This is a genomic window from Variovorax sp. Varisp53, from assembly GCF_059491555.1.
This window is the reverse complement of sequence record NZ_CP168512.1, coordinates 3,825,406-3,883,076: the sequence shown is the minus strand read 5'-3', so window position 1 is coordinate 3,883,076 and position 57,671 is coordinate 3,825,406. Positions and strand designations below refer to the sequence as shown.

52 protein-coding genes (2 of these 52 only partly in view) are annotated in these 57,671 nt (G+C 65.2%); 40 read left to right on the top strand and 12 right to left on the bottom strand.

Going from position 1 to position 57,671, the window contains the following annotated elements; genetic code table 11:
- Positions 1-73, bottom strand: partial view of an AAA family ATPase gene (locus tag ACEOAB_RS18145; RefSeq protein WP_007831639.1) — the 5' portion only. The gene continues 848 nt to the left of window position 1, outside the view; only the first 73 of its 921 coding nucleotides appear in the window; its start codon is at positions 71-73; its stop codon lies beyond the left edge, outside the window.
- Positions 74-153: 80 nt separating this feature from the next.
- Between ACEOAB_RS18145 and ACEOAB_RS18140 the strand changes: the two genes are divergently transcribed.
- The 12 genes from ACEOAB_RS18140 to cydX all read left to right on the top strand — a co-directional run bounded on the left by ACEOAB_RS18140 (position 154) and on the right by cydX (position 14,860).
- Complete coding sequence (locus ACEOAB_RS18140; protein ID WP_056590953.1) at positions 154-1,107, top strand: histone deacetylase family protein; 954 nt, start codon at positions 154-156, stop codon at positions 1,105-1,107.
- A gap of 39 nt (positions 1,108-1,146) precedes the next feature.
- Complete coding sequence (locus ACEOAB_RS18135; protein WP_056590951.1) at positions 1,147-2,427, top strand: mechanosensitive ion channel family protein; 1,281 nt, start codon at positions 1,147-1,149, stop codon at positions 2,425-2,427.
- A 135-nt stretch (positions 2,428-2,562) separates the two neighbouring features.
- On the top strand, positions 2,563-3,312 hold the full coding sequence (locus ACEOAB_RS18130) for an electron transfer flavoprotein subunit beta/FixA family protein (protein ID WP_093237141.1): 750 nt from the start codon (positions 2,563-2,565) through the stop codon (positions 3,310-3,312).
- A gap of 13 nt (positions 3,313-3,325) precedes the next feature.
- Complete coding sequence (locus ACEOAB_RS18125) at positions 3,326-4,258, top strand: electron transfer flavoprotein subunit alpha/FixB family protein (protein WP_413750219.1); 933 nt, start codon at positions 3,326-3,328, stop codon at positions 4,256-4,258.
- Positions 4,259-4,332: 74 nt separating this feature from the next.
- The gene (locus ACEOAB_RS18120; protein WP_413750220.1) at positions 4,333-6,123 is read left to right on the top strand and encodes an acyl-CoA dehydrogenase; all 1,791 of its coding nucleotides are present in this window, start codon (positions 4,333-4,335) and stop codon (positions 6,121-6,123) included.
- An 80-nt stretch (positions 6,124-6,203) separates the two neighbouring features.
- A complete protein-coding gene (locus tag ACEOAB_RS18115; RefSeq protein ID WP_413750221.1) occupies positions 6,204-7,166 on the top strand; it encodes an NAD(P)H-dependent flavin oxidoreductase in 963 nt (320 codons plus the stop codon).
- A gap of 59 nt (positions 7,167-7,225) precedes the next feature.
- The gene (locus ACEOAB_RS18110; protein ID WP_056590935.1) at positions 7,226-8,338 is read left to right on the top strand and encodes an acyltransferase family protein; all 1,113 of its coding nucleotides are present in this window, start codon (positions 7,226-7,228) and stop codon (positions 8,336-8,338) included.
- A 156-nt stretch (positions 8,339-8,494) separates the two neighbouring features.
- Entirely contained in the window at positions 8,495-10,183 is a 1,689-nt protein-coding gene (gene cydD, locus ACEOAB_RS18105) for a thiol reductant ABC exporter subunit CydD (protein ID WP_495653022.1), read from the top strand.
- Positions 10,180-11,892: an amino acid ABC transporter ATP-binding/permease protein gene (locus ACEOAB_RS18100; RefSeq protein ID WP_495653021.1), complete on the top strand. Its 1,713-nt coding sequence runs from the start codon at positions 10,180-10,182 to the stop codon at positions 11,890-11,892. Before cydD ends, ACEOAB_RS18100 begins: the two co-directional genes overlap by 4 nt.
- Positions 11,893-11,930: 38 nt before the next feature.
- Positions 11,931-13,544, top strand: a complete 1,614-nt coding sequence (locus tag ACEOAB_RS18095) for a cytochrome ubiquinol oxidase subunit I (protein ID WP_413750460.1) — start codon at positions 11,931-11,933, stop codon at positions 13,542-13,544.
- Positions 13,541-14,695 (top strand): cytochrome d ubiquinol oxidase subunit II, encoded by a 1,155-nt coding sequence (gene cydB / locus ACEOAB_RS18090; RefSeq protein WP_413750459.1) that lies wholly within the window; start codon positions 13,541-13,543, stop codon positions 14,693-14,695. Before ACEOAB_RS18095 ends, cydB begins: the two co-directional genes overlap by 4 nt.
- A gap of 15 nt (positions 14,696-14,710) precedes the next feature.
- The gene (gene cydX, locus ACEOAB_RS18085; RefSeq protein ID WP_007828837.1) at positions 14,711-14,860 is read left to right on the top strand and encodes a cytochrome bd-I oxidase subunit CydX; all 150 of its coding nucleotides are present in this window, start codon (positions 14,711-14,713) and stop codon (positions 14,858-14,860) included.
- Between the two features lie 276 nt (positions 14,861-15,136).
- Here the strand turns inward: cydX and ACEOAB_RS18080 are convergent, their stop codons facing one another.
- From ACEOAB_RS18080 to pip, 6 genes are all read right to left on the bottom strand, one after another.
- Positions 15,137-15,718: a GbsR/MarR family transcriptional regulator gene (locus ACEOAB_RS18080; RefSeq protein ID WP_413750458.1), complete on the bottom strand. Its 582-nt coding sequence runs from the start codon at positions 15,716-15,718 to the stop codon at positions 15,137-15,139.
- Positions 15,719-15,812: 94 nt separating this feature from the next.
- Complete coding sequence (locus ACEOAB_RS18075) at positions 15,813-16,739, bottom strand: DUF2167 domain-containing protein (protein WP_413750457.1); 927 nt, start codon at positions 16,737-16,739, stop codon at positions 15,813-15,815.
- Between the two features lie 52 nt (positions 16,740-16,791).
- Positions 16,792-17,478 carry a Fe2+-dependent dioxygenase gene (locus ACEOAB_RS18070; protein WP_056520419.1) on the bottom strand — a complete coding sequence of 229 codons (687 nt, stop codon included), beginning with the start codon at positions 17,476-17,478 and terminating at the stop codon, positions 16,792-16,794.
- A gap of 26 nt (positions 17,479-17,504) precedes the next feature.
- On the bottom strand, positions 17,505-19,805 hold the full coding sequence (locus ACEOAB_RS18065) for a TonB-dependent receptor (protein ID WP_495653020.1): 2,301 nt from the start codon (positions 19,803-19,805) through the stop codon (positions 17,505-17,507).
- 183 nt (positions 19,806-19,988) lie between these two features.
- On the bottom strand, positions 19,989-20,411 hold the full coding sequence (locus ACEOAB_RS18060; protein ID WP_007828846.1) for a cupin domain-containing protein: 423 nt from the start codon (positions 20,409-20,411) through the stop codon (positions 19,989-19,991).
- Between the two features lie 79 nt (positions 20,412-20,490).
- The gene (gene pip / locus ACEOAB_RS18055; RefSeq protein ID WP_413748695.1) at positions 20,491-21,444 is read right to left on the bottom strand and encodes a prolyl aminopeptidase; all 954 of its coding nucleotides are present in this window, start codon (positions 21,442-21,444) and stop codon (positions 20,491-20,493) included.
- A gap of 148 nt (positions 21,445-21,592) precedes the next feature.
- Between pip and ACEOAB_RS18050 the strand changes: the two genes are divergently transcribed.
- From ACEOAB_RS18050 to ACEOAB_RS17920, 27 genes are all read left to right on the top strand, one after another.
- Positions 21,593-22,054 carry an ArsR/SmtB family transcription factor gene (locus tag ACEOAB_RS18050; protein WP_157610058.1) on the top strand — a complete coding sequence of 154 codons (462 nt, stop codon included), beginning with the start codon at positions 21,593-21,595 and terminating at the stop codon, positions 22,052-22,054.
- Complete coding sequence (locus tag ACEOAB_RS18045) at positions 21,940-22,404, top strand: SRPBCC family protein (RefSeq protein ID WP_056590905.1); 465 nt, start codon at positions 21,940-21,942, stop codon at positions 22,402-22,404. The genes ACEOAB_RS18050 and ACEOAB_RS18045 overlap by 115 nt, the downstream gene beginning before the upstream one ends.
- 100 nt (positions 22,405-22,504) lie before the next feature.
- A complete protein-coding gene (locus tag ACEOAB_RS18040; RefSeq protein ID WP_056590903.1) occupies positions 22,505-22,690 on the top strand; it encodes a hypothetical protein in 186 nt (61 codons plus the stop codon).
- Positions 22,691-22,722: 32 nt separating this feature from the next.
- A complete protein-coding gene (aroC, locus tag ACEOAB_RS18035) occupies positions 22,723-23,826 on the top strand; it encodes a chorismate synthase (protein WP_056590900.1) in 1,104 nt (367 codons plus the stop codon).
- Positions 23,826-25,019: an MFS transporter gene (locus ACEOAB_RS18030; protein ID WP_056590898.1), complete on the top strand. Its 1,194-nt coding sequence runs from the start codon at positions 23,826-23,828 to the stop codon at positions 25,017-25,019. Before aroC ends, ACEOAB_RS18030 begins: the two co-directional genes overlap by 1 nt.
- Before the next feature lie 94 nt (positions 25,020-25,113).
- Entirely contained in the window at positions 25,114-27,318 is a 2,205-nt protein-coding gene (locus ACEOAB_RS18025) for a LamG-like jellyroll fold domain-containing protein (protein WP_413748696.1), read from the top strand.
- Between the two features lie 306 nt (positions 27,319-27,624).
- Positions 27,625-30,621 carry a type VI secretion system Vgr family protein gene (locus ACEOAB_RS18020; protein WP_495653019.1) on the top strand — a complete coding sequence of 999 codons (2,997 nt, stop codon included), beginning with the start codon at positions 27,625-27,627 and terminating at the stop codon, positions 30,619-30,621.
- Between the two features lie 67 nt (positions 30,622-30,688).
- On the top strand, positions 30,689-35,473 hold the full coding sequence (locus tag ACEOAB_RS18015) for an RHS repeat-associated core domain-containing protein (protein ID WP_413748698.1): 4,785 nt from the start codon (positions 30,689-30,691) through the stop codon (positions 35,471-35,473).
- Positions 35,470-35,889: a VOC family protein gene (locus ACEOAB_RS18010; protein ID WP_157610072.1), complete on the top strand. Its 420-nt coding sequence runs from the start codon at positions 35,470-35,472 to the stop codon at positions 35,887-35,889. Before ACEOAB_RS18015 ends, ACEOAB_RS18010 begins: the two co-directional genes overlap by 4 nt.
- Before the next feature lie 41 nt (positions 35,890-35,930).
- A complete protein-coding gene (locus tag ACEOAB_RS18005) occupies positions 35,931-36,263 on the top strand; it encodes a hypothetical protein (RefSeq protein ID WP_056591552.1) in 333 nt (110 codons plus the stop codon).
- Between the two features lie 45 nt (positions 36,264-36,308).
- Positions 36,309-36,563, top strand: a complete 255-nt coding sequence (locus tag ACEOAB_RS18000) for a hypothetical protein (protein WP_056591554.1) — start codon at positions 36,309-36,311, stop codon at positions 36,561-36,563.
- 26 nt (positions 36,564-36,589) lie between these two features.
- Complete coding sequence (locus ACEOAB_RS17995) at positions 36,590-37,084, top strand: pentapeptide repeat-containing protein (protein WP_413748699.1); 495 nt, start codon at positions 36,590-36,592, stop codon at positions 37,082-37,084.
- Positions 37,085-37,097: 13 nt separating this feature from the next.
- Positions 37,098-41,789, top strand: a complete 4,692-nt coding sequence (locus tag ACEOAB_RS17990; protein ID WP_495653018.1) for an RHS repeat-associated core domain-containing protein — start codon at positions 37,098-37,100, stop codon at positions 41,787-41,789.
- A complete protein-coding gene (locus ACEOAB_RS17985; RefSeq protein WP_413751403.1) occupies positions 41,786-42,271 on the top strand; it encodes a hypothetical protein in 486 nt (161 codons plus the stop codon). The genes ACEOAB_RS17990 and ACEOAB_RS17985 overlap by 4 nt, the downstream gene beginning before the upstream one ends.
- A gap of 54 nt (positions 42,272-42,325) precedes the next feature.
- Positions 42,326-43,468, top strand: coding sequence for an RHS repeat-associated core domain-containing protein (locus tag ACEOAB_RS17980; RefSeq protein WP_495653017.1), 1,143 nt, complete (start codon positions 42,326-42,328; stop codon positions 43,466-43,468).
- A 3-nt stretch (positions 43,469-43,471) separates the two neighbouring features.
- Positions 43,472-43,870 (top strand): hypothetical protein, encoded by a 399-nt coding sequence (locus ACEOAB_RS17975; RefSeq protein ID WP_413748701.1) that lies wholly within the window; start codon positions 43,472-43,474, stop codon positions 43,868-43,870.
- Between the two features lie 210 nt (positions 43,871-44,080).
- Complete coding sequence (locus ACEOAB_RS17970) at positions 44,081-44,470, top strand: hypothetical protein (protein WP_413748702.1); 390 nt, start codon at positions 44,081-44,083, stop codon at positions 44,468-44,470.
- A gap of 41 nt (positions 44,471-44,511) precedes the next feature.
- Complete coding sequence (locus ACEOAB_RS17965; protein ID WP_413748703.1) at positions 44,512-44,910, top strand: hypothetical protein; 399 nt, start codon at positions 44,512-44,514, stop codon at positions 44,908-44,910.
- A gap of 172 nt (positions 44,911-45,082) precedes the next feature.
- Positions 45,083-45,379: an RHS repeat domain-containing protein gene (locus ACEOAB_RS17960; RefSeq protein ID WP_413748704.1), complete on the top strand. Its 297-nt coding sequence runs from the start codon at positions 45,083-45,085 to the stop codon at positions 45,377-45,379.
- Positions 45,380-45,659: 280 nt separating this feature from the next.
- A complete protein-coding gene (locus ACEOAB_RS17955) occupies positions 45,660-46,265 on the top strand; it encodes a hypothetical protein (protein ID WP_413748705.1) in 606 nt (201 codons plus the stop codon).
- 105 nt (positions 46,266-46,370) lie between these two features.
- On the top strand, positions 46,371-46,661 hold the full coding sequence (locus ACEOAB_RS17950; protein ID WP_413748706.1) for a hypothetical protein: 291 nt from the start codon (positions 46,371-46,373) through the stop codon (positions 46,659-46,661).
- 111 nt (positions 46,662-46,772) lie between these two features.
- Complete coding sequence (locus ACEOAB_RS17945; protein ID WP_413748707.1) at positions 46,773-47,084, top strand: hypothetical protein; 312 nt, start codon at positions 46,773-46,775, stop codon at positions 47,082-47,084.
- A gap of 4 nt (positions 47,085-47,088) precedes the next feature.
- Positions 47,089-47,448 (top strand): DUF7710 domain-containing protein, encoded by a 360-nt coding sequence (locus tag ACEOAB_RS17940; RefSeq protein WP_413748708.1) that lies wholly within the window; start codon positions 47,089-47,091, stop codon positions 47,446-47,448.
- 176 nt (positions 47,449-47,624) lie between these two features.
- Positions 47,625-48,635, top strand: a complete 1,011-nt coding sequence (locus ACEOAB_RS17935) for a sugar ABC transporter substrate-binding protein (RefSeq protein ID WP_413748709.1) — start codon at positions 47,625-47,627, stop codon at positions 48,633-48,635.
- Positions 48,636-48,657: 22 nt separating this feature from the next.
- On the top strand, positions 48,658-49,617 hold the full coding sequence (locus tag ACEOAB_RS17930) for an ABC transporter permease (RefSeq protein ID WP_056591575.1): 960 nt from the start codon (positions 48,658-48,660) through the stop codon (positions 49,615-49,617).
- On the top strand, positions 49,617-50,414 hold the full coding sequence (locus ACEOAB_RS17925) for an ATP-binding cassette domain-containing protein (RefSeq protein ID WP_007828054.1): 798 nt from the start codon (positions 49,617-49,619) through the stop codon (positions 50,412-50,414). The genes ACEOAB_RS17930 and ACEOAB_RS17925 overlap by 1 nt, the downstream gene beginning before the upstream one ends.
- Positions 50,407-51,630, top strand: coding sequence for an ROK family transcriptional regulator (locus ACEOAB_RS17920; RefSeq protein ID WP_056591578.1), 1,224 nt, complete (start codon positions 50,407-50,409; stop codon positions 51,628-51,630). Before ACEOAB_RS17925 ends, ACEOAB_RS17920 begins: the two co-directional genes overlap by 8 nt.
- 16 nt (positions 51,631-51,646) lie before the next feature.
- Here ACEOAB_RS17920 and ACEOAB_RS17915 read toward each other — a convergent pair whose 3' ends face one another.
- The 5 genes from ACEOAB_RS17915 to ACEOAB_RS17895 all read right to left on the bottom strand — a co-directional run bounded on the left by ACEOAB_RS17915 (position 51,647) and on the right by ACEOAB_RS17895 (position 56,668).
- Positions 51,647-52,654: a Bug family tripartite tricarboxylate transporter substrate binding protein gene (locus ACEOAB_RS17915; protein ID WP_157610111.1), complete on the bottom strand. Its 1,008-nt coding sequence runs from the start codon at positions 52,652-52,654 to the stop codon at positions 51,647-51,649.
- 19 nt (positions 52,655-52,673) lie between these two features.
- On the bottom strand, positions 52,674-54,101 hold the full coding sequence (locus ACEOAB_RS17910; protein ID WP_495653016.1) for a sensor histidine kinase: 1,428 nt from the start codon (positions 54,099-54,101) through the stop codon (positions 52,674-52,676).
- Positions 54,102-54,767, bottom strand: a complete 666-nt coding sequence (locus ACEOAB_RS17905) for a response regulator (RefSeq protein ID WP_495653015.1) — start codon at positions 54,765-54,767, stop codon at positions 54,102-54,104.
- A 25-nt stretch (positions 54,768-54,792) separates the two neighbouring features.
- Complete coding sequence (locus ACEOAB_RS17900; RefSeq protein ID WP_056591586.1) at positions 54,793-55,803, bottom strand: Bug family tripartite tricarboxylate transporter substrate binding protein; 1,011 nt, start codon at positions 55,801-55,803, stop codon at positions 54,793-54,795.
- 70 nt (positions 55,804-55,873) lie between these two features.
- The gene (locus tag ACEOAB_RS17895; RefSeq protein ID WP_007828060.1) at positions 55,874-56,668 is read right to left on the bottom strand and encodes an IclR family transcriptional regulator domain-containing protein; all 795 of its coding nucleotides are present in this window, start codon (positions 56,666-56,668) and stop codon (positions 55,874-55,876) included.
- 199 nt (positions 56,669-56,867) lie between these two features.
- Here ACEOAB_RS17895 and ACEOAB_RS17890 point away from each other — a divergent pair, with 199 nt between their 5' ends.
- Positions 56,868-57,671 carry the 5' portion of a shikimate dehydrogenase family protein gene (locus tag ACEOAB_RS17890; RefSeq protein ID WP_056594230.1) on the top strand. Its footprint extends 120 nt past the window's final position, so the window shows 804 of its 924 coding nt (coding positions 1-804); the start codon lies at positions 56,868-56,870; the stop codon falls past the right edge of the window.

Genomic DNA, 57,671 nt, shown 5'->3' with positions numbered 1-57,671 from the left:
CCTGGGCCTCTTTGCCCACGATCACCGTGTTAAGCTGACTCAGCAAAGTGGCTAGCTTCGCAGCAACGTCCATATTTGTATCCATATGCAAACGATACCGTAAGACCCGCCGGCCCCATGCCGAATGAGGTCTAGGCGTGGCGATAGAGACACATGGGCAAGACAGGCTACTTCACACACCGCGACTTCTGGAAGCACGACATGGGCGAGGGGCACCCCGAGTGCCCGGGTCGGCTGGATGCCATCGAAGACCGCCTGCTGCTCACCGGCGTGGGCGATGCGCTGGAGCACTGCGAGGTGCCGCTGGCCACCCTGGAACAGATCACCCGGGCGCACAGCACGGCGCACGTCGAGTACCTCGAGGCGCTGAACCAGCGCCTGGTGGCCGACGAACCCGCCGGCGGCCCCGACCATGCGCAGGTCGACCCCGACACGGTGCTCAACCGCTTCACCCTGCTGGCCGCGCGCCGCGCCGCCGGCGCCGCGATCGCCGCGACCGACGCGGTGATTGCCGGCAACCTGGAAAACGCCTTCTGCTCGGTGCGCCCGCCCGGCCACCATGCCTGCCGGGAGCAGGCGATGGGCTTCTGCTTCTTCAACAACGTCGCCATTGCGGCGCGCCACGCCATCGAGGTGCACGGCATCGAGCGCGTGGCCATCGTCGATTTCGACGTGCACCACGGCAACGGCACCGAGAACATCCTCTCGAACGATCCGCGCGTGCTGATGGTCGGGTTCTTCCAGCATCCGTTCTACCCGTACAGCGGCACCGAGCATCCGGCGCCGAACATGCTGAACCTGCCGATTCCGGCCTACACAAGGGGCATGGACGTGCGGGAGATGATCGAAGCGGCCTGGATGCCGCGGCTGGAGGAGTTCAAGCCGCAGATGGTCTTCATCAGCGCCGGCTTCGACGCCCATCGCGAAGACGACCTGGGCCAGCTGGGCCTCAACGAAAACGACTTCGCCTGGATCACGGGCCGCATACACGATGTTGCGAGGCGCCATGCGAAGGGCCGTATCGTCTCGATGCTCGAAGGCGGCTACAACCTCGATGCGCTCGCGCGCAGCGTGGAAGCCCACATCCGCGTTCTCGCGGACCTCTAACGCAGCCGGCGCGGAAGGCGCTCCGCTACCTTTCAGTAGATGAATTTCAACGATTTCACTCAACGTCTGAGCCAGGTCGATGCGCGCGGCCTCGGCATCGAGCTTGTCGCGCTGGTGGTCTGCGTGGCGCTGGCCTGGGCCGTTTGCAAGTGGTTCGGCCGCGACCAGCCCAAGGATTCGATCTGGTTCGGCGAGAGCACCTTCGACGGGCTGCTGTTCCCGCTGCTGGCTCTGGTGTTCACCGATCTCGCCCGGCGCGTGGTGCTCGATTTCCAGACCGTGCTGGTGCTGCGCATCGCGGTGCCGGTGTTCCTGTCGCTGGTGGTGATCAGGCTGTTCGCGCGGGTGCTGCGGGCGGTGTTTCCCGCGTCCAACCTCGTGCGGCTGATCGAGCGCACGATCTCCTGGCTGGCGTGGATTGCGGCGGTGCTCTGGATCGTCGGGCTGCTGCCGCCGGTGCTGGCCGAGCTCGACGACATCACGCTGGCCTTCGGCAAGACGCGCGTGAGCCTGCAGACCATCTTCCAGGGCGTGCTGTCGGCGGGGCTGGTGCTGGTGGTCGCGCTGTGGATCGCGAGCACCATCGAGAAGCGCATCCTGCGCGAGGCCGTGACCGACCTGTCGATGCGCAAGGTGGCGTCGAATGCGGTGCGTGCCTTCCTGCTGCTGATCGGCCTGCTGTTCGCGCTGTCGGCGGTGGGGGTGGACCTGACGGCGCTGTCGGTGCTCGGCGGCGCGCTCGGCGTGGGCCTGGGTTTCGGCCTGCAGAAGCTGGCGGCCAACTACGTGAGCGGGTTCGTGATCCTGCTCGAACGCTCGATCCGCATCGGCGACAACGTGAAGGTCGACACCTTCGAGGGCCGCATCACCGACATCAAGACGCGCTACACCCTGATCCGCGCGGGCAACGGGCGCGAGGCCATCGTGCCGAACGAATCGCTGATCACCAGCCGGGTCGAAAACCTGTCGCTGGCCGACCGCAAGTTCAACATCACGACCACCATCGTGGTCGGCTACGAGAGCGACGTGGCGCAGGTGCAGTCCATCTTGTGCAATGCGGCCAAGGCCCAGCCGCGCGTGATGTCCGACCCGGAGCCGGTGGCTTTCCTCATGAACTTCGCGCCCGACGGCCTGGAGTTCACGCTGAACTTCTGGGTCGCCGACCCCGACAAGGGCAAGGACAACCTGCGCTCGGCCATCAACATCGCAATCCTCGACGGGCTGCGCGGCGCGGGCATTGACATTCCCTATCCGCAGCGCGTGCTGCGTGTGGAGTCTTTACCGCCGGGAGTCGTCCAGGCGCCCGACGCTGTTTTATAATCACGGAAAAGCACGATCGTTCTTTTTTCTTGGTCTCCGTGCCGACGAGAAGAATGGAGAGGCGACAAAGGTCGCGTCCTAGAATGACCAGTTGCCCTCGAAGCCCCCTTTTTGCAATCCAATGGAGTCAAGTCAATGAAGGTTCTCGTACCTGTCAAACGGGTCGTCGATTACAACGTCAAGGTGCGCGTGAAGAGCGACGGCACCGGGGTGGACATTGCCAACGTCAAGATGAGCATGAACCCCTTCGACGAGATCGCGGTGGAAGAAGCCGTGCGCCTGAAGGAAAAGGGCGTGGTCACCGAAGTCATCGCCGTCTCCTGCGGTGACGCCAAGTGCCAGGAAACCCTGCGCACCGCCATGGCCATCGGCGCCGACCGCGGCATCCTGGTGGAAACCACCGAAGAACTGCAGCCGCTGGCCGTCGCCAAGCTGCTCAAGGCCCTGGTCGACAAGGAACAGCCCCAGCTGATCATCCTGGGCAAGCAGGCCATCGACGACGACGCCAACCAGACCGGCCAGATGCTGGCTGCGCTGGCCGACCTGCCCCAGGCCACCTTCGCCTCCAAGGTCGAAGTCGCCGGCGACAAGGCCACCGTCACGCGCGAAGTCGACGGCGGCCTGGAAACGGTCTCCCTCACGCTGCCCGCGGTCATCACCACCGACCTGCGCCTGAACGAGCCGCGCTACGTGACGCTGCCCAACATCATGAAGGCCAAGAAGAAGCAGCTCGACACCTTCAAGCCCGAGGACCTGGGTGTGGACGTCAAGCCCCGCCTGAAGACCCTCAAGGTCAGCGAGCCGCCCAAGCGCGGCGCCGGCATCAAGGTGCCCGATGTCGCCACCCTGGTGGACAAGCTGAAGAACGAAGCCAAAGTGATCTGAGGAAGAGAACGACATGACCGCACTTGTTATTGCCGAACACGACCACGCGACCGTCAAGCCCGCGACCCTGAACACCGTGACCGCGGCGCTGGCCTGCGGCGGCGACGTCCATGTGCTCGTGGCCGGTGCCAACGCCGCCGAAGCCGGCAAGGCCGCCGCGCAGATCGCGGGCGTGGCCAAGGTCATCGTGGCCGACAGCCCCAGCCTGGCCGAGAACCTGGCCGAGAACGTCGCCGCCCAGGTGCTGGCGATTGCATCCAGCTACAGCCACATCCTGTTCCCCTCGACCGCCAACGGCAAGAACGTGGCGCCTCGCGTGGCCGCCAAGCTCGACGTGGCGCAGATCAGCGACATCACCAAGGTCGACAGCCCCGACACCTTCGAGCGTCCGATCTACGCGGGCAATGCCATCGCCACCGTGCAGAGCGCAGACCCGATCAAGGTCATCACCGTTCGCACGACCGGCTTCGACGCCGCAGCGGCGACCGGTGGCAGCGCAGCGGTCGAAACGGCCGAAGGCGTGGCCGACAGCGGCAAGAGCAGCTTCGTGGGCCGGGAAGTCACGAAGAGCGAACGCCCCGAGCTGACGGCCGCCAAGATCATCGTCTCGGGTGGCCGGGCGCTGGGCAGCGCGGAGAAGTTCACCGAGGTGATGGCGCCTCTCGCCGACAAGCTCAATGCGGGCCTGGGCGCCAGCCGCGCAGCGGTCGATGCGGGCTACGCCCCGAACGACTGGCAGGTGGGCCAGACGGGCAAGATCGTCGCGCCGCAGCTGTACATCGCAGCCGGCATCTCGGGTGCGATCCAGCATCTGGCCGGCATGAAGGACTCCAAGGTGATCGTGGCGATCAACAAGGACGAAGAAGCGCCGATCTTCTCGGTGGCCGACTACGGGCTCGTGGCCGACCTGTTCACGGCTGTGCCGGAACTGGTGAAGGCGCTCTGACCGCACCGGCGCAATGAGCCAGAGGGCATCGTTCGCGATGCCCTTTTCGTATCCGCTGTATCTGGAGACAAGACATGAGCTACACCGCCCCCCTCAAGGACATGCTGTTCGACATCGAACACCTGGCCAACATCGGCGAGATCGCCAAGCTGCCGGGCTTCGAAGACGCCGGCCTCGAAACCGCGCAGGCCGTGCTCGAGGAATGCGCGCGCTTCAACCAGGATGTGGTTGCGCCGCTGAACGTGGCGGGCGACCGCAATCCCTCGTCGTTCAAGGACGGCGAGGTCACGACCACGCCGGGCTTCAAGGAGGCCTTCGCGCAGTACGTGTCGGGCGGTTGGCAGGGCCTGCAGCATCCGGCGGACTTCGGTGGCCAGGGCCTGCCCAAGACCATCGGCGCGGCTTGCGGCGAGATGCTCAACTCGGCCAACATGAGCTTCGCGCTGTGCCCGCTGCTGAGCGACGGCGCCATCGAGGCGCTGCTCACGGCCGGCTCCGACGAACTGAAGGCGGTGTACCTCGAGAAGCTCGTGAGCGGCCAGTGGACCGGCACGATGAACCTTACCGAGCCGCAGGCCGGCAGCGACCTCGCCATGGTGCGCAGCCGCGCCGAGCCGCAACCCGACGGCACCTACAAGGTGTTCGGCACCAAGATCTTCATCACCTACGGTGAGCACGACATGGCCGAGAACATCGTGCACCTCGTGCTGGCGCGCGTCAGCGGCGCGCCCGAGGGCGTGAAGGGCATCAGCCTGTTCGTCGTGCCCAAGTTCCTCGTGAACAAGGACGGCTCGCTCGGTGAGCGCAACGACGTGCACTGCGTGAGCATCGAGCACAAGATGGGCATCAAGGCCTCGCCCACCGCCGTGCTCCAGTACGGCGACCACGGCGGTGCCGTCGGCTACCTCGTGGGCCAGGAGAACCGCGGCCTCGAGTACATGTTCATCATGATGAACTCGGCCCGCTACGCCGTGGGCATGCAGGGCATCGCGATTGCCGAGCGCGCCTACCAGCACGCCGTGGCCTACGCCAAGGACCGCGTGCAGAGCCGCCCGGTCGACGGCTCCATCAACGCCAGTGCGCCGATCATTCACCACCCGGATGTGAAGCGCATGCTGATGACGATGCGCGCCTACACCGAAGGCTGCCGCGCGATGGCCTCGGTGGCCGCCGCTGCCTACGATGCCGCGCACCACCATCCCGATGCCGATGCGCGCAAGCAGAACCAGGCCTTCTACGAATTCATGGTGCCGCTCGTGAAGGGTTACAGCACCGAGATGAGCCTCGAAGTGGCATCGCTGGGCGTGCAGGTGCATGGCGGCATGGGCTTCATCGAGGAGACGGGCGCGGCGCAGTACTACCGCGACGCGAAGATCCTCACGATCTACGAAGGCACCACCGCGATCCAGGCCAACGACCTCGTGGGCCGCAAGACGGCGCGCGACGGCGGCCAGACCGCGAAGGCGATTGCCGCGCAGATCGAGAAGACCGAAGCCGAACTCGCCAAGAGCGACAGCCCCGCCGCAGCGGCAGTGCTCAAGCGCCTGAAGGCCGCGCGACTGGCGTTCATCGACGTGGTCGACTTCGTCGCGGGCCAGACCAAGGCTTCGCCCAACGCTGTATTCGCGGGCAGCGTGCCCTACCTGATGCTCGCTGGCAACGTGGTGGCCGGCTGGCAGCTTGCGCGCTCGCTGATCATTGCGCAGGACCTTGCCTCGCGCAGCTTCGATACCGACTTCATGCTGGCGAAGATCGCCACCGCGCGCTTCTATGCCGAGCACATCCTCAACAAGGTGCCGGGCATGCGCGACAGCATCGTGGACGGCGCCGAGAGCGTCACGGCGCTCGCGCTCGACGCTTTTTGAGCCCCGCCCCGTGTCGCCCAGCTGACGGGCGACAGGGGCTCCTCTCTCTTATAAAACCGACATCCATTTCCGGAGACAACATGTCCAAGCTACCCCCCGTCCTCGCGAACCTGCCGCTGCCGATCATCGGCTCGCCGCTGTTCATCATCAGCAACCCCAAGCTCGTGATTGCGCAATGCAAGGCCGGCGTGGTCGGCTCGATGCCCGCGCTCAACGCGCGTCCCGCGGCGCAGCTGGAAGACTGGCTCGCGGAGATCACCGAGGAGCTCGCGGCCTACAACAAGGCCAATCCGGACAAGCCCGCCGCGCCGTTCGCCATCAACCAGATCGTGCACAAGAGCAATGACCGCCTCGAGCACGACATGGAAATGGTCGTGAAGTACAAGGTGCCGATCGTCATCACCTCGCTGGGCGCACGCACCGACGTGAACGACGCGGTGCACAGCTACGGCGGCGTGACGCTGCACGACATCATCAACAACAAGTTCGCGCAGAAGGCGATCGAAAAGGGCGCCGACGGCATCATCGCCGTGGCGGCGGGTGCCGGCGGCCACGCGGGCGTGAAGAGCCCGTTCGCGCTGGTGCAGGAAATCCGCCAGTGGTTCGACGGCCCGATCGCGCTGTCGGGCTCCATCGCCAACGGCGGTGCGGTGCTCGCCGCGCAGGCCATGGGCGCCGACTTCGCCTACATCGGCACCGCCTTCATCGCGACCGAGGAAGCGCGTGCCAGCGAAGACTACAAGCAGGCCATCGTCGACGGCACCTCGGACGACATCGTCTATTCGAGTCTCTTCACCGGCGTGCACGGCAACTACCTCGCGCCCAGCATCGTCAAGGCCGGCATGGACCCGGCCAACCTGCCCGAGGGCGACGTGAAGACCATGAACTTCGGCGGCGGCGATGGCAGCAAGGCCAAGGCCTGGAAGGACATCTGGGGCTCGGGCCAGGGCATCGGCGCCGTGACCGAAGTGGCGAGCGCCGCGGCCTTCATCGAGAAGCTCAAGCGCGAATACCAGGAAGCAAGGCAACGGCTCGCGCTTTGACTTCCGCCGCGAACGGCGCGGCGCCTGCTGCCGGCGCGCCGTCGTCATCCGTGGGGCGCATGCCGCTGCTCGATGCGGCAAAGGGCATCGCCTGTGCGGTGATCGTTGGACACCATCTTTCGCGCTACGGCCCGATGCCGGCCGGCGCGTATGCGCTCGCGCCCGATTTCTTCGCCTGGCTGGCCGACGAGGGTCGGCTGGCGGTGCAGGTGTTCCTCGTGATCGCCGGCTTCCTGGCGGCCGCCAGCCTTGCGCCGGACGGCCTGCTGCGCGTGGAGCGGCCGGTGACGCGCATCCTGCAGCGCTATGGGCGGCTGGTCATGCCATACCTTGCTGCGCTCACGGTCTGCGTGCTGGTCGCGGCGGTGGTGCGGCCATGGCTCGACGAGGAGGTGGTGCCTGCGGCGCCGACCTTCGGGCAGTTGGTCGCGCATGGATTGCTGCTGCAGGACCTGCTGGGCTTCGAGTCGCTGTCGACGGGTGTCTGGTACGTCGCCATCGACTTCCAGCTGTTCGCGCTGGCGTTGCTGCTGGTGGGCTTGCCCTCGATGCTGCAGCGCTCTAGCGGCTTGCCGCCGCCGGGCGCGCAGGTGCGCTGGATGCCCGTGGCGCTGGTGATTGGCCTGGCCGTGGCTTCGCTCGTGCTCTTCAACCGCAATGCGGGGCTGGACGACACCGCCTTCTATTTCTTCGGAACCTACGGCCTTGGCATGCTGGTGTTCTGGATCGGCCGCGCCACGCGCGCCAGCACCTGGCAGAGCGCCGTCGCGCTGATGGCGCTGATGGGAGCGGGCGCGCTCGCCCTCGACTGGCGCAGCCGCATCGCGACCGCGCTGGTCACGGCGCTGCTGCTGGCCGTCGCGCAGCGCCGGAACTGGCTGTCGCCGCCCCATTGGCCTGCCGTGGCCATGCCGTTGCTGCGGCTGGGGCGCATGTCTTACTCGCTGTTCCTGATCCACTTCCCGGTGCTGCTCGCCATGAATGCGGCGGTCGCGAATTCCGGGCCGCACGGCGCGTGGTTCGATGCGGCCGGCCTCGTGGCGACCTTCGGCCTGTCGGTGGCCGCGGCGGCGCTGCTGTATCGCTGGGTGGAAGCGCGCCCGGCCTCGTGGCGCGCGGTCTTCGCGCTGTTTGCCGCACTGCTGGTCAGCGGAATAGTCGTTTCTCATTAAAGGTCAGGCGCGCCAGCGCAGGCGCACTGGCCGAATCTTCCTGAATCGGTTGCGCTCGGGCGCGGGAGCGTGCAGTCTGCGGGCTCGTCAGTCGCTCCCGTCTCCGGTATGATTGTGGAAATTTCAGTAAATACTGAAAATACACGAAAACAAGGAATGACCAAGCACTCGCCACCCCGATCGCCGCTGCGGGCTTTCGCGTCGCCCGACGTCGGCGGGATGGTGCAGGGCGCCGCGGCGCTGTTCTGGCTGCCGCAGGCGGCGCTGCTGGCGATGGCGGTGCAGGGGCTGGCGTCGGGTCGCGGCTTGGCGGCCGTGGCCTGGCCCGCCGGTGCGATCCTGTTGCTCGGGCTGCTGCGTGCAGGCTGCGAGGCCTGGGGCGCGCGCCGGACCTTCGCCCGGGCGCGCGCGCAGCTCACGGCGCTGCGTGCGCAAACGGCAGCGGCGCTGGCCGGCGGCTCGCCGCTGGATCGCGGCCGCGCGCCTTCCGGGCTGGCCGCCAGCGTGCTCGCCGAGCAGGCCGAGGCGCTGGTGCCGTACCTCGTGCGCTACCAGCCCGCGCGCTGGCGCGCGACGGTGGTGCCGATCTTCATCCTGTGCGCGGTGGCCGCCTTTTCGTGGGTGGCCGCGCTGGTGCTGCTGGTCGCTGCGCCGCTCATTCCGGTCTTCATGGCTATCGTCGGCTGGCGCGCCAAGGCGGCGAGCGAGGCGCAGATGGTGGAGATGGGCGGCATGAATGCGTTCCTGCTCGACCGGCTTCGCGGGCTGGCGACGCTGCGTGCGCTCGATGCGGTGGAGGCCACGGCGCAGCGGCTGGACGACGCCGCGCAATCCCTGCGCCGGCGGACGATGGCGGTGCTGCGCATTGCGTTTCTCTCGTCGGCCGTGCTGGAGCTTTTCTCGGCGCTGGGTGTGGCGATGGTGGCCGCGTACGTCGGTTTTCACTTGTTGGGCACGCTCGGCTTCGGCACCTGGGGCCGGCAGCTGAGCCTGGGCGAGGGGCTGTTCGTGCTGCTGCTGGCGCCGGCATTCTTCGAGCCATTGCGCGAGTTGTCGGCGGTCTGGCATGACCGGGCTGCAGGCGAAGCGGCGCTGGAGGCGCTCGACCGGTTGCAGCGCAACGAACTGCCGCTGCCCGGTGCGAACGCTTCGCTGACGCGCGCAGCGATGTCTCCGACCGGCGGGGCACCGGCTGTCGCCGTCCGCAACCTGCATTTCTCCTGGCCCGGTGAGCCGCAAGAAGTCTTCGAAGGCTTCGAGCTTCGCATCGCGGCCGGCGAACACGTCGCGTTGATGGGGCCCAGCGGCTCGGGCAAGACCGCCTTGCTGTCCTTGCTCGCAGGCCTCGTGCCCGCGGCGCGTGGCGAGATCTCGGTCGGCGGCGTGGTGCTCACGGATCGCACGGTGGCGGCGCTGCGCCAGCGCATGGCATGGATGGGCCAGGCGCCGCACGTCTTCGCCGGCTCGGTCAGGACCAATGTGGCATTGGGGCGCGCGGAGGCGGGCACCTCGGAGGTCGTCGAGGCGATGCGCTTCGCATCGCTCGACGCTGTGGCGCAGGCGCATCCCGGCGTGACGCTCGGAGAGGGCGGCCATGGCCTGTCCGGCGGAGAAGCCGTGCGGCTCGCGCTCGCACGCATCGCGGTGCATCCGCATGCCGACCTGCTTCTGGTGGACGAACCGACGGCCCACCTCGACACCGAAACGGCCGAGCGCGTGGCCGATGCGCTGGTGGCGCTGGCGCACGGCAAGACCCTCGTCGTCGCCACGCACGACCCGGTGCTGGCTGCGCGCATGGACCGTGCGGTGAACCTTGGCACCGAAACGATGGAGAAGGCCGCATGAAGGCGTCGCCTCTCTTTGCTTCGAACTGGAGCGATCTGCGCCTGGTGCTGCGCCCATTCTTTGCCGCGCAGCCGCGTCCCCTGCTGCTGGGCTGCCTGCTCGCGGCAGTCACCGTGCTTGCAGGCATGGCACTGCTGGGGCTTTCGGGCTGGTTCATCACCGCGACCGCATTGGCCGGCCTTCATGCAGCCACCGCCTTCACCTTCGACGTGTTCATGCCGTCGGCCGGCATCCGCTTGCTGGCGCTCGGCCGCACGGCATCGCGCTACGGCGAGCGGCTGGTGACACACGACGCGACCTTCGCCGTGCTCGCCGCGCTGCGCGTTCGCCTGTTCCGCGGCTGGGCCAAGGCCGAGGCGGCGCGCGAACTGCTGATGCGCCCGGCCCGCCTGCTGTTTCGCCTGACGGCCGACATCGATGCGCTGGAGTCGCTCTACCTTCGCCTGTTCGTGCCGGCCGCCGCCGCATTGGGCGCCGCATCGCTGGCCGGCCTCGTGCTCGGCTTCATGCACGCCGGCATGGGCATCGCGCTGATGCTCTGGCTCGTGGTCGTCGGCTGGGGCATCGCGTTCCTCGTCGCAAGGCGCGCGCGCCGGCCGGCCGTGCGACGGGCGCATGCCATGGAAGCGCTGCGCGCACGCGCGGTCGACCTCGTGGCGGGGCAGGCCGACCTGGTGATGGCAGGCCGCGTCGGCGCACAGCGCGAGGCATTGATGAATGCCGACATGCATCTCGCCAAGGCCGACCTCGCGCTGAACAAGCTCGAAGCGGCTGCTGGTTTGGCCTATGGCAGCGCAAGCACCCTGACCCTCGTCGGCGTGCTGCTGGCTGTCGGCGTGCTGGCAGGCGAGGGCGTCATCGGCGCGCCCGCCGCGGCGCTGGCGTTGCTGGTGGCGCTCACTGCGGCCGAACCTTTCGCGGCCTTGCGCCGTGGTGCGCTCGATGCGGGCCGCACGTGGCTGGCGGTGCGGCGCCTTGCGCCGCGCATGACTGCTGAAGGTAATGAGGTTGCCGCGACGTACGAGCGCGACGCGGCCTTCGCAGTGCAGCTGAAGGGCGTCACGGTGGTTCACCCCGGCAGCCGCACGCAAGTGTTGCGCGACGTGTCGCTGACCCTGAACGCGGGCGAGCGCGTCGCACTGATCGGCGCAAGCGGCGCCGGAAAGTCCACGCTGCTCGCAGCGATCGCCAACGAGATCACGCCGCAGTCCGGCAGCACGAGCGCGCAGCCCGCATGCCTGCTCACGCAGCGCACCGAACTGTTCCAGGACAGCCTGCGCGACAACCTCCGCCTTGCAGCCCCCGACGCCACCGACGACCAGTTGCACGCCGCCCTGCGCGCCGCAGGTCTCGAGAGCGACGTGCGCGCGATGGCCGCGGGCCTCGGCACCCGCCTCGGCGAAGGTGGCCTCGGCCTCTCGGGCGGGCAGTCGCGCCGGCTCGCACTGGCCCGCCTGCTGCTGCGCCCCGTGCCGCTCTGGCTGCTCGACGAACCGACCGAAGCGCTCGATGCCGCGACCGCGCACGACGTTCTGCATCGCCTTGCGCAACACGCCGGCCGGAGCACCTTGCTGATCGCCACGCACCTGCGCCGCGAAGCCGCGCTGGCCGACCGCATCGTGTGCATGAACCAGGGCTGCATCACCGCCGACCTGCGGCGCGGCAGCGGTGCCTTCGACGCTGCGCTGCGCAGCCTGCGGCCGGATTGATTTCAGAACGGGAAAACAGGGAACACAAAGGAAGACTCATGGACCTCGACATCGTCGCGCTATCGCGCCTGCAGTTCGCCGTCACGGCGCTGTATCACTTCCTGTTCGTGCCGCTGACGCTCGGGCTTTCGATCATCCTTGCCATCATGGAGACGGTCTACGTGATGACCGGCCGCACGATCTGGCGCGACATGACGAAGTTCTGGGGCGTGCTGTTCGGCATCAACTTCGCAATGGGCGTGGCCACCGGCATCGTGATGGAGTTCCAGTTCGGCATGAACTGGAGCTACTACAGCCACTACGTCGGCGACATCTTCGGCGCGCCGCTGGCCATCGAGGGGCTCATGGCCTTCTTCATGGAGGCCACCTTCGTCGGGCTGTTCTTCTTCGGCTGGGACAAGCTCTCGAAGGTGGGCCACCTCATTGCGACCTGGGCCGTGGCCATCGGCTCGAACTTCTCGGCGCTGTGGATCCTGATCGCCAACGGCTGGATGCAGAACCCCGTGGGCGCGGCCTTCAACCCGCAGACCATGCGCATGGAAGTGACCGACTTCGCCGCGGTGCTGACCAACCCGGTGGCGCAGGCCAAGTTCGTGCACACCGTGTCGGCGGGGTACGTGTGCGCGGCCGTGTTCGTGCTCGGCGTGTCGGCCTGGTATGTGCTCAAGGGCCGTCATCTCGAACTCGCGAAGCGCTCGATGACCGTCGCGGCCTCCTTCGGCCTGGCCGCGGCGCTGTCGGTGGCGGTGCTCGGCGACGAGAGCGGCTACCTCTCGGGCGAACACCAGAAGATGAAGCTGGCCGCCATCGAGGCCATGTGGGAAACGCAGCCCGCGCCCGCCGCCTTCACAGTCATCGGGTTTCCCGACCAGGAGGCGCGCGAGACGCACTACGCCATCCACGTCCCGGCGGTGATGGGCCTGATCGGCACGCGCTCGCTCGACACCGTGATGCCCGGCATCGACGAATTGGTGAAGCGCGCCGAAGCCCGCATCCGCGAAGGCCTCAAGGCCTACGACGCGCTGCAGAAGATCCGCGAAGCCGGCGGCACAGGCAAGGTGACGCAGGGCGTGCGCGGCGACTTCGAGGACAACGGCATCAACATGGGCTACGCGCTGCTGCTCAAGCGCTACGTGGACGACCCGCGCACCGCCACCGACGAGCAGATCGCCAAGGCCGCGTGGGACACCGTGCCGCAGGTGGCGCCGCTGTTCTGGCTGTTCCGCGTGATGGTGGGCATCGGCGTGCTGCTGATCGTGCTGACCGCCACCTTCTTCGTTCTGTCGGCACGCCGCAGGCTCGACCGCTACCGCTGGCTGCTGAAGCTCGCCGTGTTCGCGATTCCGCTGCCGTGGATCGCCATCGAATCGGGCTGGCTGGTGGCGGAGTTCGGCCGCCAGCCGTGGGTGATCGAGGGCGTGCTGCCGACCGCGGTGGCCGTGTCGAACCTCGGGGTGAAGACGCTGCTGCTCACGCTCGCGGGCTTCATCGCGATCTACAGCACGCTGCTCGTCATCGAGATGAAGCTGATGCTCAAGGCCATCCGCAAGGGGCCCGAAGCCGAGCACGCGCCCGACGAGGGCGACACCCGCTCGCATGTTCCGCCGGCGCACGCGAGCGCCGCTGTTGCCACCACCAGGAGCGCCGCATGATCCTCCACACACTCCTCGACTACGACACCCTTCGCATCATCTGGTGGCTGCTGATCGGCGTGCTGCTGGTGGGCTTTGCAGTGACCGACGGTTTCGACCTGGGCAGCGGCATGCTGCTGCCTTTCGCGGCGCGCAACGACATCGAGCGCCGCGTCGTCATCAATAGCGTGGGACCGGTGTGGGAGGGCAACCAGGTGTGGCTGATCCTCGGCGGCGGCGCGATCTTCGCGGCGTGGCCGCAGCTGTACGCCGTGTCGTTCTCGGGCTTCTACCTGGCGATGTTCGTGATTCTCACGGCGCTGATCCTGCGGCCCGTGGCCTTCAAGTTCCGCAGCAAGCGCGAGTCGCCGCAATGGCGCGCGCGCTGGGACGGCGTGCTGTTCTTCAGCGGCTTCGTGCCCGCATTGATCTGCGGCGTGGCCGTGGGCAACGTGCTGCAGGGCGTGCCGTTCCGCTTCGGGAGCGATATGCACATCTTCTACGACGGCGGCTTCTTCGGCCTGCTGAATCCGTTCGCCGTCCTGTGCGGCCTGGTGTCGGTGGCGATGCTCGTGATGCACGGCGCTTCGTGGCTGCTGCTGAAGACGGCGGGTCCGGTGGCCGAGCGTGCGCGCAGCTACGGCATGGTCGCCGCGGTGCTCACCATCGCACTGTATGCGCTGGCCGGCGTGCTGCTGGCGACGAACATCGGCGGCTACCGTATCAGCAGCGTGGTCGATGCGGTAGGACCGTCGAACCCGATGTTGAAGACTGTCGAGCTGCATGCCGGTGCATGGACCGCCAACTATGCGGCGCATCCGTGGACATGGGCCGCCCCGGTTGCGGGCTTCGTCGGCGCGCTGGGTGCACTGCTCGGCCTCGCGCTGCGCCGCCCGGTGCTCGCGCTGCTGGCTGCGGCGCTCGGCATCGCCGGCATCATCCTCAGCGTGGGGGCGTCGATGTTCCCGTTCATCCTGCCGTCGTCGATCGATCCGCGCGCGAGCCTCACGGTGTGGGACTCGTCGTCGAGCCACCTCACGCTGTTCATCATGCTGGTGGTCACGGCCTTCTTCATTCCCCTGATCGTGGCCTACACCAGCTGGGTCTACCACGTGCTGTGGGGCAAGGTAGACGAACAGGCGATCCGCGACGAGAGCGGTCACGCCTACTGAACGGAGGAAAAAAAGATGTGGTACTTCGCCTGGATCCTCGGCCTGCCGCTGGCAGCCGCTTTCGCCGTACTCAATGCGATGTGGTACGAACTCATGGACGACGACGCCATCCGCAGGGAGAAGCTCGAGATGCCTGAAGCGCCGCAGGGGCAGGAGCGGCTTTGAGCTTTGAGAGTCCGGGGTACGTGCACAGGCCACCGGGTACTCCCCTCCGCGAATGTCCCCCGGCCTTCGGCCTCCTCCTTTATTTCGCTGCGGGGAGCACCCGGTGCCCTGTGCACGATGGGCGCGGCGGTTGTGCAGGCCGATCAACCGATGCTCTGAACGATCACGCCGATGGGGTGCCTTGCGCAGCGAAATAAAGGAGGAGGCCGCAGGCCGGGGGACATTCGCGGAGCAAGGTACCCCGTCGGCGTGAGCGCGCCCCGAACAGAGCTCCCTTCAACCCGCCGGCTTTTTATTCTTCGCCGAGCTCCCCGTGATGCGGTCCTTGAGCGTCAGCACCTTCGTCACCGTCGCCCCCATGCCCATGAGCTTCATGGCGGTCTCGGGCGCGAGCCGCTGCACGTCGTCGAACCATTTCATCAGCCGGTCGATCAGGTCGTGCATCTCGCGCATGCGCTCCTGCGCGTGGCGTTCGGCGTCGCTGGTGGGTGATTCGAGCAGCGCGTTGCGCAGCATCGAGAGCGTGGGTTCGATCTCGCGGCGGCGGCGCTCCTCGGCCAGCACGCGAAAGATTTCCCACACGTCCGAAGGCGCTTCGAAGTATTCGCGCCGGTCACCCGCGTGATGCCGCAGGTGCACCAGCCGCCAGGCCTGCAATTCCTTCAGGCCCATGCTGACGTTCGAGCGTGAGAACTCGAGCAGCTCGGCGATCTCGTCTGCGTTGAGCGCGCGCTCCGACAGGAAGATCAGCGCATAGATCTGCCCGACGGTGCGGTTGATGCCCCATTTGCTGCCCATTTCGCCGAAGTGCGCGACGAACTGGCGGTTGAGGGGAGGGAGGTCGGAGGAGGTGGCCATGCGCGAATTGTCGCGCCGGATTGCTGGAATTCCGGGATGTTCTGAAAACTCAATCCGGCGGCGCCTCCGCGGTCCTTCGGCGCGGCTCGTTCGCTCAGGCCTTCTTCTTGAACAGCTTCGCAATGCCCCAGAGCGCCGCACCGCCCGCCACCACCGCCAGCTTCGCGAACTTGGCCAGGAAGGCCAGCGCAATCGCAAACAGACCCAGCTTCTTCACCGCCACGCCAGCCACCAGCGCGGCCAGGCCGTAGGCGGCGACCTTGTCGGTCGATGAATTGAAGTCCGCGTACTTCTTGCCGTCGTCGTACTGGATCGCAGCCAGCAGCTTGCTGGCGTCGGGCTTGTACTTGTCGAGGTCCTTGGCGTTGGTGATGAGGTTCAGGCTCAGGTAGCCGTCGCGGCCCAGCGCGTAGGTGTTGTAGTTGACGCCCTGGCTGCCGTCGGTGCTGCCCTTGCGCTGGGACAGGGCCGACCACACGAGGCGGTGCGATGCGGCTTCGTACTGCGGCTTCTGCGCCCAGCCCGTCACCTCGATGGCGGGGATGCCGCGCTTGGCGCGCTCCTCGTTCGCGGCTTCGGTGCCTTCCTTCAGGCTCTTGAGCAGGTCGTCGGCGTTCCAGTCCTTCGCGTCGTCGTCCTTGATGTAGCCCTCTTTCACGAACTTCACGACGGCCATCCAGTCGGCGTCGTCGGCGGGGAAGATCGCGCCGACGAAGGTGTCGTCGGTGCGGTTGCCCATGCTGCGCATCAACTGCGCGGCGGCGGGCGTAGGCACCCACACATAGCCCGCGGGCAGCTGAAGGTGGGCCTGGTCGCGCAGCACGATGTCGGCGGGGCCGACCTTCTGCACGGCCTTGGCCGCCTTGAAGGCGGCGTCCTGCTCGGCTTCCAGTGAACTGGCGGTCGAAGCGGGGGTGGCCGGGGTGGTGCTGGTCGGCGATGCGGCGTGGCCGGTGTGGGCCACGAAAGCGGCGCACGCGAGCAGTACGCCGGCCGTCAGGCGGGTGGTTTGAATACGCAAGTTCTCTCTCCTCGGTTGTTGTATGTCTGGTGAGCCGGGAGAGTTTAAAGAACTAGGTGTCGCTCCACTTTCTAAGCAGGTTGTGGTACGTGCCTACGAGCGTGCGGCGCGCCGATTCGTCGGCGCCGCTCTGGTTGAGCCGCTGGATCGCGTTGTCCATGTCGAACAGCAGCGCGCGGTCGCCCGCGTCGCGCACGAGGCTCTGCACCCAGAAGAAACACGCGACGCGCACGCCGCGCGTGATGGGCGTTACCTGATGCAGGCTGGTGGCGGGGTAGAGCACCATGTCGCCGGCCGCGAGCTTCACGGTCTGCATGCCGTGCGTGTCTTCCATCTGCAGCTCGCCGCCGTCGTAGCTGTCGGCGTCCGACAAGAACAGCGTGGCCGACAGGTCGGTGCGCAGCTTGCGGCCGGTGCGCGGGTCGATGCGCACGCCGCCGTCCACATGCAGGCCGAAGCGCATGCCTTCGCTGTAGCGGTTGAACATCGGCGGGTACAGCAGGTTCGGCAGTGCCGCGCTGATGAAGGTCGGGTGGCGTTCGAGCGCGCTCGCCACGATGGACTGGCATTCGTGCGCCACCGCCGAGCCTTCGTCGATCTGCTGGTTGAACTTGACCGGCGCGCCCTGGTGGCCCGCGGTGACGCGGCCGTCGACCCACGCATCGCCGGCCGCGTCGAGGCGCGCTCGAACTGCCGCGAGCGCTTCGCGGTCCAGGACGCCGGGAATGCAGACCAGCATGGCGAATCGTTTTCTTCTTCAGGGCCTCAAAGGCGGTAGGTGAGCGACAGCGTGGCGGCGCGGCCCGAGCCCGGCACCGCACGGCCGCCGTCGGAGGGGATCAGCGCGTCGTAGTAGTGGCGGTTGGCCAGGTTGAACAGGTTCAGCCGGATGTCGTACTTGGGCTGATGGTAAGCCACCATCGCGTCGAGGCGCGCGTAGCCGCCGACCTGCACGAGGTTGGTGTTGTTCGCGAAGCGCTTCGCGCTGTAGGTGGTGCCGCCGCCGATCTCCCATTCAGGCGTGATGGCGTAGGTGGCCCACAGGCTGGCCGCGTCCTTCGGCGTGTTGGCGGGCGTCTTGCCGAGCGTGCCGGGCGCGATGCCGTTGACGATGGTGGCGTCCAGGTGCGTGTAGGCGCCGAACAGCTGCAGCTTGTCGGTCACCCGGCCCGCGACACCGGCGCGCGCGCCGTTCACGCGCACCGTGCCGGTCGCGCTGTAGGTGCCGTCGCTGTTCTGCGAACGCGCGTTGGTCTGGGTGATCTGGAAGGCGGCCGCGGTCAGCGAGAGGTTGCCGTCGTTCAGGTCCCACTTGCCGCCGAGTTCGTAGGCCTTGTTCTTCTGCGGCGGCAGCGGCTGCGTGGCACCCGTGGTGGCGACGAGCTGTTCGAGCGAGGGGTTGAACGAGGTGCTGTACGACACGTAGTACGACTGCGAGGGCGTGGGCTGCCAGATCGCGCCGGCGCGCACGCTGGTGAAGTCGACGGTCTGGCTTTCGCTGGCGAGCGTGGTCGCGGTCGGGATGCTGTTGTAGACGCTTGCGCGGTAGTGGTCCTGCCGCACGCCGGCCACCAGTTTCCATTGGGGGCTCAGCTCGATGGTGTCGTTGACGTAGCCGGCCACTGTGGTGGCGCTGGCTGTGGCGAGGTTGCCGGCCAGGGTGGGCGCGGTGCTCGGCGTGTTGCCCTGGTACGGCGCGAGCAGCGGCGAGCATGTCGCGTAGCCGCTGGTGCCGCCCGCCGGATTCAGCGCCACGCCGTTGCAGGTGCCGTTGCGGTAGTAGGTCTGGTTGTCGTAGGTGTCGTGGCCCAGTTCCAGGCCCGCGAGCAGGGTGTGCTTGACCGAGCCGGTGGTGAACTTCGTGTTGAGCTCGGTCAGGTTGAACAGCGACTTGTCGTGGATCGTGCGGTCATGGCTTTGCTGGCGCACCCACAGGCTGCTCAGCGGCAGCGACGAGAACGCGGCCGCGGGCGCGGCCGTGGTGCCGGTGGACAGCGGCGTGAACACGCCCTTGGTCGACAGCGTGCCGATGCCCTGCGGCGCGGTCTCGCGCGCGTCGGTGGTCACGTCGTTGTACTGCGTCTGGTTGCGGATCGACGTGTCGGGCGTGAGCTTGTGCTGGACCACGGCGCTGAAGGCCTGGATGTCGGAGATCGTGCGGTCGTCGCTGAAGCCGTAGGCCGTGTCGCGGTCGACCTTGGCCGGGCGGCCGTTGAGCGGCGGCACGCCGTAGTCGGGCTGGTCGCGGTTGTGCTGCACCAGCGCCGAGAGCGTGACCTGCGTCGGCGTGTTGATGCCGAATTTCAGCGAGGCGTCGAGGCCGAAGTCCTTCAGCTTCGTCTGTTCGCGCGTGCTGGCGTCGCCCTGCTGGCCCATGGCCGCGATGCGGAAGGCCGAGGTGTCGGACAGCGGGCGGTTGACGTCGATCGTCGAACGCACGAGGCCCGTCGTGCTGGCCGACACCGAGACCTCGCCCGCGGGCGTGAGCGAAGGCTTCTTCGTGACCTGGTTGATCACGCCGCCGGTGGAGCCGCGGCCGAACAGCATCGACGAGGGGCCCATCAGCACCTCGACCGATTCGAGCGCGAAGGTGTCGCGGTAGTACTGGGCGCGGTCGCGGGCGCCGTCGAGGTAGACGTCGGTGCGCGCCGAGAAGCCGTTGAGGTTGATGTTGGTGCCGATCTGCCCGCCCTCGGCGCCGCCGATGGTCAGGCCCGGCACGTTGCGCAGCGCGCTCGCGAGCGAGGTGGCGCCTTGCGACTGCATCACGGCCTGGTTGATGACGGTGACGGACTGCGGCGCATCGCGCAGGTCGGCCGGCAGGCGGTTGAGCGAGGCGGGGTTGGCACCGAAGCCGGTCTTGTCCTGCGCATCCTGGACCTGCACTTCGCGCAGCGTGGTGGGCACGGAGGTGCCGGCAGCGGGCGAGGGCTGGGGGGCGGGCGAGGACGCGGCGGGCTGCGCGACCTGTTGAGCGAACGCCGAGGGAAGGGAGGAAGCGCACAGGCCGAGCAGGGCCAGTGCGATGGGCGTGCGGCGACGCATCGGGCGGGTGGGGGGAGTCATCGTGGAACCTTCGGGAGGACGCAAACAAAAGCGTCGGCCGGGATTCTGACTGCGAATCACTCTTGTTTGACGCTTTCCTCGCCCGATGTTTGGCCGAGGAGACAGCCCGCCGTCTTTACGTGCGAGGTCAGGTTGTAGACAGGTTGTTCGGCGTATAAGCCGCCTGCCGGTAGCCGTGCGGCTCTACTTCCAGGGCGTCGGCGGCGGAATCTCGCACACCGGCTCCACGTCGACGCTCTTGAAGTCCGCCGGCGAGACGATTTCCAGGTACTCCATGTCGGGCGAGTAGTCGAACAGGAAGTGCCGGATGCCTGGCCGCTGGTGCACCACGTCGCCGGCTTCGACCAGCGTTTCCTTGTCCTCGTACATGAAGCGGGCCCAGCCCTTGACCATGATCACGATCTGGAAGTCCGCCTCATGGCGGTGCCAGCCCGTGCCCGTTTCCGGTGCCATGTTGGCCTTGACCAGATGCGCGATTACCTTGCCGTTGGTGGCTTCGGCAATACCCAGGTCGCGATAGAGAAAAAAGTCACGCAAACCACCCGATACGAACTCGGTGTCACCGGGCTTCACATGGGAGAACTGGGTGGCGGTACGGTCCGGCATGGGGCGCTCCTTCGCAGGTGATGGGTGTTGCGGTGCAACACGCATAAAGCGTTCCCAGGTCGGGCCGGCCAGGCGCGATTCAGCGGCCTGCGAAACTGTCGGTCGCGCGCAGCAGCCGGTCGAGGATGCCGGGCTCCGAGTAGGCATGCCCCGCGCCCTCGATCAGGTGGAACTCGGCCTCGGGCCAGGCCTTGTGGAGCGCCCAGGCGTAGCGCGCGGGGCAGGGCATGTCGTAGCGGCCGTGCACGATCACGCCGGGGATGCCGTGCAGCTTGTGCGCGTCGCGCAGCAGCTGGCCGTCTTCGAGCCAGGCGTCGTGCACGAAGTAGTGGTTCTCCAGCCGCGCGAAGGCCAGCGCGAAATGATCGTCGGCATGCGTCTCGGCGAGCGCGGGGTTCGGCAGCAGGGTGATGGTCTCGCCCTCCCACACGCTCCAGGCGCGAGCCGCCTCGATGCGCGCCACCGGATCGTCGCCGGTCAGGCGCTTGCGGTAGGCCGCGATCATGTCGCCGCGTTCGGCCTCGGGAATGGGCGCCTGGAACTTCTCCCACTTGTCGGGGAACATCTCCGACACGCCGAACTGGTAGTACCACTGCAGCTCGGCGCGGGTCACGGTGTAGATGCCGCGCAGCACCAGTTCGCTCACGCGCTCGGGGTGCTTCTGCGCATAGGCGAGGGCGAGCGTGGAGCCCCACGAGCCGCCGAACACCAGCCAGCGATCGACGCCCACGCGCTCGCGCAGGCGCTCGATGTCGGCCACCAGATGCCAGGTGGTGTTGGCCTCCAGGCCGGCGTGCGGCTGCGACTGGCCGCAGCCGCGCTGGTCGAACAGCATCAGGTCGTAGCGCGCCGGATCGAACAGCCGCCGGTGCTCGGGCGAGATGCCGCCGCCGGGCCCGCCATGCAGGAAGACCGCCGGCTTGGCGCCGGGCGTGCCCACGCGTTCGTAGCGGATGCGGTGGCCGTCGCCCACGTCGAGCATGCCGGTTTCGTAGGGTTCGATCGGGGGGTACAGCTGGTGCAGGTCGGGCATCGATGGTTCTCCTTTGGCGGGTGTTGGCGTTGTGAGGTCGAGCATATGGCCCCGGGGAAGGTGAGCGGCGGCAACGTGTCGGAGCTTGCCACGCACGTCGTTGAAACACGGCTTGACGAGGCCATGGGCCCTCCAGATACTCAACCGTATGGTTCACTCAATCGCCCTCCCGGACGCCGGCACCCTCGACGCGGTCTTCGCCGCGCTCTCCGATTCCACGCGCCGCGCGGTGCTCGAAACCCTGGGCGAACGCAGCCTCAGCGTGACCGAACTGGCCGAGCCGCACGGCATGTCGCTCACCGGCTTCATGAAGCACCTGCGCGTGCTCGAAGAGGCCGGCCTCATCTCGCGCACGAAGGAGGGCCGCATCGTGCGCTGCGCGCTGTCGCCCCTGCCCATGCAGGAGGCTGCTGTGTGGTTGTCGCGCTACGAGAAATTCTGGACCGGGCGCCTCGATGCACTGGCGCGCTTTCTCTATCACCAGGAGGAGACCGAATGGAGAACCCTTCCGCCCGAGACGCCGCCGAACGCCCCTCGCTCACGCTCCGCCGGCACTACCGCGTCGCGCCCGACAAAGTCTGGCGCGCGTGGACCGACCCGCAAGCGCTGAAGCGCTGGTTCGGGCCCGCGGAGATCGTCTCGGTCCCCATCGCCGAGGTCGACCTGCGCGTGGGCGGCCGCTTCCGCGTGGCCATGCTGGCGGCCGACGGTGAAACGCACGACGTGAGCGGCACCTACCTCGAGGTGGTGCCCCATCGCAAGCTGGTCTTCAGCTGGGCATGGCGCAGCACGCCCGAGCGCGAGTCGCGCGTCACCGTGCGCATCGAACCCGATGCCGAGGGCTGCGAACTGGTGTTGCTGCACGAACAGTTCTTCGACGAGGCCGCGCGCGACAGCCACACCCACGGTTGGACCGGCGCTCTCGCCAAGCTCGAAGGCTGGCTGCTGCCGCCATCGTGAAGCGTGTGCACCCGAAGCCCCGGGTGGCGCCGCATTGCCGCAGCGCTGACGAAACCCCATACTGGGGCTTCCACGACGCGATGAATCACCGGAGCCTCCCATGAGCAACGAACTGCGCAAGAAGCTGCACGACCTGGCCGAACTCTGCGACAACACCTCCGACCCGCAGACCAAGGCCATCATCGAGGCGATCCGGCTTCAGACGGCCGTGCTGAACGAACGGCTGTTCTCCATCGAGCTGCAGGTGGGCGCGCTGACCAAGCGCCTGGAAAACACGACCGACTGAGGGGCGGCCGCTTTGTGGGGATAATCCCGACCATGAGCGGCAACACCTTCGGAACACTCTTCGCGGTCACCAATTTCGGCGAGTCGCATGGCCCGGCCATCGGCTGCGTCATCGACGGCTGCCCCCCCGGCATGGCACTCAGCGAGGCCGACATCCAGGCCGACCTGGACCGTCGCCGCCCTGGCACCAGCCGCCACGTCACGCAGCGCGCAGAACCCGACGCGGTGCAGATCCTGTCCGGTGTCTACGAGGGCAAGACGACCGGCACCCCCATCGCGCTGCTGATCCAGAACACCGACCAGCGCAGCAAGGACTACGGGCAGATCGCCCAGCAATTCCGCCCCGGCCATGCCGACTTCACTTACTGGAAGAAGTACGGCATCCGCGACCCGCGCGGTGGCGGGCGTTCCTCGGCGCGGCTCACGGCCCCCACGGTGGCGGCCGGTGCGGTTGCCAAGAAGTGGCTGGCCGAGAAGTACGGCATGGTGTTCCGGGGCTGCATGACGCAGATCGGCGAAATCGCCATTCCATTCGAGAGCTGGGACCACGTGCCCAACAACCCCTTCTTCGCCCCCGTTGCCGATGTGAGCGCGCTTGAGGATTACATGGACCGCCTGCGCAAGGCCGGCGATTCGTGCGGCGCGCGCATCCGCGTCACCGCCACCAAGGTGCCCGTCGGGCTGGGCGAACCGCTGTACGACAAGCTCGACGCCGAAATCGCCTACGCCATGATGGGCCTCAACGCGGTGAAGGCGGTGGAGATCGGTGCGGGCTGGGACAGCATCACGCAGCGCGGCACCACGCACGGCGACTCGATCACGCCCACCGGCTTCCTGAGCAACAACGCGGGCGGCATCCTGGGCGGCATCAGCTCGGGACAGGACCTCGAGGTGAGCATCGCGATCAAGCCGACCAGCTCGATCATCAGCCCGCGCCAGTCCATCGACATCCACAACAACCCCGTCGAGGTCGTCACCAAGGGCCGCCATGACCCGTGCGTCGGCATCCGCGCGACGCCTATCGCCGAGTCGCTGCTGGCGCTAGTGGTCATGGATCACGTGCTGCGCAACCGCGCGCAGTGCGGCGATGTACAGCAGGCTCCAGAAGCCACGTCGCCCCAGGCGTCCTTCCTGTAGTGTCCGCCCCGCCACCAGTGGCCGCCGGGCGCGGCCACCTGCTGGCGTTCGCTGGTCTGTCGGCCAGCTATTTCGCGCACATCGGCTTCTTCAATCCCTACCTGCCACTCTGGCTCAAGGACCTGGGGCTTCCGATCTTCACCATCAGCCTGCTGGCGTCGGTGCAGTCGATCACGCGGGTGTTTGCGCCGTACGCATGGGGCGCGCTCAGCGACCACACGGGGCAGCGCGTCAAGCTGCTGCGCTTCAGCGCGGCGGTGGCGCTGCTCAGTTCCTTCGGGCTGTGGTGGCACGGCGGCGCCTGGTGGCTCGCGCTGGTGCTGCTCGTGATGTTTACCCACACCAGTTCGATGATGTCGCTCACCGAGGCCGCAATGGCGCAGCTGGTGGCCGGCGACTGGGGGCGCTACGGCCGCATCCGGCTGTGCGGCTCGGCCGGCTTCCTGCTCACGGTGTTCGTGGCGGGCGAGTGGTTCGAGCGCTTCGGCATGAAGCACTTTCCGGCCTGGGCGGCCGGCACGCTGGCCATCGTGCTGCTCGCGACGATGAAGCTGCCGGACGTGCGCGAGCCGCCCGCCGCCCACGATGCGGTGAGAGCGCCCATCGGGCCTGTGCTGCGCAACCCGGCGGTGCGATGGTTCTTCGCGGCGCTGTTCTTTCAGGTGATGTCGCACTTCTCGGTGTACGCGTTCTTCTCGCTGTATCTCGATTCGATCGGCTACGGCAAGAGCACCATCGGCCTGCTGTGGGCGCTGTCGGTGGTGGCGGAGATCGTCTGGTTCTTCCTGCAGGGCCGGCTCATCGGCCTGATGCCGATGCCGCGCTGGATGCTGGTGTGCGGCATCGCGGCCGTGGCGCGGCTGGGTTTGACAGCAGGGCTCGGCGGCTGGATCGCGGCGCTCGTCGTGGCGCAGTGGCTGCATGCGCTGAGCTTCGCGGCGCACCACACGACCTGCATCGCGGTGGTGTCGCGCCGTTTTCCCGGCCATCTGCGCGGACGTGGCCAGGCGCTGTTCACGGTGATCGGCTATGGCTTTGGCGGCGTGCTGGGTGTGCTGCTTGGCGGCGCGGCCGCGCAGGCTTTCGGCTACCGCACGATGTTCACCGCGGCGGCGCTGCTGGCGGTGCTCGGCAGCCTGTGCGCGTGGCGGGTGATGAAGCTGGATCGGATGGAGCGAGCGCGCAACGCCTGAAGGCGAACCGGTGCACCGAAGTGACACGAGCCTTGCATGCCCGTGTCATCGCAGCCTCCTACGCTGCGCGCTTCGCAATTTCTCCTCATTTCCCATGTCCGTTTCCGACGATTCGCGCGGCGCCCGCGCGCCGCGCATTGCCGCGCCTGCCGAACCGAGCAATTCCCCATCGAATGGCGGTGACAACCACAGCACCCCACCGCGCCGCCAGGTGCTCAAGCTGGGTGCATCGCTGCTGACGGTCGGCGGCAGCAGTGCCTTGCTTGCCGCCTGCGGTGGTGGCGGCGGCGGTTCACCCGCCTTCGGTCCACTGCCTGCGCCAGCAACCACGCCGGCACCAGCACCTACGCCGACACCGGCACCCACGCCGGCACCGCCGGCCGCCGCTGCCAAGATCTCCAGCTTCGCGCTCGCCGTGATGCCCGACACGCAGTTCTATGCGCGCTACGCCACCGCCGCCGAGAGCGACCAGTACGACAAGCGCTTCGGCAGCGCACCTTTCGCCGCGCAGACGAAATGGATCGCGGCCAACGCCAAGGCGTTGAACATCCCGTTCACCATCCATCTCGGCGACGTGGTCGACCAGGTCGGCAAGCCCGACCAGTGGAAGGTGGCCGATGCCGCCATGAAGGTGCTCGAAGACGCGAAGCTGCCCTACAGCGTGCTCGCCGGCAACCACGACGTGCTGAAGGATTTCGACTACAGCGTCGACCCCGTCGGCGGCACCGATGCCGACCGCGATCCCACCAAGGAGCCTTACATCCAGTGGTTCGGCCCCGAGCGTGCGAAGAAGCAGGCCACCTTCGGCGCGCGCGACCCGAGTGGCTTTCACGAATACCACGTGTTCGAGGCGCAGGGCCAGAAGTTCATGGTGCTGTCGCTGTCGTGGCGCATCTCCGCCGCGGGCATTGCCTGGGCTCGCCAAGTGATTGCGAAGAACCCGACGTTGCCCGTCATTCTGGTGAACCACCAGTTGCTCAATATCGACGCCGACGGCAAGAGCCCGCTCGAAACCGACTACGGCAAGATGCTCTGGGAGAAGCTGATCCGCGACAACGACCAGATCTTCATGACGCTCAACGGCCACCATCATGGCGCCGCGCACCTCACGAAGACCAACGACTTCGGCCACAAGGTCGAGGAGATGGTGGTCGACTACCAGATGGCCTACCAAGGCGGCAACGGCCTGATGCGCCTCTACGAGTTCGACCTGACGAACAAGCAGATCAAGGTGCTGTCGTTCTCGCCTTGGGTGCCGCAGAAACCGGCCGACACCCTGAATACCTTCGACCAGGCCGTGCTCACCACCCCCAACGAGGCCTTCGTCATCGATGTGGACTTCGCGCAGCGCTTCGCCGGGTTCAACAAGAGCTTCGGCACCGGCAGCGCCACCATCGACAGTTCCCTGGTAGACCAGGCCCGGGCGATGATCCTTGCCAACTACAAGGACCCGGCGACGGTCGAGCAGCGGCCCGCCGCGAATTCGGACGACTACCCGAAGGTCCCGAACACGCTGGCGCACTGGCGCTTCTTTGGCGGCGCGGTCAACCAGCCGGTGCTGCCGGGCACCGTCGTTGCGGACGTCACGGGCAACAACCCGCTGCACCGCGATGCGCTGAACCAGGGCGGCATCGTCGGCGCCGCCGATGGCGACATCGTGTGGACCGACGACCGCCACTACCTGTCGGCGGCGCCGGGCTCGGTGCGCTTCCTCAACACCAACAAGAACACGCCGCGGCTGAGCTACTTCCTCACCGACGCGGCGGCGCCGATCAACGCGCAGACGCTGGAGAACGGCTACACGGTCGAGGCCTTCATCAAGATCGACAAGAGCTGGACCAGCGGCAACCAGGCGTGGATGAACATCATGACGCGCGACGGTCGCCGCGGCGATCTGGCCGGCTACTCGGGTGGCGACCCGGAGTCCCCGCCGATGCTGTTCGCCATTTCGAGCTTGCGCGAGGTGCAGTGGGAAGTGGTGCCGAGCCCGGCCGGCACGCGCGCGCCCAAGGCCAATTGGTCGGGCGAAGTGATTGCCGACCGCTGGGTGCACGTCGCGATCGTGAACGACCCGGTGTCGCACGACACCACGATGTACGTCGAAGGCGCGCCAGTGCTGCGCAATGCGTCGGCCATCCCGGGCCTGGCCACGCTCTCGGCCACCTCGCCGTGGGTGGTGGGCGGCGGCTCATGGGACGGTGCTCGCGCCGACGGCTTCTTCGGCAACATCGGCGAGGTGCGAGTGGTGGCGTCAGCGTTGACGCCCGCGCAGTGGCTGACGGCGCGCAAGGCGGCATGAGCCGTTGGATTTCTTGCGGGGATGAATTGCGGGGCTGATCCCGGGAGCATGGGATTTTTGCTATTCCGCACGGGTCTGCAATAACCCGTTCGAGTTGCCGATCGCCAGTAAGGCCTTTGATTGGGCTGCGCTGTCGGTCGGCCGCATCTCCATTTTTTGCATTGGGTCTTACGCAAATTGACCATTTAGAATAATTGGAAAGGTAATTCACGGGGAGGTGAGCATGGCGCTCATTTTTAAAACAATATTCTTATTCGTTTTATTGCAATTGAGTAATTTGGCTTATTGGCCAGATGCAGCGGCGCAATGAGCCGCCGCGTCAGCATCCAGACGCCGCTGGGCGAGGCGTTGCAATTTCGCCAATTGGTGGGCCGCGAGGCACTGAGCCAGCTCTACGCGTTCGACATCGAGTTGCTGGGCAGCAGTAACGGCATCGACCCCAAGACACTGCTGGGCAAGGCGGCCACCGTGGCGGTGGAAACCGAGGGCGGCGTGCGCTACCTCGGCGGCATCGCCACCCGGTTCGGCCTGCAGCAAGAAGACGCGCGCCATTCCTTCTACCGCCTGCAATTGCGTCCCTGGTTGTGGCTGGCCACGCGGCGCAGCGACTTCCGCATCTTCCAGGGCAAGAGCGTGCCCGACATCCTGATGGAAGTGCTCGGCAGCTACGGCTACCCCATCGAGAAGAAGCTCACGCGCGGCGACTACCGGCGCTGGGACTACTGCGTGCAGTACCACGAGAGCGACTTCAACTTCGTCTCGCGCCTGTGCGAGCTCGAAGGCATCTACTTCCACTTCAGGCACGAAGCGTCGCAGCACGTGCTCGTGTTCGCAGACGACATCGCGAACTCGCACAACCCGCTGCCCGGCGGGGAAGAGGTGCGCTACCACCCGCTGGAGAAGTCCGGCATGGGCCAGCGCGAGCGCATCTACGCATGGGAGATCGCCGAAGAGGTGCGACCCGGCCATCACTACAACGACGACTACGACTTCGAGAAGCCCAAGGCCGAGCTGTCGCACCTGCGGCAGATGCCGCCCGGGCACGACCACGACGCCTACGAACAGTACGAATGGCCGGGCGGCTTCGTGCAGCACGGCGACGGCGAGACCTATGCGCGCATCCGCAACGAAGAACAGCTCAGCCAGCGCAACCGCGTCACCGGCAGATCCAACCTGCGCGAGCTGGCCACCGGCCATACCCTGCGGCTGACTGGCCACCCCAAGGCCGACCAGAACCAGCAGTACCTGCTCGTGGGCGTGAGCTACCACCTGCAGGAGAACCTGCAGGCCAGCGAAGGCGCCGGCGGCACCGAAGGCTCTGTGCAGCGCTTCGCCTTCGACGCGCAGCCCACCAGCTACGCGTGGCGCCCGCAGCGCACCACCCCCAGGCCGCGCACACGCGGCCCGCAGACGGCCAAGGTGGTGGGTCCAGCGGGCGAGGAGATCTGGACCGACCAGTACGGGCGCATCAAGGTGCAGTTCCACTGGGACCGCATCGGCCAGGACAACGAGAACTCCAGCTGCTGGGTGCGCGTGTCCACCGCGTGGGCCGGCGCCACCTTCGGCATGACCAGCGTGCCGCGCATCGGCATGGAGGTCATCGTCGACTTCCTCAACGGCGACCCCGACTACCCGATCGTCACCGGCTGCGTGCACAACGCCGACACCATGCCCGCGTGGGAGCTGCCCGGGCAGAAGCACCTGTCGGGCATCCGCAGCCGCGAGTTGGGCGGGGGCCGAGGCAACCACATCGTGCTCGACGATACGGCAGGGAAGATCCAGGCGCAGCTGCGCAGCGATCACCAGGCCAGCCAGTTGAGCGTTGGGCACATCGGGCGCATCGAGGACACGGCCGGGCGCAAGGAGCCACGAGGGCAGGGCTTCGAGCTGCGTACCGATGGGCATGGGGCGGTGAGATCGGCCAAAGGATTGCTGGTGACCACCGAGGCGCGGGCCAACGCGCAGGCGCACATGACGGACATGGGCGAGACCGTGGGCCGCCTCACGCAGGCGCGGGACATGCACGAAGGCCTGAGCGAAGTGGCACGGGGTGCGCAGGCGCACGACGCCGGCGACCAGGACGAGGTCACGGAGATCCTCAAGGCGCAGAACGACGCCATCAGGGGTCAGGGCGGCAACCGTGAGCAGGGCGACTTCCCCGAGTTCCAGGAGCCGCACCTGACGCTGGCCAGCGCCCGCGGCCTGCAGACCGTGGCGCAAGGTTCCACTCACATCGTGAGCAGCGAGCACACCGCGCTCACCAGCGGCGGCCACACCAGCGTGAGTGCGGGCAAGAGCCTGTTGGTGAGCGTGCAGAGCGCGATCCGCCTGTTCGCCGCCAAGGCCGGCATGCGGCTGGTGGCGGCCAGCGCCGACATCGACATCAAGGCGCTGAAGGACAGCGTCAACGTGCTGGCCAAGCTCAACATCACGCAGACCGCCAACAAGATCACCATCCAGGCGAAGGAAGAGGTGGTGATCAACGGCGGCTCCAGCTACAGCCGCTGGAGCTCGGGCGGTATCGAGCACGGCACCTCCGGTACCTGGCGCGAGCACGCCGCGGTGCACAGTCTGGTCGGGCCGGCCAGCGAGGGCAAGCCTGCGCTGCCCAATCCGCCGCAGGTGCCCAAGGGCCAGCTCGATCTGTATCACCAGTACATCAAGCCGAGCGGAGAAAAGCGGCAGGGCGTGGCGCAAGGCGACTTCACCGTGGTCGATTCGGAAGGCGGCACGCATGCCGGCACCTTCGACCGCAACGGCTTCGCGACGGTATCGGGCCTTCCCATCGGCTCTGCCAAGGTCACGTTCGGCAAGGACCCACGCGACCCATGGGACGAGGGCAGCTACTACGGCACGCCCGAGGACTGGAAGGCGAAGGGCGCGACTGGCGGCGGCTCCGAAGGCGCCGGAGGCGGCGTATCCGGATTCTCGGGTCTGGCCGGCGGCTTCGCAGGCATGACCGGCGCGGCCGGCGGTGCTGCAGGAGCGCTCGCCGGCGTCCCAGGCATGGGCAGCAAGGCTGCGAGCGCTTTGGGCCAGCACACACAGGCGGCCGGCATCGCGCAACAGGCCGTGGGTGCGGCGCAGGCCATCCAGCAGGGCGGCGCCAAGGCGCTGCTGGGCCAGGCGAGCCAGGCCGCGACAGGCATGGCGATCCAGGCAGCGGGGGCCAAGCTCGGGCCTATGGGCGTGCCGATCACCGGCGTGATGAGCGGCGTGGCTTCCGGTGGCATCAAGCAGGGCATTGCAACTGCTGCCGCCAGTCCCGTGGCCACAGGCCGAACGCCTGGCTTCATGGGCTGACCCGCGCGCGGCGCGCCGCACTCACTTCATCAATCCGAAGCACAAGCGCTAAGAGAACAAGAAAAAGATGGCAGAACAGGAAGCAGGCGCGAAGCCGCAGGCGGCGGAAAGAGAACCGCAAACGGCAGTAGCGCCACTGAACACGATCGTGAAGGAAGACATCGCCGCGGCAAGCAAGGCGGTGGACGACTGGCTGCGCTCCTTCAGCGGCGGCTACGTGACGCTGGAGCGCCTGACGATGGTGCTGGGCAGCATCCCGATCGTCGGGAACATCATGGCGCTGGTGGATGTGTTCCTGGACATCATCAACATCGTGGAGAAGAAGGCCAAGGACGGGGTCGATGCGTTCCTGAACTGGGTGAGCCTGGGCATCAACCTGATCGGGCTGATCCCGATACCGCCGAGCATGGCGGCGGCACGCATGAGCCTGCGGCCCACGCTGCACCTGGTGAAGCAGGAGCTGAAGACGGCGGCGTCGAACCTGGGCGAGGCGATCGTCACGACGCTGGTGGGGCACCTGAACGCCACCATCATGGGCGAACTCGACAAGTTCATCGAGGGAGCCATTGCCAAGCTCGACGGCATCCTGAAGGACTGCGCAGATCTTGCCGACAAGATCATCGACAACCTGGTGGACATCCTGCGGCGGGTGCTCGGGCAGAAGGACCTGTTCACGGTGGGCACGCCAGCGGCGGCGGAAACGAAGGTGCACGACCCCAAGACGCAAAGCACGTGGAACCGGATGTGGGGCGCGGCGGTGCGCTACTCGAAGCAATCGGCAAACTACGTGGCCAAGACGGCGGCGAGCCAGCTGCCAGATGGGATCGCAGGCCGGGTCAACGGTGTGATCACGCAGATGCTGGACTTCAAGCGGCTGCTGAGGGGGCAGCTGTCGAGGCTGGCGGACAAGGAGGCGCAGGCCAGCATCATGTGGCTGCTGTACAAGCTGCGGGATGCGTTGCTGCACAAGAAGGGCAAACGCGCGGCGATCGTGCCGCCGCAGGCGGGGGCCAAGGCGGAGAAAGAGAATCCCGGTACGCCGCTCGGGCACATCAACAAGCAGGCGCCCGGTCGGAAAGACGGCGGATGCAAGAATTGCCCGGCACCTGTCTCACTGGGAGGATCCATCAGCCTCGTCACCGGCTGCGAGAGCTTCACGCACACCGACTTCGTGCTCGTTGCGCCGCTGCCGATCGAATGGGCGCGCACCTATCGCAGCCAGCTCGATGCCTATGACCACGGCATGCTGGGCGCGCGGTGGATCACCGCCTACAGCACATGCGTGGAACTGGTGACGCCTGTCAAGGGCGAGCGCCAGGGGCAGCCAAGTCTGGTCTATCACGCAGCAGATGGCCGCAGCCATGCCTATCCGGTGCTGGAGGTGGGGCAGACCTGGTTCGACCGCATAGAGGAAGTGACTGTCTCGCGCCTGAGCGAGACCTTGCTGGTCCTGGACTTCGGCAAGCCGCTGCCCGTAGGCGAGCAAAGCAACTGGCGCGAGATCTACGAGCTGGTCGAAGGCGGCCACCATTACCGGCTCGTGACCCTGCAGGCGAGAGATGGTGCCTCCATCGGCTTGCGCTACGACCACGTGATCGCAGGCACCGGCGAACAGGTGCTGAGCGACATCATCAGCAAGCAGGGCGAAGCCGTCATGGCGCATGTCGGCACGCAGCCCGATGCGCGTACAGGTCTGATCAAGTCGCTATGGGTGCTGAAGGACGGCCAGGTCGTTCGACAGCTGGCCGCCTACACGCACGACGATGAACGCGACCTAGTGGCTGCGCAGGACGAGAACGGTGCCGGCTGGAGCTACACCTACAGCCATCACCTCGTGACCCGCTACACCGACCGCACGGACCGGGGTACGAACCTCGAATACGACAGCACCGGCCCCGATGCCAAGGCCGTGCGAGAGTGGTCCGACGATGGCAGTTTCGCGTTGAAGTTCGAGTGGGATCGGAACATCCGCCTGACCTACGTGACCGACGCGCTGGGCGGCGAGACATGGTTCTACTATGACATCGAGGGCTACACCTATCGCATCATCCACCCGGACAAGCTGCAGGAGTGGTTCTTCCGCGACGATGCGAAGAACGTCACTCGCCACGTGCACACGGATGGCAGTACCGACGACTACACCTACGATGCCGACGGAAACCTGCAGGCGCACACCAGGGCCGATGGCAGCCGCATTCATTTCGAGTACGACCGGCTGAATCGCCAGACGGGTTTGCGCGACGCCGAAGGCGGTGTCTGGAAGCGCGACTACGACGCACAGGGGCATCTCGTCGAGGAGGTCGACCCGCTGGGCCATAAGACAGAGTACGCCTACGACAAGGCAGGCCGACCCGTGTGCGTGACGGATGCCAAGGGTGGGGCGAAGCTGCTCACATACGCCTCGAACGGCCAACTCGCCAGCTACACCGACTGTTCCGGAAAGACCAGCCGCTGGGAGCACGACAGCCGTGGGCACTTGATTGGCACCATCGACGCGATGGGGCGGGTGACGAGGTATCGCTACACCGCCGGCCAGCTCGAGGAAATCGTGCAACCGGACCAGACGATCGAGCAGTTCGAGCACGACGCCGAAGGCAGATTGCTGAAGCACACGGATGCGCTTGGCCGTGCCACGCGCTACAGCTACACGCGTGCCGGCCTGATCGCCGGCCGAACCGACGCCGCAGGCCGCTCACTCAAGTACTACTGGGACCTGCTGGGCCGGCTGACCGAACTGCACAACGAGAACGGTAGCCGCTACGACTTCCGCTACGACCCCGTGGGCCGCCTGCTGGAGGAGACCGGCTTCGACCGCAAGGCCACGCAGTACGTCCATGAAGAGACGACTGGCATCCTCGCTGAAGTGGTCGAAGCAGGCCATCGCACCGAACTCGAATTCGATCCGCTGGGCCGCCTGAGCGAACGCCGAGCCGGCGAGCAGTCCGAGCGCTTCGCCTACGACCGCAACGGCCGCCTGCTCGAAGCGACCAACAGCGACGCGCGCCTTCAGTGGTACTACGACCCGGCCGGCAACCTGACCCGCGAACACCACCACTACCTGGAGCGCAAGCGCACGGCAGTCTGGCAGCACCGCTACGACGAACTCAACCAGCGTATCGCCACCGTGCGGCCCGACGGGCACGTCACCCAGTGGCTGACCTACGGCTCCGGCCATGTGCACGGCTTGATGGTTGACGGGCAGGACATCCTGGGCTTCGAGCGGGACGACCTGCACCGGGAGATTGCGCGGGAGCAGGGCAATGGCCTGAGCCAGCGGCAGAAGTACGACCCGGCCGGGCGGTTGCTCGAACAGCAGGTCTCGCGGACCAGGCCCAGAGCCATCGAATCGACCACCGGCATCCAGCGCCGTTACAGCTACGACAAGGCGGGCCAGCTGGTGGGTATCGGCGACAGCCGGCGCGGCAACCTGAGCTACCGCTACGATCCGGTGGGCCGACTGCTCGAAGCCAACAGTCGCTTGGGGCGCGAGACGTTCGCATTCGATCCGGCCGGAAATATCGGTGCTCCTGTCGACGAGCATCCGGACCCGCATGCGGCGGGTCGCATTACCAATCGCGTTGCCGTTCGCCTAGACGGGGATGGCCGCAGCATGGCCGGGCGGTTGATGGACAACCTTCTGAAGGACTATGCGGGAACTCACTACAGATGGGATGAGCGCGGCAATCTGATCGAGCGCGCCTGCAACGGCGAGAAGACCGTGTTCGCGTGGGACGGCTACAACCGGATGCGCAGCGCGACCACCGACGGCAAGACAACCATCTTCAGCTATGACGCGCTGGGGCGCCGGCTGTCGAAGAGTTCGGGCGAGACCACGACATTGTTCGGCTGGGATGCAGACGTGCTCGCATTCGAGAGTACGCAGAGCAGGTCAGCGATAGAGGATGGCGGCGAGCACGGCTGGAGCGTGCACTACATCCACGAGGCGAACTCGTTCGTGCCGCTGGTGCAGGTCCGGCAATCAAGCGCTATGGCTCTGAGCGAGACGACGGATGCGAAGGCGCTGATGGAAGCCAACGGCGGCGTCTACGACATCGAGCAGGATCCGTTGTGGAACGGCGAGCAGAGGCATGTGCCTCGGGCGTTCGAAAGGAAGGAGATGGCGTTCTACCAGTGCGATCACCTGGGCACGCCGCAGGAACTGACGGACCACGAAGGCAGTGTGGCCTGGTCGGCGCAGTACAAGGCGTGGGGAGAGGCGCGGGAGGCGATCAGCGAGACTGGGAGAAGGGCGGGGTTCAGGAATCCGATCCGGTTCCAGGGGCAGTACTGGGATGAGGAGACGGGGCTGCACTACAACCGCTATCGATATTTCGATCCGCGCAGCGGCAGGTTTGTGTCGCAAGATCCCATCGGGCTGGCGGGGGGAATTCACACGATGGCCTACGCGCCTAATCCAGCTGGATTCATCGACCCGCTGGGACTGAGGAAATACGTGATCGTCGGCGAAGGCCAGGCTGCGGTGGAAGCCTATGCTGCGGCAATGCGACTCAAGTTCCCGTGCGACGAATTCAGGACCATCAAGAAGGATTGGAGTTCCGTGACCAAGGCTTCCGGTGCATCGCGCGAAGAATTCGGAAGCAAGGAGTGGGAGCAGAAGGCGGTCGCTGGCAATGCTGTCTGGATCAGGCAGCGTGCTGCAGAGGGTTACGAATTCATCGATATCGGGATTGACGGAGCAACCAACCGTAGCCCGTTCTACGCGGCCGAGAAGAAGGCATTGGGCCGGACAGGTGCAAAGACATACAAGGCCAACCAGTGCGCAACCGTGGCTGCGAGGGACGGCTCAAAGGAAAGCTCTCGACCCAAGGCAAAAGGACGATACGGGAAATGACGAAGCCATTCACCATTCATATACCGATGCTTCGAAAGAAGGGGATGCTCGAGGAAATGAATGCTTTCTATGAAGGCATTCTGGGGTACGAGCGAGATGCGGAGCTGGATGTCCTGCGGGTACCGGGGCACCGGGACTTGGCGGTCTGCTTCAAGTACTTCAACTCGACCGGAAAGAAGAATGAAAGAGATGGAAGGGCGCTCTATGAGTTCTTTATCGAGAGAAATTTTCCGAGCTTCTGCCAGGGGCTGAAGGAGAAGGGCGTCGAGTTCACCATGCTCGCGCGCACCCCGGCTTCTTATTTCGCGAGGGTTCTGGATCCGTCTGGCAACTTGATAGAAGTAATTTCAGAGAGCTTCGAGGATGACTTCGGTGTCGATGTTTCGGGCTGGGGTATCTATCAAGACATCGGTTGAGGCGTTGTGCCTGCAATTGCGTCTGCGTATCAAAGATCTGCATGCCTTCCGGTTTCTCTGGCGCTGCGATCTTCGAAGTCGAACCGCAGGGTCAGCTGCGGCTCGATGCGTCGGCGGTTATTGCCCTGAGCAGCGCGTACAGGTTGTTCGAGAAGACCGGGCAAGACCTGAACAACTTCGATCTTCACGTCATCGACAGGAAGAAGGAAAACGTCGAAGACGAGGGTGGAGCCGACACCATCGGAATCGTTTTCTCAGCCAAGCTCGCTCCGGGACAGAAGGGGCTTGGCAACGCCAGCAAACTGGGGCGGTCAGTCATGTACATCGCCTCGAGGGCGACGGGCGAAATACTCCGGGAACAAGGGAGCCGGTAACGGTGCCCGGACCCGGTGCTTTCAATTTTGCAAAGGGAGGAAAAGATGAACAAAACCATCGAAGTGGATGGCTTGGCGGTCCAAGCGATTGCTATCGCCTGTGACGATGCAAAGTCTTCAGGCCTGCATCTCGAAAACTACAAACTCGTCATGGTCGAAGGGCCCGACGAGTACAGCGTCTCGTGGGAGGCGAAGAGCAAGCCGCAAGGCCATCGCGGTGCCTTGCCCGGCCTTGCGGAGCTCTGCCTGCGGATCGGCAAGAGCGGTGGCGGAACCTTCCAGAAGCATTGGTCCCGCTGAACCAGCGACGTCTCCAAGGATTCCGAATGTCTTCCCAAATCATCATCGTCGCCCACGACATGTGGCGCAAAGGCGCAGGCGGCGCACCCGCCGGGCTCGTGGGCCAAGCCGACAGCTTCGCCTATGCGGGACTCGACCTGGGACTCGCCCAGTTCGCCGCAACCACTTTCACGGGCACCAGCTTCACCGCCACCAGCTTCAAGCAGGCGGGCTGGAGCGGCTGCCAGTTCACCGGCTGCAGCTTCACGCAGTGCGACTTCAGCGGCATCTCGATCACCGGCTGCACTTTCGTCAACTGCAGCTTCACGCGTGCGAACTTCGATGGCGGCGGCATCGGCAACAGCACCTTCTCGCAGTGCCAGTGGGACGACATCAGTTTCGCCGGCGGAAGCTGGAACGACGTCGGCGTGCTGAACTGCAGCGGCACCGTGGTGCATGCACAAGGGCTGCAAGGGCGCAGCGTCGACTTCACCGGCAGCACGTTCGAGCAACTCGAATTCCAAGGCGCGAACATCAACTGAGGGAAACCAGAAAATGTCAGGGACGGAAGGAAGCAAGGCGCCAACGGAGCGCGAACCGCAGACGGCAGTAGCGCCACTGAACACGATCGTGAAGGAAGACATCGCCGCGGCAAGCAAGGCGGTGGACGACTGGCTGCGCTCCTTCAGCGGCGGCTACGTGACGCTGGAGCGCCTGACGATGGTGCTGGGCAGCATCCCGATCGTCGGGAACATCATGGCGCTGGTGGATGTGTTCCTGGACATCATCAACATCGTGGAGAAGAAGGCCAAGGACGGGGTCGATGCGTTCCTGAACTGGGTGAGCCTGGGCATCAACCTGATCGGGCTGATCCCGATACCGCCGAGCATGGCGGCGGCACGCATGAGCCTGCGGCCCACGCTGCACCTGGTGAAGCAGGAGCTGAAGACGGCGGCGTCGAACCTGGGCGAGGCGATCGTCACGACGCTGGTGGGGCACCTGAACGCCACCATCATGGGCGAACTCGACAAGTTCATCGAGGGAGCCATTGCCAAGCTCGACGGCATCCTGAAAGACTGCGCAGATCTTGCCGACAAGATCATCGACAACCTGGTGGACATTCTGCGGCGGGTGCTGGGACAGAAGGACCTGTTCACGGTGGGCACGCCCGCGGCGGCGGAGACCAAGGTGCACGACCCGAAGACGCAAAGCACCTGGAACCGGATGTGGGGTGCGGCGGTGCGTTACTCGAAGCAGTCGGCGAACTACGTGGCCAAGACGGCGGCGAGCCAGCTGCCGGATGGGATCGCAGGCCGGGTCAACGGCGTGATCACGCAGATGCTGGACTTCAAGCGGCTGCTGAGGGGGCAGCTGTCGAGGCTGGCGGACAAGGAGGCGCAGGCCAGCATCATGTGGCTGCTGCACAAGCTGCGGGATGCGTTGCTGCACAAGAAGGGCAAGCGCGCGGCGATCGTGCCGCCGCAGGCGGGGGCCAAGGCGGAGAAAGAGAATCCCGGTACGCCGCTCGGACACATCAACAAGCAGGCCGACGCCCAGGGAACCGGGGGCTGCAAGAACTGCCCCGCACCAGCACGCAAGGGCGCTTCCATCAGCCTCAGCACCGGCAACGAGAGCTTCACTCACACCGACTTCGTTCTCGCAGCCCCGCTGCCGATCGAATGGGCGCGCACCTACGCCAGCGACCTCGATGCCTTCGATCGGAGCAGCCTGGGCGCACGCTGGATCACTCCCTACAGCATGCGCGTGGACGTCACCACGCCGACGCGTGGCGCACGCCAGGGCCAGCCCAGTCTGGTGTACCACGCGGCCGATGGCCGCAGCCACGCCTATCCGGTCTTGGCCGTGGGCCAGACGTATTTCGACCCGATCGAGGAAGTCCGCGTCTCGCGCCTGAGCGAGAGCCTGCTGGCATTGGACTTCGGCAAGCCCCTCCCCGAGGGCGAGCAGAGCGAGTGGCGCGAAATCTACGAGCACGTCGACAGCAAGCAGCCCCACTTCCGGCTCGTGGCGCAGCAGGCAAAAGACGGCATGTCCATCGGCCTGCGCTACGACCATGTGATTGCGGCAACGGGCGAGCGCGTGCTCAGCGACATCATCAGCAAGCACGGCGAAGCCGTCATGGCACACGTGGGCACGAAACCCGATGCGCAGACCGGCCTCGTCCAGTCGCTGTGGGAGCTGAAGGACGGCCAGGTCGTGCGCCAGCTGGCGGCTTATACGCACGATGCCGAGCGCGATCTCGTCGCCGCGCAAGACGAAGACGGTGCGAGCTGGAGCTACAGCTACACGCATCATCTCGTGACCCGCTACACCGACCGCACCGGCCGGGGCATGAACCTCGAGTACGACGGCACCGGCCCTGATGCCAAGGCCGTGCGCGAGTGGTCCGACGACGGCAGCTTCGCGCTGAAGCTGGAGTGGGACCGGAACATCCGCCTGACCTACGTGACCGATGCGCTGGGCGGCGAGACCTGGCACTACTACGACATCCAGGGCTACACCTACCGCATCATCCATCCGGACAAGCTGCAGGAATGGTTCTTCCGCGACGAGGCGAAGAACATCACGCGCCACGTGCACACCGACGGCACGACCGACGACTACACCTACGACGAAGACGGCAACCTTCAGACGCACACGCGCGCAGACGGCAGCCGCGTGCATTTCGAATACGACAGGCAGCATCGGCTGACGGGCATCCTCGACGCAGAGGGCGGCGTGTGGAAGCGCGACTACGACGCGCAGGGCCACCTGACGGAAGAGATCGACCCGTTGGGCCACAAGACCGAATACGCCTACGACAAGGCCGGCAGGTCCGTGCGCATCACCGATGCGAAGGGTGGCGTCAAGGTGCTCGCCTATTCCCCGTCGGGCCAACTGCTCAGCTACACCGACTGTTCCGCCAAGACCAGCCGCTGGGAATACGATGAACGCGGCCGCCTGGCCAAGGCCACCGATGCCGCCGGCAATGCCACCAGCTATCGCTATGCAGCTGGCCAGCTGGAAGAGATCGAACAGCCCGACAGGACCAGCGAGCACTTCGTGCATGACGCCGAAGGCCGCCTGCTGACGCACACCGACGCACTGGGTCGCGCCACACGCTACAGCTACACGCGCGCGGGCCTGATCTCTGGCCGTACCGACGCCGCAGGCCGCTCACTCAAGTACTACTGGGACTTGCTGGGCCGCCTCACCGAGTTGCACAACGAGAACGGCAGCCGCTACGACTTCCGCTATGACCCCGTGGGTCGCTTGCTGGAGGAGACCGGCTTCGACCGCAAGACCACGCAGTACATCCACGAAGAGACCACCGGCGTGCTGGCTGAAGTGGTCGAAGCGGGCCACCGCACCGAACTCGAATTCGACCCGCTGGGCCGTTTGAGCGAACGCCGCGCCGGTGGGCAGTCCGAACGCTTCGCCTACGACCGCAACGGCCGCCTGTTCGAGGCGACCAACAGCGACGCACGCCTGCAGTGGTTCTACGACCCGGCCGGCAACCTGACGCGCGAGCACCACCACTACCTGGAGCGCAAGCGCACGGCAGTCTGGCAGCACCGCTACGACGAACTCAACCAGCGCATTGCCACGGTGCGGCCTGATGGCCATGTGACCCAGTGGCTCACGTACGGCTCAGGCCATGTGCACGGGTTGATGCTCGACGGCCAGGACATCCTCGGCTTCGAACGCGACGACCTGCACCGCGAGGTCGCGCGCGAGCAGGGCAATGGGCTGAGCCAGCGCCAGAAGTACGACCCCGCGGGACGCCTGCTCGAACAGCAGATCTCGCGCACCAGGCCCGGCGCCATCGAGGCAGTGGGCATCCAGCGCAGCTACAGCTACGACAAGGCCGGCCAACTCGTGGCCATCGGCGACAGCCGGCGCGGCAACCTGAGCTACCGCTACGACCCGGTGGGGCGTCTGCTGGAAGCCAACAGCCGGGTGGGGCGCGAAGTGTTCGCCTTCGATCCGGCTGGCAACATCGTCGACCCATCGAAGGCCGAGGACCCACTCAGGCACCCGGCGAACAAGCTGCTGGACAACCTGCTGAGGAACTACGCGGGCACCAGCTACCGCTACGACGAGCGCGGCAACATGACCGAACGCGTGCGCAACGGCTGGCGCACCGTCTTCGTATGGGACGGCTTCAACCGCATGACGGCGGCGACCGACCAGAGCGGCATCACGACCACCTTCAGCTACGACGCGCTAGGGCGTCGGCTGTCCAAGCGTTCGGGCGAGAGCACGACGCTGTTCGGCTGGGATGGCGACGTGCTCGCGTTCGAGAGCACGCAGAGCAAGTCAGCGATCGACGAGGGCGGCGAGCGCGGCTGGAGCGTGCATTACATCCATGAGGCCGGTTCGTTCGTGCCGCTGGTGCAGGTGCGCCAGGCGCAGGCGGTAGGGCTGAGCGAGACGACGGATGCGAAGGCGCTGATGGAAGCCAATGGCGGCGTCTACGACATCGAGCAGGATCCGCTGTGGAACGGCGAGGGACGCAGCGCGCCGCGCGCGTTCGACAGGAAGGAAATGGCGTTCTATCAATGCGATCACCTGGGCACGCCGCAGGAGCTGACGGACCATGAAGGCAGCGTGGCCTGGTCGGCGCAGTACAAAGCCTGGGGGGAGGCGCGGGAGGCGATCAGCGAGGCTGGGAGAAGGGCGGGGTTCAGGAATCCGATTCGGTTCCAGGGGCAGTATTTCGATGAGGAAACGGGGCTGCATTACAACCGCTATCGGTATTACGACCCGCAGGCGGGACGGTTCGTCTCGAAGGATCCGATCGGATTAGTCGGGGGGGTCAATCTCCACGGATTCGTTCCCAATCCGGTGGAATGGATCGATCCACTTGGCTTAGCGCGACAAAAAGGTATCACGCCAAACAATAAGGGTACTCGGACCACGATTGAGGGAGGAGAGCTTGCGGAGCCCGCAGTCGGGTACAGCGGACGGGCCGGCGGTAAGGGGGTACACAATCCGGTGGTCAAAGAACTCTACGACGCTGTGCCGGAAGATCAGCAATCAAAAACACATTCGTGGTGTGGTGAGCCTGATGCACTTAGCGGAATTGCCAATCAGCACAATGTGTCAAATGTTGAGGAACTCAGTAAAGTAGTTCGCGGCGCTACGTCAACCACGGTGCGAAACGATGGAATGGCTCTGCCATTTTGTAGTTCTTGCGGGCATGTAATGGACAGACTCGGCATTTGTGATGGAGTAAAAAAATGAATGCGCCATTCAGTGAAGCTGAAGAGAACGATCTCGAAGAACTTGAGCAGGAGTTGACGGACGCTGAGGTTTCTTATGGTCGAATGATGAAAATGTATGCGGAGTTCTTGCTCGCGTTTATCGAGAACGGGCGGTTTGAACGAAAAGTAGATTCGACTGATGGGGTGACTCTTCTGGTTCGGCATCTACGGACAGCAATCACCAATTTTGGTACCAGTGACAGCAATGAGATAAGAAAATCAAGCAGAATAGAGTTGCTGAAACTTTGCAGTCGTTTCGAATATGAGCAGCCATTTCTGTTTGCGCTGGTTCGATGTGCTGTATGTTGCTTCTATGAGGAGGAGGGTTGGGAGCCCGATAAAGAAGAAGATCGAACACCTATTCCTCTCTACCTTTTTCTCCTCAAGCGACTCGATTCTGATATGGGAGCGGAATTTTTGGCGTACGCGCGTAGCTACCTGCTTATCCCTGATCAGGCATAGCACCTGCTGAGCAGCTAGGCGGGCACGAGCTACCGCTACGACGAGCACGGCAACATGACCGAACGCGTGCGCAAGGGCTGGCGCACCGTCTTCGCCTGGGATGGCTTCAACCGCAAGAAGGCGGCGACCGACCAGAGCGGCATCACCACCACCTTCAGCTACGACGCGCTGGGGCGTCGGCTGTCCAAGCGTTCGGGCGAAAGCACGACGCTGTTCGGCTGGGATGGGGACGTGCTTGCGTTCGAGAGCACGCAGAGCAAGTCAGCGGTGGAAGAGGGCGGCGAGCGCGGCTGGAGCGTGCATTACATCCATGAGGCCGGTTCGTTCGTGCCGCTGGTGCAGGTGCGTCAGGCGCAGGCGGTGGGGTTGAGCGAGACGACGGATGCGAAGGCGTTGATGGAAGCCAATGGCGGCGTCTACGACATCGAGCAGGATCCGCTGTGGAACGGTGAGGGACGCAGCGCGCCGCGCGCGTTCGACAGGAGGGAAATGGCGTTCTACCAATGCGATCACCTGGGAACGCCGCAGGAGCTGACGGACCATGAAGGCAGCGTGGCCTGGTCGGCGCAGTACAAAGCCTGGGGGGAGGCGCGGGAGGCGATCAGCGAGGCTGGGAGAAGGGCGGGGTTCAGGAATCCGATTCGGTTCCAGGGGCAGTATTTCGATGAGGAAACGGGGCTGCATTACAACCGCTATCGATATTACGACCCAGCCAGCGGAAGATTCGCATCCAGCGACCCGATCGCATTGGAGGGAGGCATGAATTTGCATGCCTATGCGCCGAATGCCGTTGAATGGATCGATCCCCTAGGACTTTCATCTAGCGGTAAAAACCCTGCACAGCGGTTGGCGGATAAAGCTCAATCGTTGACGGCAGACAAACGGCCAAATACTGTGGCGGTAATAAGGGCCTCGGATGGGCGGGTCATTGTAGGTAGGAATCAAGGGGGCGTTCAAAATAAGGAGGTTCAAGACGCTCTGGCGGAAATCCCTCCAAATCAATTCAACGGAGAGTGTGCCGAGGTTAATGCAATATCTCGCGCTCTTAATAAGGGGATTGATCTAACGGGCGCAACAATTTCGGTTGCCAATGTTCGTGGGCGAAATAGTGTGTGTGGGGTTCATGGAAGTAACAAGCCGCCCTGCTGTGTATGCAATCCATTGGTGAAAAAATTTGGACTAAAGGTTGAGAGGTGATTTATGAGTGGAGATGATTTTTCTGATTTGTCGACATCTGAAAAGCAGATCTATGGAGCGGATTGCTTGGAGGCTTTTATTCGGCATTTTGGAATTGAAGATATTTCAATTGAGATGTTGTTGGCTCATTTGAGAAAAATGGGTCAATCGGATTTTGGAAAATGGGAGAGGGAAGGGGCTCTTTTGCCTTTGAATGGGCGAGGGGATGCTGGGCCTTTGGAACTAAATGAAAAGGTGCCTATGAATATTCGGCAGGATTTTTTTAAGCTGATCGATTTTGTGGTGGAAATTGGCATCGTTGATTCTTACGGGGAGGATTCGATGTTGCCGCTGAAATTTTTGAATGATGCTGTTGGGATTTTACGAACTCACGGAGTGTCGCTTCCCAAGTTTGGATTTTGAGTTTTCTTGAAAATAATGCTCTAGCGGGATTGATGGATTTCGTCAATTCGGAATGAGTCTTGGCAATTAATCTAGCAGGCATTTTATGGAGTCCAAAATTTCCCGGATGTGCCACATGTTCATTCTGAAGTTTTCTCAAAAAATAAATAAAAGTCAGCCGTTGGGAAATTTTTTGGTCGCAAAAAACGTGCGCGTTTCCTTAGGGCGCTGATGATTGTTTTTAAGTTTGGCCCACTGTCCAAGGATGAGCTTGCGATTAGATTTGACGCAAAAGGGGCTCGTGAATTCATATCGGCAATCCTTCATCTTTTTGATGGCAAAAATGGTGAGGAGGTGCTGGATTGTTTTAAGCGTTCAAGTAATTCCGTCGATGCGGCAAGAATAAAAATGAAAAGAGATGGCCAAGATAGCCTTGAGATAAAAGGGAATGAACTCCTTCTTTGTATGTCCGATGATGCTTTGGAGTATGCGGAATTTATGCTGGAAAAATTTCTTAAAGAGGGAGATTTTAGTCCCTCGGAGTTTTGGGAGGTTTCAAGAAAAGGCAGGCGATACGATACTCAGGTTTTCTTTTTGAATTTTTCCTCTTTTGATTCTTAGTTTTAAGGCGGTGGAATTGATTCTGCTCGGCCTGCCAGCCCATGATCAAATCTGCTGATGAATTTATATCGCTGTGCAATTCGAAGGACGAATCGGATATTGCCAGATCGTTTGCTGATGAGGCGCCTCTGAATGTTTGGGAGGATTTGATCCTTAATTTTAGATCTCATCAAATTGATGTGGCGCAAAATAGAACTATTCCTTATGAAGTGATGAAGGTTTTGGCTACTCAAGGGGATGAGCTTGTTCGGTCAATCTTGGCCGAAAAGAGAAGGCTGCCGGTTGATCTTTTTGATTTCTTGTCGAAAGATTCCAGTTCATTGGTTCGAAAAAAAATAGCAGCAAACAAGAAGGCGCCTGCCGATATTGTGAAAAATCTAGCTGAGGATGGTGACGATGATGTTGCCCGAGTCGCACGATTTAGATTGAATCAGGTATGACCCGGTGGGACGCTTGGTGAAGACGAACAGTCGCGTCGGCCGCGAGATCTCCGCCTTTCATCTGGCGACCAGCATCATTGACCCTCTGGCAACCAACGACGCTCTTAGGCACCCGCCTGCAAGCTGCTGAGCAACCGCGGGCACCAGCTACCGCTACGACGAACGCGGCAACATGACCGAACGCGTGCGCAACGGCTGGTGCACCGTCTTCGCCTGGGACGGCTTTAACCGGATGAAGGCGGCGACTGATCAGAGCGGCATCACCACCGCCTCCAGCTACGACGCGCTGGGGCGTCGGCTGTCCAAGCGTTCGGGCGAGAGCACGACGCTCTTCGGCTGGGATGGGGACGTGCTCGCGTTCGAGAGCACGCAGAGCAAGTCAGTGGTGGAAGAGGGCGGCGAGCACGGCTGGAGCGTGCACTACATCCATGAAGCCGGTTCGTTCCTGCCGCTGATGCAAATACGCTAGACACCCGCGTGGCCTGAAAGAGGCGACGGGATGTGAAGGCGACTCATGGAGGCCAAAGGCGCTGTCTACGACATTTCGAGCAGGTCTGGTGGGGGAACGGCGGCGCGCGCGACGTCACGCGCGTTCACCGCAAAGGAGATGGCGTTTGCCCGTGCGCTCACTTGGGGCGCCGCAGGGATACTGATAAATCTTGTGTATGTTGAATTGCGACAAGAAAAAATTGAGCAACCTTGCGTTCCTTGTTAAAGATGCTCTACGCTCCCGATGAAGGTGATGTGAAGTGAAAAATGAATACGGATTTCTTTTTGCGACTCCATCGACTCGAATTTCTATCGAAGAATTGGTGGCGCGAGACGAGGGCGCTGGGCCATTTGTATGGGTGCGGCCTCAAGATGTGATAGGCATAGACGCTTCGAAGATTCTTGCTGGAAATTTGAAATCAAGAAAGAGTTTGAATTCTTATTTTGATGATGAGGATATTTCACCCGAGGCATCTGTTTGCAGTTACCTCGAGTCTTGTGTAAGACACAGGCCGGAGCATTCGGAAATCACTGTCGATGACGTCGTTGGCGCTTGTGTTTATATCATGGTGAAATGGGGGAGTTCACTTCCTGCACACGGATTTTACGGTGACCTGGATTTGCTTTCATCTGGCAATGCATCCAGAATTTTGAAGATTCTTCGGGCTGTTTATGATGGATTAAGTAACGAAGTTCTGCGGCAGAATATTCGTTATTTCGTAGGAGAGCACTACCAAACAAACGGCGTGTGGGCGTTGAATGGGGTGCCTAGATTTTCTGATGTACTGGATTCAGAGGACCTCGAATGCATATCGAAAATGAATCTAGATGAAATTAATTCGAATTTGAATTTTCGCGACGGCTGAATTGACTGGTATAAATAAATCCAATCGGATTGGTGGGGTGTCACATCGGAAGACGATTGATATTTGGGTTGATCTCTCTCCTGGGCGTCCTTTGGTCCAAAAGAAATGAATGACGTAGAAATAATTTCAAAAATTGGTTCGATTTTGCGATCCAAAAAGGTTTTTTGGGTTGAAGGTGAGTATTTGCGAGGCGGCGAAAGGGTTCGCTGGGAGTGCTTTGTCAAGCTATGGAAAAAAACGATTGTGGTCGGATTTGACGAGTATCTAGAGAAGTACGAGGATGCCGTTGATTTGTATGATGCTTGTGTGCGAAATAAGTTTTCGAATATCGAAATGGCTTCGCGGTTTGTTTTGGATTCATTTCCCCTTGCGGCCGAGAAGATGCGACAAGCTTAATTAAAATGCGATCTAGAGAATTTGGGGTCAAGAATCCTCGGTATCACGGCCAGGAGCTAGCGGTTAAGGGTGATGCTCTGACACGCAATCTCAAGTTTTAGGGGAGCGTAGATGATCGACAAGAACAAGGAATTGCGGATCGATGGGGAGAGGCTATTGCACGTCCTGCGAGACATCGAGTACGTGCTCATTTCCCTGCACAAGATCGGCTCCTATTACGCGCCCGATCTTCCCGGGAAAAAATCGGAATACCACGCAGAAACGACCAAATTCATTGATGACGGAGAAGTAACCGTACGGCTCGCCAAGATTCGAGCCATCTTGTCCGGAGCTTTCGACGAAACGCGGGGTGTCAATGACCTGACAGACATCGAACGTGCTTTGGAGGGGCTTGAATGCTGGAAACCAGCAAGCGCGAGTTAGTTTGATGGCTGAATCCGAAGTTGCACGGCACGGACGCATCGATCTGGCAAGCCACGGCTTTGCCGTAAAAACCGAAGGACCCCAAATGGCTGAGATTCAGGAAGTCTGGATTTTTCACGGTGCGAATGCGAAGTTCGCTTCGGGTGTTTTTCGGGACAAAGCCGAGGCCGTGAGGTGGATCGAAGAAGGTGGCCTGACAGGGGTTCTGACGAAATATCCGGTCGGTATTTCAGTCTATGAATGGGCTGTCGAGCGCGGTCATCACAAGCCGCAATCGGTAAAGGATGTGACGCCGGAATTCGTCGCCAGATTTTCGAGTGCCGCCCAGGAGCACATGCACTTCGAGAACGGATCGTCGCACTGATCCGAACCGTCCCGCCCCTTCGCCGCAACCCCGGGTTTTCGATAAGTAAATCCACTTGATTTAGTCCCTCCGCTGGCCGATAGTCTCCCTGCGCCCGGACACCGAGCCCTCAAGGCCCGAGCGATCCGGTTCCACAAGACTGCAGGCGCTTCGCCGCCTGCCCACGGAGACAAACCATGTTCAGCTCCCGCTCTATCCTGGCCATGGCGGCCATGTCCCTCACCGCAGTGGCCGCATCCACCGCCTTCGCCGCCGACCAGCCCGTTATCGGCCTCGTCACCAAGACCGAAACCAACCCCTTCTTCGTCAAGATGAAGGAAGGCGCGCAGGAAGAGGCCAAGAAGCTCGGTGCCAAGCTGCTCTCGGGCGCTGGCAAGGCCGACGGCGACAACGCGGGCCAGATCACGGCGATGGAAAACATGATTGCCGCCGGCGCCAAGACCATCCTGATCACGCCGAGCGACGCCAAGGCCATCGTGCCGGCCATCAAGAAGGCGCGCGACAAGGGCGTGATGGTGATCGCGCTCGACAGCCCGGCCGATCCGCCGGACGCGACCGACGCGCTCTTCGCCACCAACAACTACACGGCCGGCGTGCTGATCGGCGAATACGCCAAGGCCGCGATGGCCGGCAAGCCGGCGAAGATCATCGCGCTCGACCTGCTGCCGGGCCACCCGGTGGGCGCGCAGCGCCACAACGGCTTCATGAAGGGCTTCGGGCTTGCCGCCAACGACGCCAAGTCGAACGAGCTGTCGAAGACGCCAGAGATCGTCTGCATGGCCGACAGCTACGGCGACCAGGCCAAGGCGCAGACGGTGATGGAAAACTGCCTGCAGAAGGCACCTGACGTGAACCTGGTCTACACCATCAACGAGCCCGCCGCGGCCGGTGCCTACAACGCGCTGAAGCGCGCGGGCAAGGAGAAGGGCGTGATGATCGTCTCGGTCGACGGCGGCTGCCAGGGCATCAAGGACACGGCCGCCGGCATCATCGCCGCGACCTCGCAGCAGTACCCGCTGAAGATGGCCGCCATGGGCGTGGCCGCGGGCGTGGAGTTCGCCAAGACCGGCAAGAAGGCCTCGGGCTACGTCGACACGGGCGTGACGCTGATCGCCGGCAAGAGCGTGGCCGGCGTCGACAGCAAGGACACCAAGACCGGCACCGAGCTGTGCTGGGGCAAGAAGTAATCGGAAACATCAGGACGAAGCCATGGCGAAGTCTCCAACGCACCACATTCCGTGGGGCGCCCTCGGGCCGTGGCTGGCTCTTCTCGGCGCGTGCATCTTCTTTGCGACCCAGTCGGATCGCTTTCTCACCGGCGGCAATCTCTCGCTGATCCTGCAGCAGGTGATGGTGGTCGGCGTGATCGCCATCGGCCAGACGCTGATCATCCTCACGGCGGGCATCGACCTGTCGTGCGGCATGGTGATGGCGCTGGGCGGGATCATCATGAGCAAGTTCGCGACCGAACTGGGCATGCCCGCGCCGGTGGCCATCCTCTGCGGCGTCGGCGTGACGACGCTGTTCGGCCTGCTCAACGGGCTGCTGGTCACGCGCATCAAGTTGCCGCCTTTCATCGTGACACTGGGCACGCTGAACATCGCCTTTGCGATCACGCAGCTGTATTCGTCGTCGCAGACCATCACCGATTTGCCCGGCGGCCTCACGGGCCTGGGCACCACCTTCGCCATCGGCAATGCCGAAGTGGCGTGGGGTTCGGTGCTGATGCTCGTGCTGTACCTGCTTGCCTGGTTCGTGCTGCGCGAGACGGGTGCCGGCCGGCACATCTATGCGGTGGGCAACAACGCCGAGGCCACGCGGCTGGTCGGCATTCCGACGCAGCGCGTGCTGCTGGGCGTGTACGTGGCGGCGGGCGTGCTGTACGGCGTTGCCTCGCTGTTGTCGGTGGCACGCACCGGCGTGGGCGACCCGAACGCGGGGCAGACCGAGAACCTCGACGCCATCACGGCCGTCGTGCTCGGTGGCACCAGCCTGTTCGGTGGCCGCGGCATCGTGCTGGGCTCGCTCATCGGCGTGCTGATCGTGGGCGTGTTCCGCAACGGGCTCACGCTGATGGGCGTGTCGTCGATCTACCAGGTGCTGGTGACGGGCGTGCTCGTGATTCTTGCCGTCGCAGCCGACCAACTCTCGCGCAGGGGAGCCCGCTGATGAACATCATCGCCAACCCCAAGATCGTGATGCAGGCCAAGGGCCTGGTGAAGCGCTACGGCCAGGTCACGGCGCTCGACGGTGTCGACTTCGAGCTGCGCGAAGGAGAAATCCTTGCGGTGATCGGCGACAACGGCGCGGGCAAGTCGTCGCTCATCAAGGCGCTGTCGGGCGCGGTGGTGCCCGACGAAGGGCAGATCCTGCTCGACGGCAAGGCAGTGCATTTCCGCAATCCGCTGGATGCGCGCCGCGCCGGCATCGAGACCGTCTATCAAGATCTCGCCGTGGCCCCGGCCATGACCATCTACGAGAACCTGTTCCTCGGCCGCGAGCTGCGCCGCCCCGGCTTCCTGGGCAACGTGCTGCGCATGCTCGACAAGAAGCAGATGCTGAAGGAAAGCACCGCCCGCATGGCCGACCTGAAGGTCGGCATCCAGTCGATGACGCAGGCGGTCGAGACGCTCTCGGGCGGGCAGCGCCAGTGCGTGGCCGTGGCGCGCAGCGCGGCCTTCGCGCGGCACGTGGTCATCATGGACGAACCCACCGCCGCCCTCGGCGTGAAGGAGGGCAACATGGTGCTGGAGCTGATCCGCCGCGTGCGCGATCGCGGCCTGCCCGTGGTGCTCATCAGCCACAACATGCCGCACGTGTTCGAGGTGGCCGACCGCATCCACGTGGCGCGCCTTGGCCGTCGCGCGGCCGTGCTCAACCCGAAGAAGATCAGCATGAGCGACACGGTCGCCGTGATGACCGGCGCCATGACGGCCGACCAGTTGCCCGCGGAGGCGCATGCCTGATGCGGACATGCCTGCACGCACGCCTGACCTGTTGCGGCCCCGCGGCTCCAACCAGGTCGGCATGCGCCAGTTCAACGAGCGCACGGTGCTGCAGGCGCTGCGCGTCCACGGCAGCCTGCCCAAGGCCGACCTCGCGCGGCTGACGGGGCTCAGCGCGCAGACCATCGGGCTCATCACCGCGCGGCTCGAGGAAGACGGGCTCATCGTCAAGCAGAGCCGCGTGCGCGGGCGCATCGGGCAGCCGTCGGTGCCGCTGGCGCTGAACCCCGACGGCGCCTTCGCCATCGGCATCAAGGTGGGGCGGCGCGGCGCCGAATGGCTGCTGATCGACTTCGCCGCGCAGGTGCGCGAGCGCCACGCGATCAGCTACGACTTTCCCGATGCGGACGAGCTGCTGCCCGCCATCGCGCAGCACATCCACCGGCTGCGCGACGGGCTGGGGCCGCTGGCCGCGCGCAACGTGGGCGCGGGGCTGGCCGCGCCGTTCCAGCTCGGCGGCTGGCACCGCACGCTGGGGTTGTCGAAGGCGCAGTCCGACCTGTGGAACCAGATGGACCTGGCGGCCGAGGTGCGTGCGCGCACCGACGTGCCGGTGAGCTTCGCGCGCGACACCGTCGCGGCCTGCGTGGCCGAACTGGTCGGTGGGCGAGGGCACGACCTGAAGAGCTTCCTCTACATCTTCGTCGACACCTTCGTGGGCGGCGGACTGGTCATCAACTCGCACCTGCACACCGGTGCGCACGGCAACGCAGGCGCGCTCGCTTCATTGCCGATGCAGCCTCCGGGTAGCCGCGGTGCGCTGCCGCCGCAGCTGGTTGCGCAGGCGTCGCTCTGGGAGCTGGAGCAGCGCCTGGCCGGCGAGGGCCTCGACGCCATGGCCGCCTACGACGACCGCGCCCTGCAGCCGCCCTATGCCGCCACCACGCAAGCCTGGCTGGAAAGCGCATCGCAGGCGCTGGCGCATGCCATCGTGAGCGGCACCGCCATGCTGGACCTGCCCGACGTGGTGGTGGACGGCTCGATGTCGCGCCCGCTGCTGCAGGCGCTGCTCGACCAGACCCGCGCCGCGCTGGACGGCTGCAACTGGGAAGGCCTCTGGCAGCCCCGGCTGCATGGCGGCAAGGCAGGTGCGCAAGCGTGTGCGCTGGGCGGCGCGATGCTGCCGCTGCACGCCAACTTCGCGCCCGACCACGACGTGTTCCTGAAGGCGGCCTGACAGGACTGCTTGGCGTTCAGGAAGGCCAGCGCCGCAGGCCCAGTTCGTCCGCCAGCCGCCGATAACTCTTGATCTGCGCCTGCACGTAGTCGTCGAGCGCGGCGCCGGTGAGCGCAAAGGGGTACAGGCCGTGCTGCTCGCGCAAGGCAGCAAAGCCGGGCGCCGCGCTCGCCTCGCGAAAGGCCGCGGTCCACGCGCGCACGGCCGATTCCGGCACGGCAGCGCTCAGGTAAAGGCCGCGCACGGTGGGCCACACCACGTCGACGCCTTGTTCGCGCGCGGTCGGCACGCCGGTGAGCGCGCCGCCGAGCCGGTTCTCCGACAGCACGGCGAGCAGGCGCACGGCCGCACCGCCCGCGATGGCCTGCAGCGCCTCGGCCGCATCGCCCGGAAAGGCGTCGACATGCTTGCCCTGCAGCGCGCCGAGCGCATCGCCGCCGCCCTCGAAAGACACGAAGCGCATGGCCTTGTGGTCGCGCCCCGCGGCGCGCACCAGCAGCGCGGCCTTCACCCAGTCCTGGCTGCCGACCGTGCCACCGGCGCCGAAGGCGATGCGCGACGGGTCCTGCCGCAGCGCCGCGACGAGGTCCTGCAGGCGTTTGTAGGGCGAATCGCGATGCACGGCGATCACGCCATAGTCGGTTCCGAGCGTCGCGATCCAGCGCACGGCCGAGGGCGAATGCGGTCCGAAGCGGCCCTGCGCGAGGTTGAGCAGCGAGCCGCTCGAGAACGCCACCAGCGTGCTCGGCCCGCCGAGCTTGCCGGTGGCGATTCGGTCGAAGGCCACGGCGCCGATGCCGCCCGGCAGGTAGCGCTGGGCGAGCGGCGGGCGTGCGGGGCGCACGGCCTGCAGCGCATCGCGCGCGAGCGCACAGGTCAGTGCGAAGCCGCCGCCGGCCTTGGCGGGGATCACGCAGTCGGCAGCGTCTTCGGAGGGATCGTTGGCAGCAGCCTTAGCGCCCGCGCCCAAAGGCATCAGCAGCGCGGACAGCGCGCGAAGTGCGTGGCGGCGGGTAGGTCGCATGGGCATGGCGGCGGACTTGTCAGGTGGCCGCCGCAGCTTGGGTGCGGGGCCACCAGATGATCGCATGCAGCCCCGTGCCCGCCTCGCGCGCTTCGAGCCGCAGCTCGCCCCGGTGCCGCTGCGCGATGGAGCGCGCAATGGCCAGCCCAAGCCCGAAGCCGCCCTTGCCGGCGCGTGCGCCGCGCCGGAAGCGCTGGCCGAGTGCGGCGCGCTCCTCGTCGCCGATACCGGGCCCGTTGTCCTCCACGTTCAGGCTCCAGCCCGCCGCGTCGCTTGCGGCAAAGAGCGTGATCGTGCCTTCTGCGGGCGTATAGGTGATCGCGTTGGCCACCAGGTTGCCCAGCGCCTCGCGCATCAGCGATCGGTCAGCCACCGCAACGAACTCCGGCGTCGGCGAATGAATGCCCAGGTCGATGCGCTTGGCGCGCGCCAGCGGCAGCAGGTCGACCGCCACCTCGCGCAGCAATGCCGCCACGTCGAACTCGGCAGGCTCCACCGACACCGTGTCGCTGCGGCCCAGCGCCAGCAGCTGCTGCGCGCTGCGCGTCGCGCGGCCGATCTCGGTGCCGAGCGCGTCGAGCGCCACCTGCACCTGCGCCGGGTCCTGCTCGCGCCGCGCGTAGTCGGCCTGCATCTGCAGCGTGGTCAGGTGCGTGCGCAGCTGGTGCGAGGCGTCGTCCAGGAACTGGCGCTGCTGCGTCACGAGCTCTTGCGTGCGCGACATCTGCTGGTTGACCGCGGCGACCAGTGGGCGCACTTCGGCGGGCAAATCCGTTTCTGCGATGCGCGTGAGGTCGTCCGGTGTGCGCGCCTGGACTTCGCGCGCCAGCCGCGACAGCGGCCGCAGCGCCGCCGCCAGCGCAATGGCGGTGCCGCACAGCAGGATCGCAAGCACCAGCGCGTCGCGCAGCGCCGCGCTGCGCACGAAGCGTGCGCTGAACTCCTGCCGCGAGCGCGTGCTCTCGCCCACCTGGATCAGCACGCTGCGCCCGGTGCTGCCGGCCGGCGCGCGATCGAGGTCGCGCCGGTAGGCCGCGAGCCGTACCGATTCTCCGAAGTAGGCCGCGTCGTAGAAGGCCGGCACGCCCATTGCCAGTTCGGCCGGCGGCGCGGGCAGGTCCGCGCTGCCGAGCTCGACCAGCCCGTCGGAGGTGGATACGCGAAAGAACACCTGCCCGCTCGCCGTGAGCTCGAAGAACTCGAACATCGTGTACGGCAGCTCGACCGACAGGCCGCCCGAGGCGGTCGAGATGTTGGCATCGATGGATTTGAGCGCGCCCAGCAGCGAGCGGTCGTAGGCCGCGTTGGCGGCGGCGAGCGCGTCGTGCCGGGTCATCCACAGCTCGATGCCCGTCACGATGAGGAGGGCGGGGAACAGCAGCAACGCGAGCCGCTGCCACAGGCTCGCGCGCCGCAGGCGGTTTGCCAGGCCGGACACCACGCTCACTCAGTCCGCTTCCAGTACATAGCCCAGCCCGCGCAGCGTGACGATGCGAACCCCGGTGCCGTCGAGCCGCTTGCGCAACCGGTAGATGAAAACCTCTACCGCCTCGGGATGCACGTCTTCGTCATCGGAGAACACGCGCTCGAGGATCTGCTGCTTCGACAGCGGCGCGCCGCTGCGCTGCACCAGCACGCGCAGCACGGCCAGTTCGCGCGGCGAGAGCGCCAGCGCCTCGCCGTTCAGCGTGAAGTGCCGGCGCGCGCCGTCGTACACCAGCGGGCCGCAGGCCAGCCGCGGATGCTCGATGCCGCGCGCACGCCGCACCAGTGCGTGCAGCCGTGCTTCGAGCTCGGCCAGCGCAAAGGGCTTGGCGAGGAAGTCGTCGGCGCCCGCGTTGAGCGAGGCGACGCGTTCATTCAGCGAGTCGCGCGCCGTGAGGATCAGCGCCGGCAGCCGCTGGTCGCGTTCGCGCAGCCGCTGCAGCACCGTGTGCCCGTCGAGCCCGGGCAGGCCCAGGTCGAGCACCAGCGCGTCGTGGTCGCGCTGCTGCAGCGCCCGGTCGGCCAGGCGCCCGTCGTCCACCCATTCGACCTGGATGCCCGCGTGCTCCAGCGCCTTGCACAGCCAGGTGCCCAGGGTGTGTTCGTCTTCGGCCAGGAGGATGCGCATGGGCCGATGCTAGGGCCGGCAGGGCTCAATCCGGCTTGATGTTTGCCCTTGCAATCACCTTCTGCCAACGAGCCTGCTCGGAGGCGATGAACTGCGCGAACTGCTCGGGCGTGCCGCCGATGGCCTCAGCGGCATCGGCCGTCAGGCGCTGCATCGAATCGGGCGACTTCACGGCCTTCATCGTCTCGGCGGAAAGCTTGGCCAGGTTGGCAGGCGCGATGTTGGCCGGCGCCAGCATGCCGTACCACTGCGTCATCTCGAAACCCGGAAAGCCCTGCTCGGCCACGGTCGGCACATCGGGCAGCTGCGCGAGGCGCTTGGCCGAGCCGGTCGCGATGCAGCGCACCTTGCCCGCCTTGATGAACGGAATGATCGCCGCGGCACCGATGGCCGAGGCGTCGAGCCGGCCCGAGAGCAGGTCGGTCACCATCGGGCCAGTGCCGCGGTAGGGCACGTGCAGCATGAACACCTCGGCCGTCATCTTCAAATACTCGAAGGCCAGGTGGCCCGCGCTGCCGTTGCCCGCCGAGCCGTAGCTGAGCTTGCCGGGCTTCGACTTGGCATACGCAATGAACTCCTTGAGGTTCTTGGCCGGCACATCGGGGTGCACCACGTAGAGGCTGGGCACCTTGGCCAGCAGGCTCACGGGCTTGAAGTCCTTGTTCGCGTCGTAGGGCAGCTTGGCGAAGATGTACGGGTTGACCGCCAGCGTGCCGATGTGGCCCAGGATGATCGTGTGCTGGTCGGTGCTGCGCGCCACCTCGCTCATGGCGATGTTGCCGGCCGCGCCCGGCTTGTTGTCGACGAACACGCTCTGGCCCAGTGTGCGCGAGAGTTCGGCGGCGGTCGAGCGCGCGACGATTTCCGAGCTGCCGCCCGGCGCGAAGGGCACGACGAAGCGGATCGACTTGCTGGGCCAGGTGTCCTGCGCCGAGGCCAGGGAAGGGAGCAGGCCGCCGAGGGCCGCGGCCCCGCCGGCTTGCAGCAGGCCGCGGCGGTTCAGGCGGGCGTCGTCGGGAACGAAGAGGTTGGACATGGTTTGTCTCCAGCGCTTTTGGATTGAAAGCGCACATCGTGCCCGACGGTTGCTGTCGGAATGCTGTCAGTCAGATCAGGTTGCGCATCGCCTGCGCCGTCTCGCGCAGCACCGGCAGCACGCGCGCCACCGCGTCTTCCGAGCTTTCATGCCCCATCGGCATGGTGATGTTCAGCGCCCCGACCAGCGTGCCGTGCCGGTCGCGCAGCGGCACCGCGATGCCGCGCGAGTTCAGGTCGAGCTGCTGCTCGGAAAGGGCCCAGCCTTGGGCCCGGATGCGGGCGAGTTCGAGCTTCATGCGCTCCATGCTCGCAATCGTGTGCGAGGTGAACACCGTGAGCTGCCGCGTGGTCAGCCATTCGTTCAGCTCGGCATCGCTGCGCAGAGACAGCATCAGCATGCCCGAGGCCGTGACCTGCGCCGGCACGCGTGCGCCGAGCACGTAGCCCGTGCTCATGCTGCGGTTGGGGCCGTTGCGCGCGATGTAGACCACCTCGTCGCCGTCCATCACGCTGAGGTAGGCGATCTCGTTGGTGCCGGCGGCCACCCGCTGCAGAAAGGGCTGCACCACGCGCGGCAGCCGCGCTGACTCCAGGTACGACTGGCCCAGACGCAGCACGCGCGGCGTGAGCCAGAACAGCTTGCCGTCGCTGGCCACGTAGCCCATGTGCTGCAGGGTCAGCAGGTAGCGCCGCGCGGCGGTGCGGGTCATGTTCGTGCGCTGGCCGGCCTGGCTGGCGGTGAGGCGCGGGTTGGCGTCGTCGAAGGCCTCGATGATGCTCACGCCGCGCTCCAGGCCGGCGATCCAGTCGCGCTTGTCCAGGCCGGGCGGGGGCGCGGAGTCGTCCTTGCTGTCCTTGCTCATGGCGGGAAGTGTGCCTTCGTGGGAGGGTTCGGGGACTGGATCAAATGCAGGTGAAAACCCTTGAATTGAACGATAAACGATTTTTCAAGTTCGATGATCGCTCGTTTGGCAGGTGAAAGAGATGCGAGACTTCGGTGAAGCGACTATAAAGCTCGGCATCCGGCCTCGAAAAGAGCGATTGACGAACGGAAGCATGCACATGAGCCATTCCATCCGCGGCAGCACCCAGGTTTACCTGATTCCCGGCGACCCGGTTCGCAACGTGCGGCTGCCGCGCATGTTCAATGCCGCCTTCGAGCGTTTCGGCATCGATGCCGTGCTGCTGCCCATGCAGGTGCCGGTGCGCGACTTCGCGGTGTTCTTCAAGTCGGCCTTTCTCGCGCGCAACTTGCGCGGCATGGTGATCGCGCCGCCGCACAAGCCGCTGGTGGTCGACCTGCTCGACGGCTGCGGCCTCTTCGGCCGCGTGGCCGGCTCGGTCAACGTGGTGCGCCGCACCGAGGGCGATCAGCTCGAAGGCGACCTGTTCGACGGCGAAGGCCTGATCGGCGCGCTCGACCACTGCAACATCCCGTTCCGCGGCAAGCGCGTGCTGATCCTCGGTGCGGGCGTGAGCGCCGCGGCCATCGGCGTGGCGCTGGCCGAGGGCGGCACGGTGAACGGCGCGGAGTACATCGCGTTCTACGACAGCGCCGCAGGCAAGGCGGCCGGCGTGGCGGCCAAGCTCGATGCATTCTTCGACGCGACTGTCGCCGCGGTGGACAGCAACGCCCCCGAAGGCTTCGACCTCGTGATCAATGCCACGCAGCTCGGGCTGGTCGATGGCGATGCATTGCCGGTCGATGTGGCGCGTATGGAAAGCCATGCGGCGTTGTTCGACATTCTTCTGCGCAACCAGCCCACGCCGCTGGTGCGCGCGGCCCGCGACCGCGGGCTCAACGCGCAGGCGGGCTTCGAGATGCTGATCCAGCAGATGCCCCACTACTTCCGCTACTTCGGCCAT

Bases quoted from the DNA above. Each gene is read 5' to 3' on its own strand.
- ACEOAB_RS18140 (WP_056590953.1), top strand. From the start codon at position 154: ATGGGCAAGACAGGCTACTTCACACACCGCGACTTCTGGAAGCACGAC.
- ACEOAB_RS18135 (WP_056590951.1), top strand. From the start codon at position 1,147: ATGAATTTCAACGATTTCACTCAACGTCTGAGCCAGGTCGATGCGCGC.
- ACEOAB_RS18130 (WP_093237141.1), top strand. From the start codon at position 2,563: ATGAAGGTTCTCGTACCTGTCAAACGGGTCGTCGATTACAACGTCAAG.
- ACEOAB_RS18125 (WP_413750219.1), top strand. From the start codon at position 3,326: ATGACCGCACTTGTTATTGCCGAACACGACCACGCGACCGTCAAGCCC.
- ACEOAB_RS18120 (WP_413750220.1), top strand. From the start codon at position 4,333: ATGAGCTACACCGCCCCCCTCAAGGACATGCTGTTCGACATCGAACAC.
- ACEOAB_RS18115 (WP_413750221.1), top strand. From the start codon at position 6,204: ATGTCCAAGCTACCCCCCGTCCTCGCGAACCTGCCGCTGCCGATCATC.
- ACEOAB_RS18110 (WP_056590935.1), top strand. From the start codon at position 7,226: ATGCCGCTGCTCGATGCGGCAAAGGGCATCGCCTGTGCGGTGATCGTT.
- cydD (WP_495653022.1), top strand. From the start codon at position 8,495: ATGACCAAGCACTCGCCACCCCGATCGCCGCTGCGGGCTTTCGCGTCG.
- ACEOAB_RS18100 (WP_495653021.1), top strand. From the start codon at position 10,180: ATGAAGGCGTCGCCTCTCTTTGCTTCGAACTGGAGCGATCTGCGCCTG.
- ACEOAB_RS18095 (WP_413750460.1), top strand. From the start codon at position 11,931: ATGGACCTCGACATCGTCGCGCTATCGCGCCTGCAGTTCGCCGTCACG.
- cydB (WP_413750459.1), top strand. From the start codon at position 13,541: ATGATCCTCCACACACTCCTCGACTACGACACCCTTCGCATCATCTGG.
- cydX (WP_007828837.1), top strand. From the start codon at position 14,711: ATGTGGTACTTCGCCTGGATCCTCGGCCTGCCGCTGGCAGCCGCTTTC.
- ACEOAB_RS18080 (WP_413750458.1), bottom strand. From the start codon at position 15,718: ATGGCCACCTCCTCCGACCTCCCTCCCCTCAACCGCCAGTTCGTCGCG.
- ACEOAB_RS18070 (WP_056520419.1), bottom strand. From the start codon at position 17,478: ATGCTGGTCTGCATTCCCGGCGTCCTGGACCGCGAAGCGCTCGCGGCA.
- ACEOAB_RS18065 (WP_495653020.1), bottom strand. From the start codon at position 19,805: ATGACTCCCCCCACCCGCCCGATGCGTCGCCGCACGCCCATCGCACTG.
- ACEOAB_RS18060 (WP_007828846.1), bottom strand. From the start codon at position 20,411: ATGCCGGACCGTACCGCCACCCAGTTCTCCCATGTGAAGCCCGGTGAC.
- pip (WP_413748695.1), bottom strand. From the start codon at position 21,444: ATGCCCGACCTGCACCAGCTGTACCCCCCGATCGAACCCTACGAAACC.
- ACEOAB_RS18050 (WP_157610058.1), top strand. From the start codon at position 21,593: ATGGTTCACTCAATCGCCCTCCCGGACGCCGGCACCCTCGACGCGGTC.
- ACEOAB_RS18045 (WP_056590905.1), top strand. From the start codon at position 21,940: ATGGAGAACCCTTCCGCCCGAGACGCCGCCGAACGCCCCTCGCTCACG.
- ACEOAB_RS18040 (WP_056590903.1), top strand. From the start codon at position 22,505: ATGAGCAACGAACTGCGCAAGAAGCTGCACGACCTGGCCGAACTCTGC.
- aroC (WP_056590900.1), top strand. From the start codon at position 22,723: ATGAGCGGCAACACCTTCGGAACACTCTTCGCGGTCACCAATTTCGGC.
- ACEOAB_RS18025 (WP_413748696.1), top strand. From the start codon at position 25,114: ATGTCCGTTTCCGACGATTCGCGCGGCGCCCGCGCGCCGCGCATTGCC.
- ACEOAB_RS18020 (WP_495653019.1), top strand. From the start codon at position 27,625: ATGAGCCGCCGCGTCAGCATCCAGACGCCGCTGGGCGAGGCGTTGCAA.
- ACEOAB_RS18015 (WP_413748698.1), top strand. From the start codon at position 30,689: ATGGCAGAACAGGAAGCAGGCGCGAAGCCGCAGGCGGCGGAAAGAGAA.
- ACEOAB_RS18010 (WP_157610072.1), top strand. From the start codon at position 35,470: ATGACGAAGCCATTCACCATTCATATACCGATGCTTCGAAAGAAGGGG.
- ACEOAB_RS18005 (WP_056591552.1), top strand. From the start codon at position 35,931: ATGCCTTCCGGTTTCTCTGGCGCTGCGATCTTCGAAGTCGAACCGCAG.
- ACEOAB_RS18000 (WP_056591554.1), top strand. From the start codon at position 36,309: ATGAACAAAACCATCGAAGTGGATGGCTTGGCGGTCCAAGCGATTGCT.
- ACEOAB_RS17995 (WP_413748699.1), top strand. From the start codon at position 36,590: ATGTCTTCCCAAATCATCATCGTCGCCCACGACATGTGGCGCAAAGGC.
- ACEOAB_RS17990 (WP_495653018.1), top strand. From the start codon at position 37,098: ATGTCAGGGACGGAAGGAAGCAAGGCGCCAACGGAGCGCGAACCGCAG.
- ACEOAB_RS17985 (WP_413751403.1), top strand. From the start codon at position 41,786: ATGAATGCGCCATTCAGTGAAGCTGAAGAGAACGATCTCGAAGAACTT.
- ACEOAB_RS17980 (WP_495653017.1), top strand. From the start codon at position 42,326: ATGACCGAACGCGTGCGCAAGGGCTGGCGCACCGTCTTCGCCTGGGAT.
- ACEOAB_RS17975 (WP_413748701.1), top strand. From the start codon at position 43,472: ATGAGTGGAGATGATTTTTCTGATTTGTCGACATCTGAAAAGCAGATC.
- ACEOAB_RS17970 (WP_413748702.1), top strand. From the start codon at position 44,081: ATGATTGTTTTTAAGTTTGGCCCACTGTCCAAGGATGAGCTTGCGATT.
- ACEOAB_RS17965 (WP_413748703.1), top strand. From the start codon at position 44,512: ATGATCAAATCTGCTGATGAATTTATATCGCTGTGCAATTCGAAGGAC.
- ACEOAB_RS17960 (WP_413748704.1), top strand. From the start codon at position 45,083: ATGACCGAACGCGTGCGCAACGGCTGGTGCACCGTCTTCGCCTGGGAC.
- ACEOAB_RS17950 (WP_413748706.1), top strand. From the start codon at position 46,371: ATGAATGACGTAGAAATAATTTCAAAAATTGGTTCGATTTTGCGATCC.
- ACEOAB_RS17945 (WP_413748707.1), top strand. From the start codon at position 46,773: ATGATCGACAAGAACAAGGAATTGCGGATCGATGGGGAGAGGCTATTG.
- ACEOAB_RS17940 (WP_413748708.1), top strand. From the start codon at position 47,089: ATGGCTGAATCCGAAGTTGCACGGCACGGACGCATCGATCTGGCAAGC.
- ACEOAB_RS17935 (WP_413748709.1), top strand. From the start codon at position 47,625: ATGTTCAGCTCCCGCTCTATCCTGGCCATGGCGGCCATGTCCCTCACC.
- ACEOAB_RS17930 (WP_056591575.1), top strand. From the start codon at position 48,658: ATGGCGAAGTCTCCAACGCACCACATTCCGTGGGGCGCCCTCGGGCCG.
- ACEOAB_RS17925 (WP_007828054.1), top strand. From the start codon at position 49,617: ATGAACATCATCGCCAACCCCAAGATCGTGATGCAGGCCAAGGGCCTG.
- ACEOAB_RS17920 (WP_056591578.1), top strand. From the start codon at position 50,407: ATGCCTGATGCGGACATGCCTGCACGCACGCCTGACCTGTTGCGGCCC.
- ACEOAB_RS17915 (WP_157610111.1), bottom strand. From the start codon at position 52,654: ATGCGACCTACCCGCCGCCACGCACTTCGCGCGCTGTCCGCGCTGCTG.
- ACEOAB_RS17905 (WP_495653015.1), bottom strand. From the start codon at position 54,767: ATGCGCATCCTCCTGGCCGAAGACGAACACACCCTGGGCACCTGGCTG.
- ACEOAB_RS17900 (WP_056591586.1), bottom strand. From the start codon at position 55,803: ATGTCCAACCTCTTCGTTCCCGACGACGCCCGCCTGAACCGCCGCGGC.
- ACEOAB_RS17895 (WP_007828060.1), bottom strand. From the start codon at position 56,668: ATGAGCAAGGACAGCAAGGACGACTCCGCGCCCCCGCCCGGCCTGGAC.